The sequence below is a fragment of the Citrobacter sp. Cpo030 genome (assembly GCF_030333005.1).
GTDB lineage: Bacteria > Pseudomonadota > Gammaproteobacteria > Enterobacterales > Enterobacteriaceae > Citrobacter > Citrobacter portucalensis.
This window is the reverse complement of record NZ_JAOWGT010000073.1, coordinates 1-41261: the sequence shown is the minus strand read 5'-3', so window position 1 is coordinate 41261 and position 41261 is coordinate 1. Positions and strand designations below refer to the sequence as shown.

41 protein-coding genes, 2 tRNA genes and 2 pseudogenes are annotated in these 41261 nt (G+C 52.6%); 16 read left to right on the top strand and 29 right to left on the bottom strand.

The window, feature by feature from the left end:
• The 7 genes from OGY37_RS18980 to OGY37_RS18950 all read left to right on the top strand — a co-directional run bounded on the left by OGY37_RS18980 (position 1) and on the right by OGY37_RS18950 (position 5473).
• Positions 1–77: transfer RNA gene (locus OGY37_RS18980), tRNA-Arg, on the top strand.
• A gap of 60 nt (positions 78–137) precedes the next feature.
• Positions 138–214 (top strand) — tRNA-Arg (locus tag OGY37_RS18975).
• A gap of 252 nt (positions 215–466) precedes the next feature.
• Positions 467–1033: a fructose-1-phosphate/6-phosphogluconate phosphatase gene (yqaB, locus tag OGY37_RS18970; protein WP_003825960.1), complete on the top strand. Its 567-nt coding sequence runs from the start codon at positions 467–469 to the stop codon at positions 1031–1033.
• Complete coding sequence (locus OGY37_RS18965) at positions 1030–1458, top strand: YqaA family protein (RefSeq protein WP_003825961.1); 429 nt, start codon at positions 1030–1032, stop codon at positions 1456–1458. Before yqaB ends, OGY37_RS18965 begins: the two co-directional genes overlap by 4 nt.
• Positions 1459–1535: 77 nt before the next feature.
• Positions 1536–3092, top strand: a complete 1557-nt coding sequence (gene gshA / locus OGY37_RS18960) for a glutamate--cysteine ligase (RefSeq protein WP_008785615.1) — start codon at positions 1536–1538, stop codon at positions 3090–3092.
• A gap of 149 nt (positions 3093–3241) precedes the next feature.
• The gene (gene luxS, locus OGY37_RS18955; RefSeq protein WP_003037312.1) at positions 3242–3757 is read left to right on the top strand and encodes an S-ribosylhomocysteine lyase; all 516 of its coding nucleotides are present in this window, start codon (positions 3242–3244) and stop codon (positions 3755–3757) included.
• Between the two features lie 345 nt (positions 3758–4102).
• Positions 4103–5473, top strand: coding sequence for a carbohydrate porin (locus OGY37_RS18950; RefSeq protein WP_286621554.1), 1371 nt, complete (start codon positions 4103–4105; stop codon positions 5471–5473).
• Positions 5474–5521: 48 nt separating this feature from the next.
• Here the strand turns inward: OGY37_RS18950 and emrB are convergent, their stop codons facing one another.
• The 14 genes from emrB to OGY37_RS18880 form a co-directional block, all read right to left on the bottom strand.
• Positions 5522–7060, bottom strand: coding sequence for a multidrug efflux MFS transporter permease subunit EmrB (gene emrB / locus OGY37_RS18945; protein ID WP_003825966.1), 1539 nt, complete (start codon positions 7058–7060; stop codon positions 5522–5524).
• Between the two features lie 16 nt (positions 7061–7076).
• Entirely contained in the window at positions 7077–8249 is a 1173-nt protein-coding gene (emrA, locus tag OGY37_RS18940; protein ID WP_003825968.1) for a multidrug efflux MFS transporter periplasmic adaptor subunit EmrA, read from the bottom strand.
• A 129-nt stretch (positions 8250–8378) separates the two neighbouring features.
• Positions 8379–8909 carry a multidrug efflux transporter EmrAB transcriptional repressor EmrR gene (gene emrR / locus OGY37_RS18935; RefSeq protein WP_003037300.1) on the bottom strand — a complete coding sequence of 177 codons (531 nt, stop codon included), beginning with the start codon at positions 8907–8909 and terminating at the stop codon, positions 8379–8381.
• A 90-nt stretch (positions 8910–8999) separates the two neighbouring features.
• Positions 9000–9335 carry an L-valine transporter subunit YgaH gene (gene ygaH / locus OGY37_RS18930; protein ID WP_003825969.1) on the bottom strand — a complete coding sequence of 112 codons (336 nt, stop codon included), beginning with the start codon at positions 9333–9335 and terminating at the stop codon, positions 9000–9002.
• Positions 9325–10062, bottom strand: a complete 738-nt coding sequence (locus tag OGY37_RS18925) for an AzlC family ABC transporter permease (RefSeq protein WP_191219714.1) — start codon at positions 10060–10062, stop codon at positions 9325–9327. Before OGY37_RS18925 ends, ygaH begins: the two co-directional genes overlap by 11 nt.
• 122 nt (positions 10063–10184) lie before the next feature.
• Positions 10185–11369 (bottom strand): MFS transporter, encoded by a 1185-nt coding sequence (locus tag OGY37_RS18920; RefSeq protein WP_191219715.1) that lies wholly within the window; start codon positions 11367–11369, stop codon positions 10185–10187.
• Positions 11370–11559: 190 nt separating this feature from the next.
• The gene (gene proX / locus OGY37_RS18915; protein WP_043017315.1) at positions 11560–12555 is read right to left on the bottom strand and encodes a glycine betaine/L-proline ABC transporter substrate-binding protein ProX; all 996 of its coding nucleotides are present in this window, start codon (positions 12553–12555) and stop codon (positions 11560–11562) included.
• 67 nt (positions 12556–12622) lie between these two features.
• Positions 12623–13687 (bottom strand): glycine betaine/L-proline ABC transporter permease ProW, encoded by a 1065-nt coding sequence (proW, locus tag OGY37_RS18910; protein WP_008785611.1) that lies wholly within the window; start codon positions 13685–13687, stop codon positions 12623–12625.
• Positions 13680–14882, bottom strand: a complete 1203-nt coding sequence (gene proV / locus OGY37_RS18905; protein WP_003037282.1) for a glycine betaine/L-proline ABC transporter ATP-binding protein ProV — start codon at positions 14880–14882, stop codon at positions 13680–13682. The genes proW and proV overlap by 8 nt, the downstream gene beginning before the upstream one ends.
• Before the next feature lie 354 nt (positions 14883–15236).
• On the bottom strand, positions 15237–16196 hold the full coding sequence (nrdF, locus tag OGY37_RS18900) for a class 1b ribonucleoside-diphosphate reductase subunit beta (protein ID WP_063940983.1): 960 nt from the start codon (positions 16194–16196) through the stop codon (positions 15237–15239).
• Positions 16197–16206: 10 nt separating this feature from the next.
• Positions 16207–18351 (bottom strand): class 1b ribonucleoside-diphosphate reductase subunit alpha, encoded by a 2145-nt coding sequence (nrdE, locus tag OGY37_RS18895; RefSeq protein WP_193134568.1) that lies wholly within the window; start codon positions 18349–18351, stop codon positions 16207–16209.
• Complete coding sequence (gene nrdI / locus OGY37_RS18890; RefSeq protein WP_286621550.1) at positions 18324–18734, bottom strand: class Ib ribonucleoside-diphosphate reductase assembly flavoprotein NrdI; 411 nt, start codon at positions 18732–18734, stop codon at positions 18324–18326. Before nrdI ends, nrdE begins: the two co-directional genes overlap by 28 nt.
• A complete protein-coding gene (nrdH, locus tag OGY37_RS18885; RefSeq protein ID WP_048236625.1) occupies positions 18731–18976 on the bottom strand; it encodes a glutaredoxin-like protein NrdH in 246 nt (81 codons plus the stop codon). The genes nrdI and nrdH overlap by 4 nt, the downstream gene beginning before the upstream one ends.
• Positions 18977–19256: 280 nt before the next feature.
• The gene (locus OGY37_RS18880) at positions 19257–19688 is read right to left on the bottom strand and encodes a carboxymuconolactone decarboxylase family protein (RefSeq protein ID WP_003825991.1); all 432 of its coding nucleotides are present in this window, start codon (positions 19686–19688) and stop codon (positions 19257–19259) included.
• A 90-nt stretch (positions 19689–19778) separates the two neighbouring features.
• Between OGY37_RS18880 and pdxR the strand changes: the two genes are divergently transcribed.
• Complete coding sequence (gene pdxR / locus OGY37_RS18875; protein WP_286621548.1) at positions 19779–21113, top strand: MocR-like pyridoxine biosynthesis transcription factor PdxR; 1335 nt, start codon at positions 19779–19781, stop codon at positions 21111–21113.
• A 123-nt stretch (positions 21114–21236) separates the two neighbouring features.
• Complete coding sequence (locus tag OGY37_RS18870; RefSeq protein ID WP_003037262.1) at positions 21237–21587, top strand: DUF2002 family protein; 351 nt, start codon at positions 21237–21239, stop codon at positions 21585–21587.
• 36 nt (positions 21588–21623) lie between these two features.
• Here the strand turns inward: OGY37_RS18870 and alaE are convergent, their stop codons facing one another.
• Entirely contained in the window at positions 21624–22073 is a 450-nt protein-coding gene (gene alaE / locus OGY37_RS18865; RefSeq protein ID WP_003037259.1) for an L-alanine exporter AlaE, read from the bottom strand.
• Between the two features lie 557 nt (positions 22074–22630).
• Between alaE and stpA the strand changes: the two genes are divergently transcribed.
• Positions 22631–23032 (top strand): DNA-binding protein StpA, encoded by a 402-nt coding sequence (gene stpA / locus OGY37_RS18860; RefSeq protein ID WP_008785604.1) that lies wholly within the window; start codon positions 22631–22633, stop codon positions 23030–23032.
• 36 nt (positions 23033–23068) lie between these two features.
• On the opposite strand, the gene OGY37_RS18855 is transcribed toward stpA, so the two are convergent.
• The 3 genes from OGY37_RS18855 to OGY37_RS18845 form a co-directional block, all read right to left on the bottom strand.
• Entirely contained in the window at positions 23069–23248 is a 180-nt protein-coding gene (locus OGY37_RS18855) for a GDFGVC terminal motif YodC-like protein (protein ID WP_003825999.1), read from the bottom strand.
• Between the two features lie 90 nt (positions 23249–23338).
• On the bottom strand, positions 23339–23866 hold the full coding sequence (locus tag OGY37_RS18850; RefSeq protein ID WP_003826001.1) for a rhodanese family protein: 528 nt from the start codon (positions 23864–23866) through the stop codon (positions 23339–23341).
• A gap of 9 nt (positions 23867–23875) precedes the next feature.
• Entirely contained in the window at positions 23876–24175 is a 300-nt protein-coding gene (locus OGY37_RS18845) for an ArsR/SmtB family transcription factor (RefSeq protein ID WP_003037247.1), read from the bottom strand.
• A gap of 184 nt (positions 24176–24359) precedes the next feature.
• On the opposite strand from OGY37_RS18845, the gene OGY37_RS18840 reads away from it, so the two are divergent.
• Together OGY37_RS18840 and lysM are read left to right on the top strand one after the other, a co-directional pair.
• Entirely contained in the window at positions 24360–24518 is a 159-nt protein-coding gene (locus tag OGY37_RS18840) for a YqaE/Pmp3 family membrane protein (protein WP_003037242.1), read from the top strand.
• A 95-nt stretch (positions 24519–24613) separates the two neighbouring features.
• The gene (lysM, locus tag OGY37_RS18835; protein ID WP_003037241.1) at positions 24614–25063 is read left to right on the top strand and encodes a peptidoglycan-binding protein LysM; all 450 of its coding nucleotides are present in this window, start codon (positions 24614–24616) and stop codon (positions 25061–25063) included.
• Positions 25064–25075: 12 nt separating this feature from the next.
• Here lysM and csiR read toward each other — a convergent pair whose 3' ends face one another.
• The 7 genes from csiR to OGY37_RS18800 form a co-directional block, all read right to left on the bottom strand.
• Positions 25076–25762: a DNA-binding transcriptional regulator CsiR gene (csiR, locus tag OGY37_RS18830; RefSeq protein WP_123268097.1), complete on the bottom strand. Its 687-nt coding sequence runs from the start codon at positions 25760–25762 to the stop codon at positions 25076–25078.
• Positions 25763–25807: 45 nt separating this feature from the next.
• The gene (gene gabP / locus OGY37_RS18825; protein ID WP_032944690.1) at positions 25808–27208 is read right to left on the bottom strand and encodes a GABA permease; all 1401 of its coding nucleotides are present in this window, start codon (positions 27206–27208) and stop codon (positions 25808–25810) included.
• Positions 27209–27355: 147 nt separating this feature from the next.
• A complete protein-coding gene (gene gabT, locus OGY37_RS18820; RefSeq protein WP_286621546.1) occupies positions 27356–28639 on the bottom strand; it encodes a 4-aminobutyrate--2-oxoglutarate transaminase in 1284 nt (427 codons plus the stop codon).
• A gap of 25 nt (positions 28640–28664) precedes the next feature.
• The gene (gene gabD / locus OGY37_RS18815; protein WP_286621544.1) at positions 28665–30113 is read right to left on the bottom strand and encodes an NADP-dependent succinate-semialdehyde dehydrogenase; all 1449 of its coding nucleotides are present in this window, start codon (positions 30111–30113) and stop codon (positions 28665–28667) included.
• A gap of 23 nt (positions 30114–30136) precedes the next feature.
• The gene (gene lhgD, locus OGY37_RS18810; RefSeq protein WP_284969062.1) at positions 30137–31405 is read right to left on the bottom strand and encodes an L-2-hydroxyglutarate dehydrogenase; all 1269 of its coding nucleotides are present in this window, start codon (positions 31403–31405) and stop codon (positions 30137–30139) included.
• A 17-nt stretch (positions 31406–31422) separates the two neighbouring features.
• A complete protein-coding gene (glaH, locus tag OGY37_RS18805) occupies positions 31423–32400 on the bottom strand; it encodes a glutarate dioxygenase GlaH (protein WP_286621542.1) in 978 nt (325 codons plus the stop codon).
• A 248-nt stretch (positions 32401–32648) separates the two neighbouring features.
• On the bottom strand, positions 32649–33251 hold the full coding sequence (locus tag OGY37_RS18800) for a short chain dehydrogenase (RefSeq protein WP_353622296.1): 603 nt from the start codon (positions 33249–33251) through the stop codon (positions 32649–32651).
• A 98-nt stretch (positions 33252–33349) separates the two neighbouring features.
• On the opposite strand from OGY37_RS18800, the gene OGY37_RS18795 reads away from it, so the two are divergent.
• Positions 33350–34240 carry a LysR substrate-binding domain-containing protein gene (locus tag OGY37_RS18795; protein WP_003826023.1) on the top strand — a complete coding sequence of 297 codons (891 nt, stop codon included), beginning with the start codon at positions 33350–33352 and terminating at the stop codon, positions 34238–34240.
• 97 nt (positions 34241–34337) lie between these two features.
• Here OGY37_RS18795 and OGY37_RS18790 read toward each other — a convergent pair whose 3' ends face one another.
• The 3 genes from OGY37_RS18790 to OGY37_RS18780 are packed head-to-tail and all read right to left on the bottom strand — an operon-like array spanning position 34338 to position 37289.
• A complete protein-coding gene (locus tag OGY37_RS18790; RefSeq protein WP_003826025.1) occupies positions 34338–35852 on the bottom strand; it encodes a tripartite tricarboxylate transporter permease in 1515 nt (504 codons plus the stop codon).
• Positions 35853–35862: 10 nt separating this feature from the next.
• A complete protein-coding gene (locus OGY37_RS18785; protein ID WP_100247225.1) occupies positions 35863–36297 on the bottom strand; it encodes a tripartite tricarboxylate transporter TctB family protein in 435 nt (144 codons plus the stop codon).
• A gap of 14 nt (positions 36298–36311) precedes the next feature.
• Entirely contained in the window at positions 36312–37289 is a 978-nt protein-coding gene (locus OGY37_RS18780; RefSeq protein ID WP_003826029.1) for a Bug family tripartite tricarboxylate transporter substrate binding protein, read from the bottom strand.
• Positions 37290–37442: 153 nt separating this feature from the next.
• Between OGY37_RS18780 and tctD the strand changes: the two genes are divergently transcribed.
• From tctD to OGY37_RS18765, 3 genes and pseudogenes are all read left to right on the top strand, one after another.
• Positions 37443–38117 (top strand): transcriptional regulator TctD, encoded by a 675-nt coding sequence (gene tctD, locus OGY37_RS18775; RefSeq protein ID WP_003826032.1) that lies wholly within the window; start codon positions 37443–37445, stop codon positions 38115–38117.
• Positions 38104–39516 (top strand): sensor histidine kinase, encoded by a 1413-nt coding sequence (locus tag OGY37_RS18770; RefSeq protein WP_286621537.1) that lies wholly within the window; start codon positions 38104–38106, stop codon positions 39514–39516. Before tctD ends, OGY37_RS18770 begins: the two co-directional genes overlap by 14 nt.
• A 454-nt stretch (positions 39517–39970) precedes the next feature.
• Positions 39971–40270: pseudogene (locus OGY37_RS18765) on the top strand (undecaprenyl-phosphate glucose phosphotransferase); the annotation flags it as partial.
• Between the two features lie 14 nt (positions 40271–40284).
• On the opposite strand, the pseudogene OGY37_RS18760 reads toward OGY37_RS18765, so the two are convergent.
• Positions 40285–41261, bottom strand: a pseudogene (locus tag OGY37_RS18760) (IS3 family transposase); the annotation flags it as partial.

Genomic DNA, 41261 nt, shown 5'->3' with positions numbered 1-41261 from the left:
GCATCCGTAGCTCAGCTGGATAGAGTACTCGGCTACGAACCGAGCGGTCGGAGGTTCGAATCCTCCCGGATGCACCATCTCTTACTTGATATCGCTTATCACGGTATCAGTATCGGCAGTAAAGCAAGTTTCCCGATGCATCCGTAGCTCAGCTGGATAGAGTACTCGGCTACGAACCGAGCGGTCGGAGGTTCGAATCCTCCCGGATGCACCATCTTCTCCTAAATAACAGCGAAACTGTTGTTTCATGGTCTGCGAGATAATCGCGAGCACCAGGGAGGATAACGTTGCTTTAGCAACGGCCCGCAGGGCGAACACGAGTGAGTAATCCTCCCGGATGCACCATCTTCTCCCTCCCTCTAAATCATTTCCACATACTCTCTGAACACCCCTCAATTCGCTGTCAGCGACAAAATCAATCAATTACGATAAAATAACGTCTGGTCACTCGGCTTGTGAGAAGACGATGTACGAACGTTATGCGGGTTTGATTTTTGATATGGATGGTACCATCCTGGATACCGAGCCTACGCATCGTAAGGCGTGGCATGAGGTATTGGGGCATTATGGACTACGGTTTGATGAACATGCCATGGTCGCCCTCAATGGCTCCCCAACGTGGCGTATTGCGCAGTCGGTAATTGAATTGAACCATGCCGATCTTGATCCTCATGCACTGGCACGTGAAAAAACCGACAAGGTGAGAAGCATGCTGCTGGATAGCGTCCAGCCTTTGCCGTTGGTTGATGTCGTGAAAGCCTGGCATGGTCGTCGTCCTATGTCGGTAGGTACGGGTAGTGAAAGCGCAATTGCAGAAGCGCTGCTCGCTCACCTTGGTCTGCGTCGCTATTTTGATGCTGTAGTCGCAGCCGATCACGTACAGCACCATAAACCGGCTCCTGATACGTTTTTGCTTTGTGCCGAACGTATGGGGGTTGTTCCGGCTCGTTGCGTCGTGTTTGAAGATGCCGATTTTGGAATACAGGCGGCGCATGCCGCGGGAATGGATGCCGTGGATGTCCGGTTATTGTGAGTGATGGACTGTCGCTCCTGTCACTGTTTGCCAGCAGTTTTCTCAGTGCCACGCTATTACCCGGTAATTCGGAAGTTGTTCTGGTTGCTTTGTTGGTCTCCGGGGTCAGTCATCCCTGGGTCTTAGTCTTAACAGCAACAATGGGTAATAGCCTTGGAGGGTTAACTAACGTTATCCTTGGGCGTTTCTTTCCATTGCGTAAAACATCGCGCTGGCAAGAAAAAGCCACTGGCTGGCTGCGGCGCTATGGCGCTGTCACACTATTATTAAGCTGGATGCCGGTTGTGGGGGATTTGCTGTGCCTGTTAGCCGGGTGGATGCGCATCTCGTGGGGCCCAGTTCTCTTTTTCTTATGCCTTGGCAAGGCGCTGCGCTATGTTGTTGTCGCAGCGGTTACGACACAAGGCATTATGTGGTGGCACTAATTGTGTTGTGGGATAGCCTTCAGGGTAACCAATACCATTATGCTAATTAAAACGATTTTGACAGGCGGGAGGTCAATTTGATCCCGGACGTATCACAGGCGCTGGCCTGGCTGGAAAACCATCCTCAGGCATTAAAGGGGATTCAACGTGGTCTGGAGCGCGAAACGCTGCGTGTTAATGCAGATGGGTCATTAGCAACGACAGGCCATCCTGAGGTGTTAGGCTCAGCGCTAACGCATAAGTGGATAACCACTGACTTTGCCGAAGCATTGTTGGAGTTCATTACTCCACCCGGTGACGACATTGAGAAAATGCTCACGTTCATGCGCGACTTACATCGTTATACCGCCAGAAACCTTGGCGACGAGCGTATGTGGCCGTTGAGCATGCCTTGCTATATTGCCGAAGGTCAGGATATCGAACTGGCGCAGTATGGTTCGTCGAATACCGGTCGCCTGAAGACGCTGTACCGTGAAGGCCTCAAAAACCGCTATGGCGCGTTGATGCAGACAATCTCGGGCGTCCACTACAACTTCTCGCTGCCTATGGCTTTCTGGCAGGCGAAATGCGGTGTAACCGAAGGTGAGGATGCTAAAGAGAAGATCTCCGCGGGCTACTTCCGTCTGATCCGCAACTACTACCGTTTTGGTTGGGTGATCCCGTATTTGTTTGGTGCCTCTCCGGCCATTTGTTCCTCATTCCTGCAAGGAAAACCAACAACTCTGCCGTTTGAAAAAACCGACTGTGGGATGTATTACCTGCCGTACGCAACGTCGCTGCGCCTGAGTGACTTGGGCTATACCAATAAGTCGCAAAGCAATCTCGGAATTACGTTTAACGATTTGCATGAGTATGTGGCAGGATTAAAGCGCGCGATTAAGACGCCTTCCGAGGAGTACGCGGCGATCGGTCTGGAGAAAGACGGTAAGCGTCTGCAAATCAACAGCAACGTTCTGCAGATTGAAAATGAGCTGTATGCGCCTATTCGCCCGAAACGCGTCACTCGTCGTGGAGAAACGCCATCAGATGCGCTTCTGCGTGGCGGTATCGAGTACATCGAAGTACGCTCGCTGGATATCAACCCGTTCTCGCCTATCGGCGTGGACGAGCAGCAGGTGCGCTTCCTCGATCTGTTTATGGTCTGGTGTGCGCTGGCTGATGCCCCGGAAATGAGTAGCGATGAATTGCTGTGTACGCGTAAAAACTGGAATCGCGTGATTCTCGAAGGGCGTAAGCCTGGGCTGACGTTAGGTATTGGCTGTGAAACAGCCCAGTTCCCGCTGCCTAAGGTTGGGAAAGATTTGTTCCGCGATCTGAAACGCGTGGCACAAACGCTGGACAGCATCGATGGGGGAGAGGAGTATCAGAAGGTCTGTGATGAACTGGTTGCCTGTTTTGACAATCCTGAACTGACTTTCTCTGCCCGGATCCTACGGTCTATGATTGATGAAGGCATTGGCGGCACGGGCAAAGCGCTGGGTGAGGCTTACCGAAATCTGCTGCGTGAAGAGCCGTTAGAAATAGTGCAGGAAGCTGAATTTATTGCTGAAACCGAGGCTTCAAAGCGTCGTCAGCAGGAGATCGAAGCGGCTGATACTGAGCCGTTTAGTGTGTGGCTGGAAAAGCACGCTTGATACAAAAGAAAAAGGCCACTCGGGAGTGGCCAAAATTTCATCTCTGAAAACAGGGATGATGATAACAAATGCGCGTCTTTCATATACTCAGACTCGCCCCGGAACAAAGAGTTCAGATTATTTTTAAAAAATTTATCGGAGGTGGCTAAATGCCGTTGTTAGATAGTTTTACTGTCGATCACACCCGGATGGAAGCTCCCGCGGTCCGGGTTGCAAAAACGATGAACACCCCGCATGGCGACGCAATCACCGTGTTTGATCTGCGTTTCTGCATTCCGAACAAAGAAGTGATGCCTGAGAAAGGTATCCATACGCTGGAACACCTGTTTGCAGGTTTTATGCGTAACCACCTTAACGGTAACGGCGTTGAGATTATCGATATCTCTCCGATGGGATGCCGTACCGGCTTCTACATGAGCCTGATTGGTACGCCGGACGAACAGCGTGTAGCCGACGCGTGGAAAGCGGCAATGGCGGACGTGCTGAAAGTACAGGATCAGAACCAGATCCCGGAGCTGAACGTTTACCAGTGCGGTACGTATCAGATGCACTCTCTTAGCGAAGCACAGGATATCGCGCGTCATATTCTGGAGCGTGATGTACGCGTGAACAGCAATGAAGAGCTGGCGCTACCGAAAGAGAAACTGCAGGAACTGCATATTTAGTCTTATTGATTAGCTGTTCTAGTATTTATATTAACCCCGGTTTATGTCCGGGGTTTTTTATTGCTTAATATAATGTGTGCTTATTATATTTGCGGCGAGAATACATTTTAATTTAAGTGATGCCTGACCTGTCGAATAATAAAGTGTGATCTGGTAAACAGAAAGAGGCGGGTAATTAACGATGCCAGAGTGTATTGATCACATAAACTAAAAAACATAAATAATTAATAGAAAAACATAATGGAATGTGCCAGATATCCGGGTAATAACAAGACTCTTTTAATAGCCGGTAGATAGGGCTTTTATCAAATCTTATCTGGTATACATTAAACTTTAGGGATGAAAATGAAGGCTAAATATTTGGCGCTGATGATCGGTGCTTGCTTTTCTCATAACCTTTGGGCAGCAAATAATATCACTATTGAGCAGCGTCTGGCTGAACTGGAGCAACGTGTTGTTAATGCCGAAAAACGGGCATCCGATGCTGAGGCGCAAATTCGCTCGCTGAAGCAGCAGCAGGTCGCTGCTGCGCCGACGGTGAATGTCCAGTCTGCCGAGCCGATTGCAGCAGGTGAAACTCCGCCTAAGCTGACATTATCTGGCTTCAGCGATATTAAGTTCTATGGCGATGTCGAATTTAATATGGATGCGGCAAGCCGTTCCGGTAGCCTGACATCGACGAGAACATCAGCGAATAAAGATTGGGCACCAGGAACCAATGAACGCTGGGATATTAACGGACGCCTGTTGCTGGGCTTTGATGGTTACCAGCGGCGGGACAACGGTAATTTTGCAGGGTTCTCGGTACAGCCTCTGGCGGACCTGACCGGAAAAATGAACCTCGATGATGCCGTTTTCTTCTTTGGTCGTGAGAATGACTGGAAAATTAAGGTTGGTCGTTTTGAAGCCTACGATATGTTCCCGCTGAATCAGGATACGTTTGTTGAATATTCGGGGAATACAGCGAACGATCTCTACAGTGACGGTTACGGCTATATCTATATGATGAAAGAAGGACGGGGACGTAGCGACAGCGGGGGTAACTTCCTGCTGAGCAAAACCATCGACAACTGGTATTTCGAAGTTAACACATTGCTGGAAAATGGCAGTGCGTTATATACCGAGAAGCAGTACCACGGAATGGATTTAACCAACGATAAAAACGTGGCTTACGTCCGTCCGGTTATCGCCTGGCAAAACGGGCGTTTTTCAACGGCGATAGCGATGGAAAGTAACGTCGTTAACAACGCCTACGGCTATTACCAAAATGGGACGTGGATCGATCAGTCAGATCGTACGGGCTATGGTTTTACCATGACCTGGAATGGTAAAAAAACGGACCCGGAAGATGGCGCAGTGATTAACCTGAATACCGCCTATATGGATGCGACCGATGAGACAGATTTTACCGCTGGGGTGAATGCGTTGTGGCATCGATTTGAACTGGGTTATATCTATGCGCATAACAAAATCGAAGCCTTCAATGCTACCAATATCGATACCGTTTGTGAGGACGATTGCTGGATCACCGATCCCGGCAATTATGACATTCACACTATTCATGCCTCATATTTATTCCCCAATGTGATGGATATGAAAAACTTTAACATCTATCTCGGTGCCTATGCTTCATGGGTAGAGGCCAATCCGACTAATGGTGATAACAGCGAAGATGCGCGTTACGGCGGGCGTCTGAGATTCAAATATTACTTCTGATTGTAGGTCTAATAAAAAAGGGATCCGCAGATCCCTTTTATCAGATAATTAGTGTGCGCCACCACCACCGCCGCCCGCACCGAAGGGCGGTTTGGCGAACCACACCAGGCCAAGCAGGACCAGGAATATCCCCGCCGACATCCAGAAGATTTCGTTAGCGGAAATAATCAGCCCCTGATTGGTGATCTGCTGAGCTATCCAACCTGAAGCCTGCTGGTGCGTCATCCCTAAATCCTGCAGCTTATCGTACATAGCCTGTGCATTTGGGTTGTAGGGGTTAACAGATTCCGTTAGCTGAGCATGGTGCAGCGACTCGCGGTTCGTCCACATTGTCGTCGTAATCGATGTACCGATGGAACCTGCCAGCGTTCGCGTAAAGTTCGACAAGCTGGATGCCGCCGCCAGACGTTCAGGCGGTAAACCGGACAGCGTAATGGTGGTTAGCGGCATAAAGAAGCAGGCTACCGCGAACCCCTGAATAAACTGCGGCCAGGCCGATGCGCCAAAGTCCATACCCGGCTCGAACGTCCACGCACGCCAGTAGAAACAGACGGCGTACATAATAAAACTGAACGTCACCAGCCGACGCATATCCAGCTTGTGCGCGAAGCGGCCGATAATCGGCGACAGGATCACCGGAATCACCCCAACCGGCGCTGACGCCAGACCAGCCCAGGTTGCCGTATAGCCGTATACCTCCTGCAACAGCTGCGGCAGCAGGACGATTGCGCCGAAGTAGAGCATATAGGCCAGACTGATACACAGACAGCCGATGGTAAAGTTGCGCGACTTAAACAGCGAAAGATCGACAATGGGGTGCTCGTCGGTAAGCTCCCAGACGATCAGGAAGCTGATAGCAACCACGGCGACCACCGTCAGGATGATAATCTCCTGCGAGGCGAACCAGTCCAGCTCTTTGCCGCGGTCGAGCATAATCTGCAAACTGCCGATACCGATGACCAGCAGTGCCAGACCAATGGCGTCAATGCGCCGTTGCTCGGTTTTGGTTTCCCGACCGCGCAGGGTTTGCAGGGTCATCAAAACCACCACAGCCCCGATTGGCACGTTGATGAAAAATATCCAGCCCCAGTGATAGTTGTCGCTGATATAGCCCCCAAGAATAGGACCACATATCGGGGCAACAATCACCGTCATCGACCATAACGCGAGGGCGATGGAACGCTTGGCAGGTGGATAGTTATTCAGCAACAGGCTCTGTGACAGCGGAATTAATGGACCGGCAACAATACCCTGGATTACGCGGAAGAAAATCAGCATGTTCAGGCTGGTGGACATCCCGCATGCCCATGACGCAATGACGAAGGCGATAGTTGACCACATAAAGAGTCTTACTTCGCCAAAGCGTTTTGCCAGCCAGCCGGTGATCGGAATAGAGATAGCGTTCGCCACCCCGAATGAGGTGATCACCCAGGTTCCCTGGCTCAGTGAAGAGCCGAGGTTCCCGGCGATAGTGGGGATCGCCACGTTAGCAATGGTGGAGTCCAGCACCTGCATGAATGTCGCCAGGGACAGCGCGATCGTCATAATGACGAGCTGCGCGCCTTCCAGCGGTTTTTGCTGTTGCATCACACGCACCTTTGAATTAGCCCGCGTTGGCCCGCACGATCTCTTCGATCATCTTATTGACCGGAGCAAGGTTGATTTCACGTGCATTACTTTCTGATACCGGCGTGGTACGAACCTGGCTTGCCAGAATTTGTCCGTCACGATTTGAGGTATCTACCGTAACCAGCGTAGACAAACCAATACGTAATGGATGCTGTGCCAGTTGCTGCGCATCCAGTTCGATACGTACCGGCAGACGCTGGACGACTTTGATCCAGTTGCCGGTTGCGTTCTGCGCTGGCAGCAGGGAGAAAGCGCTGCCCGTACCCATATCGAGACCGACAACTTTACCGGTATATTTTACGTCATCGCCGTAAATATCGCTGATAACGGTCGCCGGTTGGCCGATACGCATGTGCGCGAGCTGTGTTTCTTTGAAGTTGGCATCTACCCACAGGTTAGTGGCCGGAACAACCGCCATCAGCGGCGTGGTTGGGCTAATTTGTGCACCAGGCTGTACGGCGCGACGGGATACATAACCGGTCATTGGGCTGACAATTCTGGTACGTTCCAGCGCCAGCCAGGCATTGCGCACTTCGGTAGCAGCCTGTTGCACAGCGGGTTGATCTTCCAGCTTGCTACCCAGAATCATCGCCTGGTTAGCATTATATTGTTGGATCGCGACATCAAGCTGGGCCTGAGCGCTGGCGACGGCATCACGAGCGTGTTGCAGCTCTTCGCGGCCAATCAGGTTGGCATTGCCCAGCGGAACTCGGCGATTAAAGTCGCTTTGTGCCTGCGCCAGTGCGGTTTTCTGCACTTCAATGCTTGCCTGTAACTGCTTGCTGTTGATCATCAACTGGTGCGTCTGACGCACGCTGGAAGCCAGCGCAGTTTTGGCTTTTTCAAATGCCTGCTTTGCGTCTGTCTGGTCGAGGGTGACCAGCACATCGCCTTGTTTTACAAAGTCAGTGTTATCAGCCCAGACTTTCGTCACGCTGCCTGATACCTGAGCCATGATTTGAACCTGGTTCCCTGCCACGTACGCATCGTCTGTCTCTTCGACATGACGAAGTACTAAAAACCAATAAATCCCATATGCCACGGCAATGATAATAAAGAGCAAGGTCAGAAGGAGCAGCATACTTTTACGTTTGCCATTCTTCTTGACCGGTTGCTGCGGGGTTTGAGTCTCCGCATTTGCGCTCATGTTGTTCTCCACGATCTTATTTTTTTCACATCGGCTGAGCCGACCTGTTTATCAGACAGGCCAGCAGTATGCGTGCTGGCCTGTCGGTTTTTTCATTTATAAATCTGGATTTCTGAGCGAGTCGGCGCGTTAGCGCAGCGCTTCTAACACCGCGCCATCCTGCTCCATCTGATCAAGACGGGTCAGAAGTTTACGGGTAATTTGCTCAAGCTGATCTTTTTCGGTGGTGCTAAGAGACGACCAGAGCTGATGCAGGCAGTTATGCTGAGGCGGTAACACCTCTTGCAAAAAAGCATGGCCTTTCTCGGTCAATTGCAGATGCAGACAGCGGCGATCGTTATCGCTTTCACGACGTTCGATCCAGCCACGTTTTTCTAACTCATCCGCAATGCGGGTAGCGTTAGTGCGTGACGAGCCAAGCGCGCAACTCAGTTCAGAAGGCTGAATACTGTGGTTTTCCTGAGACTCCAGCGTAATCAACGCCATAAACAACGTCTCGTTAATCCCTTGAGCTTTCAGCATCTTATTGCGGTTTTCCAGCAGCTTGCCCTGCATGTGCATGCATAGGCGAGTCAGAAGCACTTCCTGATAAGGGAACTCTTCGTAGCGGCTGGCGCGAAATTTTAGCATTTGTTCAATGGGCGTAAACGAACTATCCATTTGGGTATAACCTCATTAATTTCAGCCGATATAGTAACGACAGTGACAAATAAAGTAAATGTATTATTTCTTTAAAATGATTGTTTTTATCTATAAGCCAACAAGCATTTTCCAGGCTAATCCATAGCCCAGAGCACTCAGTAACGTTGGAATGATGATGCTGCGGGTCTTATAGAAGCTTGCGCCCAGTATGACAAACCCCACCAGCGTAGGCACGAACCGACGAGCGTCGTGCATAACTTCTGGCGCGGTAGACACCACCAGCAGGGCGCAAATAGATGCAATGCCAATAGTGTCGAGTAATATGCCCGTCGCGCCGCGCTTCGTCGGGCGAACATTGCCGACCCCAAGACGGAGTGGCAAATAGCGAAAACAGTAATTAACGCAGCCGACCAACAGGCCAAGTAGCAGAACCTCATAGCTCATCAGGACCTCCCTGCCAAAATGACTGGATGAGCGCCGTCAGGCATCCGCAGACAATACCTGCAAGGATAGCGGCAGGTATGGAAAACAGCATGACGCCAGCCAGCGCCCCGGCCAGGGAGGCAGTCACGCAGAGCGCTTGTTTACGTTGGAATGACGCGAGCAGGAAGCTCATAAACAGCGCCGGGAGCATGAATCCCAGTGCCGCTTCAACCGCCGGGTAATCCTTGAGTAAACCACTGCCGGAAAACGCGCCGATCACCGTACCAAACACCCAGGAGGCCCAGGAGCACAGTGCGATGCCGATCATCCAGTTTTCACTCCAGCGCCGATTATCCCGGACCAGTTTTGCCGTTGCGGCGGCAAAGACTTCATCGGTAAGGCCAAAAGCCCACAGTGCACTTTTGGGTTTACTCAGTCGCTGGGCTATTCGGCTGCGCAGGGAAGGGCCGTACAAAACATGGCGGACATCCATGGCCATGACGGTCAGCGCGGCGACCCACAGCGAACTGCCTGCGGCGAGCATGGTGGTAATGACAAACTGGCTGGCCCCCGCATAGATAATGCAGGAGAAAAAGACGCTTTCAACCGGCGTGAAGCCAAGGCGAGTGGCATTGAGACCAAATGCAAAAGCGACCGGAATATAGCTGATGACTATTGGCAGGCTGTCTTTGAATCCTTCCGTTAACGTTGCCGAACTGGATTCAGACTGGGGTACAGGGTGTTCCATAGGGTTATAGGTTTCATTACCGAAATTAATATAACTTGGTTCAATGAGTTATAACCTTAGCAGACTGATGGGCTCCTTAACACCCTGTGGAGCCCAATCAGCGGTAAACATGCGCTATACGCTTAATTTACGGCTTCCTGACGGTGAAAACCTCGCCACCAGACCAACAGGTTGAGTATGGCAACGGTCGTACCCGCCAGGCAAACGCCAGCCCACCCGGCATGCTGCCAGGCGGAGGCTGAAATCAGTGAACCTGCCGCTCCGCCAATAAAATAGCTGGTCATGTATCCGGCGGTCAGGCGATTACGCGCGTCAGGATGGATGCGATAGATAACCGTCTGGTTGGTGATGTGTACTCCCTGAACGGTGAGGTCCAGCACCAGAATACCGATAATCAGCATGGGGACGGAAGCGTGCCCAAGCCAAATAGCAAGCCAGGAGAGCAGCAGTAATAGCAGCCCCATAGTTGTGGTCAGGTGGGATTTACCCTTATCGGCAAAACCGCCTGCCGGACGTGCGCCTAATGCACCTGCGGCACCCGCCAGACCGAACAGACCAATCATTCCTTCTGAATAGTTAAACGGCGGCGCGGCGAGTAAAAACGCCATCGAGGTCCACAGAATACTGAAATTGGCAAACGTCAGGCAGCCCAGCATCGCGCGGGTACGCAGCAATTTATCGTGAATAAACAGGCTGAATACGGAGCCTAACAGCTGCGGATAGTTAAGATGAGTATCGGATTTCATCTTCGGCAGGCCGCGCCACAGCGCAATCGCCATCAGCGCCATTAATACCGATGCCACCCAAAACACGGTGCGCCAGCCGCCCAAATTGGCCAGTAATCCCGCTACGGTGCGTGCCAGCAGAATGCCCAACAGCAGGCCGCTCATAATCGTGCCGACAACTTTACCGCGCTTGTCTGGCGTGGCAAGTGTCGCCGCCAGCGGAACTAAAATCTGTGCGACTACCGAGAACAGTCCGGTCAGAGCGGTGCCGAGGATCAGCATACCCAGTGACTGACTGCTGGCGGTAATCAGCATGCCACCAGCCGCGAGCAACGTCATGGAGACGATCAGCATCCGACGTTCGAACATATCGCCAAGCGGGACTAAAAACAGCAGACCGGCGGCATAGCCGAGTTGGGCCGCGGTGACGATAAACCCTGCGGTACTGGCAGATAGCGAAAAGTTGCGCGCGATGGTGTCGAGCAGCGGCTGCGCATAATAGTTACTGGCGACGGCGAGGCCGGTGGCAATAGACATTAACAGGATCAGCGAAGGGCTAAGTCCCTGAGTAGTTTTCGTCATTGTTTTCAACTGAGTAATGGGTTGCAGAAAACAATCATAACGGAAGTGATTAAATGTTGCTGATTTGTTGAGTGATGGATTGTGCGATTGGGGGAGGGAGGATAGGCCGGATTAGGTGCATCGCGCCACCATCCGGCATTTATGCGGTTACAGGCCTGATGGCGCTACACTCATCAGGCCTGTGAGTGGATTATTTCTGCGCGGCCAGCGCTTCGTTCACCCAGCCGTCAAACTGCTGCTGGTGGGCTTTGATCCAGCCGTCAACGTGACCCTGCACGTCGGCTTCAGACGCTTTCCCGTCGTGCATCATTGCGTTCTGCGCGTTGATATCCGCCAGCGGCAGCTTCATGATGGCAAACAGTTTCGCCGCAGCCGGGTTTTTCTCCGCCCAGGCTTTATTGGCGACAATATGCATAGTGTTCACCGGGAAGCCGTAGTTGGCACCGTTTGGCAGTTTGGTATCAATATCTTTCTGCTCACCTGGTAGGGAAGAGAACGGTACCTGCAGCCAGACCACATCTTTACCCGGCTTCATTACGTCGCTGACCCAGTACGGTGTCCAGGTGTAGTAAAGAATGGGTTTACCTTCTTTGAAGCGGGTAATGGTGTCGGCCATCATCGCCGCATAGTTACCGTGGCTGACCTCGACGGTTTTTTCCAGATCGAAAGCTTTGTTCTGGTGGTTGATTACTGCTTCACAGCCCCAGCCCGGTGAACAGCCCATCATATCGGCTTTTCCGTCACCGTTGGTGTCAAAGATTTTGGCGATCTTCGGATCTTTTAACTGGGCGATATTGGTGATTTTATACTGCTCAGCGGTTTTCTTGTCGATCAGATAACCCTGTGCGGCACCTGTAACGAATACCCCCTCGCGATAAAACTTTTTGTCTCCGCCCGCAGCGGCGTACATATCATCATGCAGCGGCTGCCAGTTCACGGCGGTAAAAGTTGCATCGCCAGAGGCAATGGAGGTATAGCCGACGTTGTAGTCAACTTCGCTGGTTTTGTTAACGGTGTAACCCAGTTTCTCCAGCGCACGGGCGACTAATTGCGTCTGGAAGGATTCTTCAGAGATAGTGCTCTGGATTGGCTGTACGGTGATGCCTTTGCCCGGCAGGTCGGCAGCGAAAGTGCTGGTGGAGACAAGGGTGGCAAACGCTGTGGCAATAATTATTTTCTGTCGCATCGTTGTTCCTTAATTATTGGAGGGACGTATAGGCCCGGTAAGCATGCGCCACCGGGCAACGGGTGAATTACTTCGTGAATGGGCGAGTGATAAGCCCAATGGGACCGGTGGTGTACCAGCGACGGTTGCCACGACTACGCGAGTCGCGACCGACGGCCTGCGTCAGGCGATCCAGGATGATGGCGAGGATCACAATCCCAACCCCGCCGACGGTGGCAAGCCCCATATCCAGACGACCGATTCCGCGCAGAACCATCTGGCCCAGTCCGCCGACGGCAATCATCGACGCGATGACGACCATTGAGAGCGCCAGCATCAGCGTCTGGTTAACCCCAGCCATAATGGTGGGCATTGCCAGCGGGAGCTGCACTTTAAACAGCATCTGACGCGGGCTGGCGCCAAACGAGCGTGAGGCTTCAATCAGATCGGCTGGCACCTGGTTAATCCCCAGAATAGTCAGACGCACGATTGGCGGCAGGGCGAAGATAATCGTCACCACTACGCCCGGGACGTTACCAATACCGAAAAGCATGACAATCGGCACCAGATAGACAAACGCGGGTGTGGTTTGCATGGCGTCCAGCAGCGGGCGAACAATTTTTGCTGCTCGTGGACTGCGCGCCAACCAGATCCCCATCGGCAGACCGATCACCACGCAGAACAGCAACGCGGTCAACACCAGCGCCAGGGTTATCATGGCCTGCGACCACGCGCCGATGGCACCGATGGCAATTAAGGAAATCAGCGTAGCAACGCCCATCCCCACGCCGGAAATCTGCCAGGCAATCAGCGCGAACAGGATAATCGCTACCGGGGCTGGCATACCTAACAGCAGCTGTTGAAAGCCGTTGAGAATGTAATCCACCGGGACACGAATGCCCTGGAAGACCGGACGGAAATGGGTAACGACCCAGTCGATCCCCTCTGTGACCCAACTGTCCAGCGGGATCAGCGTTTTATGGAACGGATCCATAATATTGAAATGCTCTGGTGCCGGCGCGGGTGCGCTGGTCAGCCAGTCCGCGCCACCACCGTCAGTGGGTGCGCCTGATGGCGTACTCCAGGCATCAGCATTTTGTGCGGCACTGTCGGCCGCTGGTGTGGTGTCCCACGGATTAGTTTGATCAGCCATTGTTTACCCCCTCACGATCTAAAGCCTGTAACAGCATGCGTTTTGAAATGACGCCCACATACTGCTGTTCCTCATCTACAACCGGCACCGCGCACGGGGCCTGACCGACATGAGAAAGCAACTCGCTGAGAGGGGTTTGTGCATCTACGGCTAACGGCTCATCGATCAATGCCGCTTCAATACCTTGCGCCTGACTTAACGCTGTTTTTAATGAGTCGATAGAGACAACGCCAACGAATTTATTGCCACGTTCAATCACGTAACCATATTCGCGATCTTTGTCCTGCAATAATTGTAGCGCTGAACGTGGACCCACCCCGGGCGTTTTACGAATTAAACCCTCGGGGCTACGGCGTGAAATATCTTTCGCACTGAAGACCTGGCTAATATCAACGCCGCGGAAGAAGGTGCGTACATAATCATTGGCCGGATTATTCAGGATTTCATCCGGCGTGCCGACCTGGACCACTTCACCGTTTTGCATAATGGCAATTCTGTCGCCAATACGCATAGCTTCGTCGAGGTCATGCGATATAAATACCACGGTACGTTGATGCTTCGCCTGTAGTTTTACCAGCTCATCCTGCATCTCAGTACGAATTAATGGGTCGAGGGCTGAGAAGGCCTCATCCATTAATAAGATGTCAGGGTTAATGGCTAATGCGCGGGCGAGGCCTACACGCTGGCGCATCCCTCCGGAAAGTTCATCCGGGTAGCCGTGAGCATAATTCTCCAGACCAACCTGACGCAGCGCATCTAACGCTTTTTCACGACGTTCATCCGCACCAACACCGGCTAATTCCATGCCGAATGCCGTATTGTCCAGGACCGTCATGTGTGGCATCAGGGCAAAGGACTGGAACACCATCGCAATCTTTTTTCTGCGCACCTCGCGAAGCTCAGCATCGGATATCCGGGCGATGTCTACGCCGTCAATCAATACCTGCCCGCGGGTGGGTTCAATCAGGCGATTGAGAAGGCGTACCATTGTGGATTTACCCGAACCGGATAATCCCATGATGACAAATATCTCGCCTTCTTCAATGGCCAGACTGGCGTTCTTAACGCCAAGCGATAGCCCCGTTTTATCCAGAATCTGCTCTTTTGAAAGTCCTTTTTCAATATATTTGAAGGCTCTCTGGGGATGCTCTCCAAATATCTTATAGAGATTTTTAACTTCTAATTTAATTGCCATGCAATAGAATGATTCCTGTTATTTGTTTATATCGATATATTACCTGATGGAAATAGTGACCTTTTTCTACCCTAACATACTGAGAATCTGAGACAACCCTGAATTTGGTTGTGGCATGAATATTGCCAAAGGCCAGATGGCGGGACTTCCCGTGATATAAGGGCTGAGCGCGAATGTGAGCGGGTTAATATTTTTTGTAAATGCCAATGAACAATCGCCTGAATTGCTGGAATGCAGGCGAATAATGCGGCTGATATTGAGTGTAGATCACACAATTATATTTGCACGACAAAAGTGTGATCCTGTTAAAATATTTCCGCGAAAAATGTACGGTATTTCCCGCAGAATTGATTGCTAGAAATTCCAGTCGTCGTCTTCGGTTTCGACCGCTTTTCCCATCACATAGGATGAGCCAGAACCCGAGAAGAAATCGTGGTTTTCGTCAGCGTTGGGCGACAGCGCGGCAAGGATTGCCGGGTTAACCTCCGCCATTTCAGGTGGAAATAGCGCCTCATACCCCAAATTCATCAATGCCTTATTGGCGTTGTAGCAAAGGAAGGCTTTGACGTCATCCACCCAGCCTGTTTCTGCATACAATTCTTCCGTATAGCGCGCTTCGTTATCATACAATTCCATCAGCAGATCGAAGGCAAAGTTCTTTAACTCCTCGCGTGCGGACTCGGAAATATGCTCCAGACCTTTTTGATATTTATAACCAATGTAATACCCATGAACGGCCTCATCACGAATAATCAGGCGAATAAGATCGGCTGTATTGGTCAATTTTCCGCGGCTGGAAAAATACATCGGTAACCAGAAGCCGGAATAGAACAGGAAGGATTCCAGAAACACGCTGGCAATTTTCTTCTTCAACGGTTCGTCGCTGGCGTAATGTGCCAAAACGATCTGCGCCTTGCGCTGGAGTGGGGTATTTTCTTCACTCCAGGCGTAAGCTGCATCCACATCTTTGGTCTGGCAAAGGGTGGAGAAAATAGAGCTGTATGAACGGGCGTGCACCGCCTCCATAAAGCTGATATTCGACAGCACCGCCTCTTCATGCGGTGTTAACGAATCAGCCATTAACGCTGGTGCTCCGGCAACATTCTGAATGGTGTCGAGCAGCGTCAGCCCGGTAAAAACGCGGATTGTTAGCTGCTGTTCGGCGGCGTTCAACGTTTGCCAGGCCGGAATGTCATTGGAGAGCGGGACCTTTTCCGGGAGCCAGAAGTTACTGGTCAGACGGTTCCATACCTCAAGATCTTTATCATCCTCAATCTTGTTCCAGTTGATGGCGCTCACGCGGGATAATGTCATTTTCTCCTCCTTACAGCGCGCATGACACGCAGCCTTCTATTTCGGTGCCTTCCAGCGCCAACTGGCGTAGTCGGATGTAGTACAGGGATTTGATGCCCTTACGCCAGGCGTAAATCTGCGCTTTGTTGATATCGCGCGTGGTGGCGGTATCGGGGAAAAAGAGCGTCAGTGAAAGCCCCTGATCGACATGGCGTGTTGCTTCTGCGTAGGTATCAATGATTTTTTGTGGACCGATCTCATAGGCATCCTGATACAAGGCCAGATTCTCATTGGTCATAAACGGGGCAGGGTAGTAAACGCGCCCGGTTTTGCCCTCTTTGCGAATCTCCACTTTCGACACGATCGGGTGAATGCTTGACGTGGCATGATTGATGTAGGAGATAGAACCGGTGGGGGGAACCGCCTGTAAATTCTGGTTATAAATGCCGTAGCGCATCACATCTTCACGCAGCTGTGACCACATCTCGCGCGTCGGCAGCGTAATGCCGCTGGCGGCAAACAGCGTGCGAACCTTGTCGGTTTTTGGCTGCCAGTCGCCCTGCAGATACTGGTTAAAATATTCGCCGCTGGCGTAGCGCGACTGTTTGAATCCGGCAAAGGTTTGACCGCGCTCGCGGGCGATCTTCATTGACGTATTCAGCGCATGCCAGGTGATGGTGTAGAAATAGAGATTGGTGAAATCCAGCCCTTCCGGCGAACCGTAGGCGATCCCCTCCCGCGCCAGATACCCGTGCAGATTCATCTGCCCAAGACCAATTGCGTGCGACGCGCTGTTTCCGGTCTCAATCGAGGGCACGCTGCGGATATGGCTCATGTCCGAAACGGCGGTTAAGCCACGAACCGCCGTTTCCACGGTACGACCAAAGTCGGGTGAATCCATGGTATGGGCAATGTTTAACGAGCCGAGATTGCAGGAAATATCGTGCCCGGTCTGTGCGTAATTGAGATTTTCATCGTAGGTAGAGGCACTGTTAACCTGCAAAATCTCCGAGCACAGGTTGCTCATATTGATCCGACCGGCAATCGGATTGGCGCGATTCACCGTATCTTCAAACATGATGTAAGGATAGCCAGACTCAAACTGGATCTCGGCCAGCCGCTGGAAGAAATCGCGGGCGTTAATGAATTTTTTGCGCACACGTTCGTCGGCAACCAGTTCGTCATACCGCTCACTCACGGCGATATCACCGAACGGTTTGCCGTAAATCCGTTCCACGTCATACGGTGAGAACAGCGCCATTCGGGCATTTTCTTTCGCCAGTTGAAAGGTAACATCCGGGATCACCACGCCAAGCGAGAGCGTTTTGATGCGGATTTTCTCGTCGGCGTTTTCGCGCTTGGTATCGAGAAAACGTAAAATATCCGGATGGTGTGCGTGCAGATACACCGCCCCCGCACCCTGACGTGCCCCGAGTTGATTCGCATAAGAAAACGCATCTTCCAGCATTTTCATTACCGGTATCACCCCAGATGACTGGTTCTCAATGCGCTTTATGGGCGCTCCTGCCTCGCGCAGGTTGGAGAGTAAAAATGCCACGCCGCCGCCGCGTTTGGAGAGCTGAAGTGCGGAGTTGACCGCCCGACCAATAGACTCCATGTTGTCTTCAATACGCAACAGGAAGCAGGAGACCAGCTCACCGCGTTGCTGTTTTCCGCAGTTTAAAAAGGTTGGTGTGGCGGGCTGAAAGCGCCCGGAAAGCATTTCATCGGTCAGCTGCATCGCGAGCGTTTCATCGCCCTGCGCCAGCGTGAGCGCCACCATTGTGACCCGATCCTCAAAGTCTTCGAGATAGCGCTTACCGTCGAACGTTTTCAGCGTATAGCTGGTGTAGAACTTCCATGCGCCGAGGAACGTCTGGAAACGGAATCCGCTGGCGTGGGCGTGGTTGAATAGCTTCAGCACGAACGCGCGATCGTAGCGGGCTAACACGCTGGCATCGTAATAGCCTTCATCCACCAACGTTTCCAGGCGCTCCTGCTGGCTGGCAAACGCCATCGAGTTTGGGCGGACGTGGGAGGCAAAGAAAGCCTCCACCGCCTGATGGTCTTTGTCGAACTGAATGCGCCCGGCTTTATCGTACAGATTCAGCATGGCGTTCAGGGCGTGATAATCCAGCGTTGGCTGCATTACACGTTCTGCGGTTGTCGTTGCCAAAATTCGCTCACTCCTTTTCGAACGTTGTCGATATCGCTTTGGGTGCCCATCAGCTCAAAGCGATAGAGCCACGGCACGCCGCATTTTTGTGAGATGACATCACCCGCGCGACCGTAGGCGTCACCGAAATTACGATTGCCGGAGGCGATCACTCCACGGATTAACGCCCGGTTGTGCGTATCGTTTAAAAAGCGGATCACCTGTCTTGGGACCGCGCCAGCAGTGCCGCCGCCACCGTAGGACGGCACGATTAATATGTAAGGTTCGTCTACCCGGATCCGCTCGCGTTCGTTAAGCGGAATGCGGATGGCAGGCAGCCCCAGACGCTGAATAAAGCGGTGCGTATTTTCGGAGCTGCTGGAGAAGTAGACGAGCTGACTCATGCGCTGGCCACACGGTGTTCCGGATGCAGACGGTTGATCATGTCCGGGCGAAACCCTGACCAACTGGTTTCACCCGCGACCACGACCGGTAGCTGGCGAAACCCTTGATCGCGCAGGCTATCAGCCAAATCGGGTTGTAAATCGACGTTTACCATCTCAAAGTCAAAACCACGGCTTTCCATTGCCCGTTTGGTGGCGTGGCACTGAACACAGTTATTGCGAGTGTAAATAATAATGCGCATGATTCGTATTTCCATTTAAAAATAAAGGATCGGCGCGATAGAGGGCGTCGGGTTGTGTGTGTCCTGATAGGGAAGATACTAGATGTAGTTTTAAAAAGATTCAACCATACAAGATATGGGAATTCTAGATTGATGATGAGCTGGGTGATGAGCGTGGCGGGGGAAGGCTAACGGGTGATTATAAATTGCCCGATGGCGCTAAGCTTATCGGGCCTACGGGCAACAGGAGAGCACAACGTAGGCCGGATAAGGCATTATGCCGCCATCCGGCAGCGCAGAATCACATGCGCATCCCCACCGCCAGGCGGTTGAAGCAGTTCATCAGGCTAATGGCAAATGTCAGGTCACTAATCTCTTTCGCGCTGAAATGGTCTAGCAGCGGCAGATAAACGTCATCTTCGGCGTGAGTAGTGGCAATCTGGGTGACCGATTCGGCCCACGCCAGCGCCGCACGTTCCTGCTCGCTGAAGTGGTGACTCACCCGCCAGCCTGCCAGTGCGTCCAGTTTGGCCTGCGCAACACCGGATTTGCGCAGTGCTTTACTGTGCATTTCCAGACAAAAGGCGCAGCCGTTGATTTGCGAGACCCGCAGGTAAATCAGTTCCGTCAACGTAGGTTCCAGCGCGCAGTTTTCCAGCGCTTGGCTTGCCTGAACCAGAGCGTTATAGATTTCAGGACTGAGTTCGTAATAGGGCTGGCGTAACATTGTCATGGTATTTCTCCTCGTTTGGATGACCCGCACTGTAGCACTATAATGGACTGCAACAGAGAGCCATATTGTTGCCAAAAAAGCAGACCATAAATGCCACGTTATCAGCAAATCGCCCGTCAGTTAAAAAACGCAATTGAGAAAGGTGAACTCAAGCCCGGTACCAGATTGCCCTCCAGCAGGACCTGGGCCCAGGAGCTGGGAGTATCACGCTCGACGGTGGAAAATGCCTATGCAGAGCTGGTGGCGCAGGGCTGGCTCGCGCGGCGTGGGCAGGCAGGAACGTTTGTCAGTGAGCAACTGCGACCAGAAAGGGCGCCTGCATCGCCTGCCATCTTCGCCGGAGAAAATCCCAGACCGCAACCTTTTCAGATGGGATTACCCGCACTCGATCTTTTTCCACGCGAGGTCTGGGCGCGGGTGATGGGACGGCGTTTACGTACCCAAACGCGTTTTGATCTGGCGGTGGGCGATGTGTGTGGCGAACGGGTGTTACGCCAGGCAATTGTTGATTACCTGCGCGTTTCACGCAGCATTGAATGTCAGCCAGAGCAGATTTTTATCACTTCAGGCTATGCGGCATCAATGACGTTAATCCTGCGTGCTCTGGCGCATCCCGGTGAGGGAATGTGGGTCGAAGATCCCGGTTTTCCGCTGATCCGGCCCGTAGTGGCTCAGGAACGCATTGAGTTGATGCCGGTAGCGGTGGATGCCGATGGTCTGGATGTCAGCGCCGGGATCCGCGACTACCCGCAGGCGTGTTTTGTGCTGCTCACTCCCGCACATCAAAGCCCACTGGGGGTAGCACTGTCTTTGGACCGTCGCCACCAGTTGCTGGAGTGGGCGACTCGCGCGCAGGCGTGGGTAATCGAAGATGACTATGACAGTGAATTTCGTTACCACGGTAAGCCGTTGCCGCCGCTAAAAAGTCTGGATGCGCCTCAGCGGGTGATTTATGCCGGAACGTTCAGTAAATCGATGTTTCCGGCTTTGCGCACGGCGTGGCTGGTGGTGCCTCCGACTCAGGTCGAATATTTTCGTCAGCAGGCGGCGCTAACGGCCTGTAGCGTTCCGGTTTTATGGCAGCAAACGCTGGCAGATTTTATGCAAGATGGCCACTTCTGGCGGCACTTAAAACGTATGCGACAGCATTATGCCGAACGACGACAATGGATGGAAAACGCCCTGACTGAACAAGGGTTTAGCGTCATTCCTCAGGAAGGTGGGATTCAACTGGTGATGAGTGTAGACGGAGATGATATTGCGCTGGTGCGCAAAGCGAATCAGGCCGGGTTAGCGGTTCAGGCGCTAAGCCGCTGGCGAATAACGTCAGAAGGAAAGGGTGGAATATTGCTGTCATTTACCAATATCAGCTCGGCGGAAATGGCGCAACAGGCGGCCTACCAACTGAGGTTGGCGCTGACATAAATCTGTACGGTTCTTAAGATATTCATCTCATCGTGTTCACTCGTTTATGGACTTTTCTGAAAGCGTTGTTAATGCTGAATCAGGTAAGGTAAGCCCGCAGTAAAAGATAACGAGGAAAATAATATGTATTTACGACCTGATGAGGTGGCGCGCGTACTTGAAAAAGTGGGCTTTACCGTTGATGTAGTGACGCAGAAAACGTACGGCTATCGGCGTGGCGAAAATTATGTGTATGTTAATCGTGAAGCTCGCATGGGGCGTACCGCATTAATTATCCATCCCACGTTGAAAGAACGTAGCTCTTCGCTGGCGGAACCGGCAACGGATATTAAAACTTGCGATCATTACCAGCAATTCCCGCTGTATTTAGCCGGAGAGACTCATGAGCATTATGGTATTCCGCACGGCTTTAGCTCGCGTATTGCGCTTGAACGTTATCTGAGCGGGCTGTTTGGCGACGTTAATTCTAACTAATAACGCGACTGGCAGTGCCAGTCGCGAAGAAGCGTGTCAGGCTTTAGCCTGATGATAGCTGCTGACCTTAAACAAGCGGCGGCAATAATCAAGAAAGTAGCCATAGACAGCGCCCATCAGCATTGACACCACGATGTTCGAACTTACTGCAGCTGTAATCTGATGCCAGTCTGCGCCAACCGTCAGCAGAATAATCACATACACCGGCGACTGGAAGGTGACATAAGCCAGCACATCCGCCAGATTTTTTGCCCATCCTGCCTGCGTGGCTTTACGGGCCGCGCGCATGAACAAATCACGATACATGCCGTATGGCCACGCGATCAGTATGTTGACAGGGATAGCGACTAATCTGGAATACAGCGACTGTTCGAAGCTCATTCCAGAAAGGAATATTTCGATCAACATGTTCACGACAGAACAATAAACAACCATCGCGAACGTGTCTGCTACTGCATGACGCAAGCGTGACTGCGGAGAGAACATGTTAATGCTCCTTGTAAAAAGGGGAAAAAAGGTTTTGAATACCTTAACTGCTAGTGATTTGTCTTGCTGCTTTCGCGTTTTAATAGGATATCTGCCTGGATAATAACTAGCAACTAGCTGAAAATTTTTATTTATTGTCTTTTTGTCGATAAAATGCTCTGCAATGGTTTGTTTTTTGTTCGTTTTGGTATTTTCGTTGCTGTATTAATTAAAGTCTTTTTAGATCAAAGAGTTATTGTTGCTTGTTTTTCTGAATTTTTTGCGCTCCTTTTCTGAATGTTGACTGATGTGCAATATGTATACTCGTTGGTTCCACGAGATGCTGTGGCTTGTTTCTTAAGTGGCGCGCTGAGATACCTTGCAGGTATATTCAAAGCTGCAATCAGGGTAATAGAATATATTGTCTGGGCGATAGCAGAATGGATGCTATAAATATCAGAGTTGGCTATTTGTTTAATGATAAACGAATAAATTAGACTGGAAATATAATAATCAGTTGCATACAATATTTAGCGTAATACCGTTTTTATGTTTTACGTTAAAGAGGTTTTGTTAATATGAGTTCAATGTTAAAAAACTTAAATAATATCCGCTCGCTGCGCGCAATGGCTCGTGAATTTTCCGTTGATGTACTGGAAGATATGCTTGAAAAATTCAGGGTAGTGACCAAAGAACGGCGCGATGAAGAAGAACAGCTACAGCGCCAACGTGCAGAACAGCAGGCAAAAATTAATGCCTTGCTGGCGCAGATGCAGGCAGACGGGATCAGCCCGGAGGAGCTGCTGAGCATAACACCTGCGACGGCACGTTCAGTTAAAAAACGCCAACCGCGCCCGGCGAAATATCGTTTTATCGATCTCAATGGTGAAACGAAAACATGGACCGGGCAAGGTCGCACACCGAAGCCAATTGCCCAGGCGCTGGCTGCCGGTAAATCTCTTGATGACTTTTTGATCTAATTGCGAAGGCGGTGAGGAGATCCTCACCGCTTATTTTCAGCAAACGCCGAAATCACCCTCTTCGGTATATCGCGTGACATCAGCTGCTTTCAGCGTGAATTTATCACCGCTTTCATTACTGGCTTGTACCGCCACAATTTGATCGTCATTGACTTCAACAACCTTCAGTTTTGGACCGCCCATACGCGGTTGAACCAGATCGCCAGGTTTAAACATATTGTTGCGCTCCTTTATTTATCATTTATCGCAGAACTCACCATAGATCACGTCAACCGGCGGGTACAGTGCTGTTTCAATGATTACCGCTTAATGAGTACGTCGGTTCCAGGGCATGATGTCCAGTAATCGCGCCATACCGCAAAAGCCGGTCATGCCAGCGAGAATCAGCCCGGCGCCGACAAAACCGCTCAGCAGGAAGAAGGCGCTGCTAACGCTATAGCCCAGAATAACGCCGAGTAGGGCAAGGCTGCCTGCGGCTATCTGCACCTGACGCATCAGCGGTAACGGTTGTGAACTGTCTTTCGCCACCGGCAACCCTGCGGCTTTCCAGCCGTCAATTCCACCTTCCAGCAACCAGACCTGCGCGGGTGCGGCGATGGCGCTCAGTTTTGTTGCCGCATTTTGTGTACGTTTGCCTGACTGGCAGTGAAAAATCACCTGCTCGGCGCGTAAATTCGCTGGCAGCGATCCCTGCTCAAGCGCGGGTAATGGCGCCAGATGTGCCTCAGGAATATGCTCGTGCAGATACTCGTCAGCATCGCGGATATCAATCAGTTTTGCACCCTGCGCGACCAGTGTCTGCGCCTCGCGTGGGGAAATCATCCCAATAGTCATGATGGCTCCTTATGGGCAATACAGTGTTTTTAATGTGGCGATCAACGAATTCACAGCCGCATTTTTAATGGAGTAGAGGATGCGCTGAGCATCGCGCTGGCTTTCTATCAGACCTTCTTCACGCATACGCGCCAGATGCTGGGATGTGGCGGAAGGGCTAAGGCCGGTAACACGGGCTAACTCACCCGCGCTGGTACCGGGTGAACCACAGAGCATGCACAAAATCAGCAACCGTTTCGGGTTACTCATCGCTTTTAGCAGGGCGGCAGCCTGTTCAGCGCTGGCCTGGAGTTGTTCAAGTTCAGTCATATGTATTTAAGCATAATCTAAATTAAGTATATTCTAAAATAAACAACCAACGTACGCCAGCGTAAAGAGCGTAAAGGAGGGTAAAACAGCCGCGGAATGCTGGCAGAGTTGGGTAGAATGGCTACGCTTAGAGATAAAATCTCTTTTTAAACAATGATTAATTTTTTGCTTGTAGGGAGTATGTATGGGTTTCTGGAGAATCGTTTTTACTATTATTCTGCCCCCGCTTGGCGTGCTGCTGGGGAAGGGGTTCGGCTGGGCATTTATCCTCAATATCGTTCTGACGCTGCTGGGCTACATCCCTGGTTTGATCCACGCCTTCTGGATACAGACGCGTAACTAATTCCTTTCTACTACGGCGCTTTGGCGCCGTTTTCTTTGTGCCCCTTTCTCCTCTGCTACACTTTTGGGTGTTGATTGTTAATTACCGAGGTGGATATGGGACTCTTCAATTTTGTAAAAGATGCGGGTGAAAAACTGTGGGATGCGGTCACTGGAAACCATGACACAGCCGATCTGGCAAAAAAAGTGCAGGAACACCTGAACAAAACCGGCATCCCTGATGCAGATAAAGTGGACGTGCAAATTAACGAAGGCAAAGCCACTGTTTCTGGTGATGGATTAAGTCAGGAAGCGAAAGAAAAAATTCTGATCGCGATTGGTAATATCTCCGGTATTGCCAGCGTAGATGATCAGGTTAAAACCTCTGCACCCGCGAGCGAAAGCCAGTTTTATACCGTGAAATCTGGGGATACCCTGAGCGCTATTGCCAAACAGGTTTACGGTAATGCCAACCTGTATAACCAGATATTTGAAGCGAATAAACCAATGCTGAAAAGCCCGGATAAAATCTATCCTGGGCAGGTATTACGTATTCCGGAACAGTAATGTGATTCAGGCTTATTGCGCCAACAATTTGCCGGACATAGCCTGTTGAATAATCGGAATCGGCGTCAGCAAGTGCTGGCGCATTAATTCGCTGGCGCGCGCGGCATCACGTGCCAGAATCGCTTCGGTTAGCGTCTTGTGCTGATCGTGTTTGTCTTCCAGCATTTCAACCGACAGCACCGTTTTACGCAGCCAGATAAACCGGTAGCGCGCCGCCAGAGAGAACAGCCGTTCACGCATTTGCAGCAGATATTGTGAACCACAGCCGGCGACAATCGCCGAGTGAAACGCCTGATGGCGTTGATCCCACTCGTCGAGCATCTGTTCGCTGGCGTCAATGGCTTCAAGCTTACTGAGCATATGTGCGCGCGCCAGAATTTCAGCTTCCCAGGCGTCGTCGCCGCGTTCAATGGCCAGTGCGACCAACATGGCTTCCATATTGGCGCGGGCATCGAAAATATCGAGCAACTCCTGCTCTGACATCGGGGCGACACGATACCCTTTCTGATTAACCACCGTCACTAACCGCTCGGCAACTAACTGCGAAAGCGCTTCGCGCAGCGGTCCCACACCTAGCTCATAGCGTGAGGTTAGCAGGCTCATACGCAGTTTTTCATCAGGCTGATACACACCGCGGATGATGTCGTTCTTCAGCCAGCGGTATCCATCAATGGCCGTCGGTTGGGGAATGGCGGTCATGGTCATACTCCTGAAAGGATTTCCCGGCCTGCGCCGGGAACAGGTTTAATGCGTATTTTGCAATGGTGCTTTTTGCCACGATAGCAGTTTTTTCCAGCGCGACATAATGGGCACGGTGCAAATAATTCCTATGGCTAACAACCCGGTAGAGATAACTTCCAGCTGTTGTGCCGGGCGAAACAGCATGACCACCAGCACAAAGATAATAAACGCGATGACCAGCCAGGTAAGCCACGGATAGAGCCACATTTTCAGTTTAATTTCACCGCCTCGCGCCAGCAGGATTTTGCGCATCCGCAGTTGAGAAACGGCAATGACCAGATAGACCAGCAGCGCGATGGCGCCGGAACTGTCGATCAGGAATTTAAATACCTTGGCCGGGGCGTAATAATTGACGATGACGGTGAGGAACGCGGCACCTGTCGACAGTAGCACCGCCACATAAGGCGTTTTGCTGCGGTTCGTTTTACCCATAAAGGCGGGGGCATCGCCACGGCGGCTCAGGGAGTAGAGCATGCGCGAGGATGTATACAGCGCGGAGTTAAGACAGCTGGTCACCGAAAGCAAAATGACGCAGTCCATGATCAATTTCGCGTGCGGGATATGCAGTAGCTCCAGTACCGAGCGGTAAGAACCCACTTCTTTCAGTCCCGGCATGTTCCACGGGATCAGCGCCACCACCACAAAAATAGAGCACAGATAGAAGATAGAGATACGCCAGATAACCGAGTTGGTGGCGCGAACGATATGTTTATCCGGGGTATCGGATTCGGCGGCGGCGATGGTAACTATCTCCGCGCCCATAAAGGAGAACATGGTGATTAACATCGCGCTGATCACGGCGCCAAAACCGTTGGGCATAAAGCCGCCCTGATCCCACAGGCGTGAAACTCCGCTAACTTCGGCATAAGGGTAGAAACCGCTAATCGCCGCCGCACCGAGGGTAATAAACGCCAGAATGGCAACCACTTTGCACAGCGCCAGCCAGAACTCGAATTCACCGTAATTTTTAACGCTCAGCAAGTTACTGCCGGTTAACGCCAGCGTGATAACCAGAGAAAACAGCCAGATAGGAATGCCCGGTACCCAGGAGTGCAGAATGATGGCGGCAATATTCGCCTCCAGCGGGATAACCAACACCCAGAACCACCAGTACAACCAGCCGATGGTGTAACCCGCCCACGGGCCGATGGCCTTATCGGCGTAAGTGGAAAAAGAACCGGTATCCGGGGTGGCAACGGCCATTTCGGCCAGCATGCGCATAATCATCACCACCAGCAATCCGGCGAACAGATAGGCTAATAATACTGCGGGACCGGCTTCTGCAATCGCCACGCTTGAACCGACGAACAAACTTGCGCCGATTACCCCGGCAATAGACAGCATGGTGACGTGGCGTGATTTCAGCCCGCCCCCTAAATCATGTGATTGTGACACTTGCCCCATCTTTAAACCTCGTTATTGTTATTGACGTCGCTTCCTGCACCTTACCCGTAGGCCCGGTAAGCGTAGCGCCACCGGGCATCACAACATTGCCGGATGGCAGCGCTTACGCTTTATCCGGCCTACAATTTCCCGTTTTTATTCGGGGGTTTAACCCTGTTTTGCCTCGGCAAAACACTGGGCGATAATGTCCAGCCCCTGGCGGATTTGCGCATCTTCAATGGTCAGCGGGACAAGAATGCGCAGCACGTTGTAGTAAGGTCCGCAGGAGAGCAGGATCAGCCCTTTCTCGCGTGCACGCGTCACCACTTCCGCAGTCAGTTTGGCGTCTGGTTTCGTGTGATCGCCATCTTCGAACAGTTCGATAGCAATCATCGCGCCCAGCCCGCGTACGTCGCCAATCTCGCGATGGGTTTCCGCGATAGCCAGCAGGCCTTCGCGCAGGGTTTGTCCCAGCTCGTTGGCTTTTTGCAGCAGATTTTCCTGCTCGAAAATGTTCAGTACCGCCAGCGCGGCGGCACAGGCAATTGGGTTACCTGCATAGGTACCGCCCAGACCGCCCGGTGGGATTGCGTCCATGACTTCGGCGCGTCCGGTCACGCCCGCCAGCGGGAAGCCTCCGGCGATGGATTTGGCGAAGGTGGTGAGATCGGGTGCAACGCCCATCTGCTCCATGGCAAACAGCGTACCGGTACGGCCCGCACCGCTCTGTACTTCATCGGCAATCAGCATGATCCCGTGTTCGTCACAAATGGCGCGCAGTCGTTGCATAAAGGAAGGAGAGGCCGCGTAAAAACCGCCTTCGCCTTGAACGGGTTCAATCACGATGGCGGCGACGTCTTCTGGCGCGGCATCGTTTTTGAAAATGCGGTGAATGCTGGCGATAGCATCGTCGTCACTGATGCCGTGCAGCGGACAAGGATAAAGCGCGCGATACACATGGCCTGGCATCAGCCCCATTCCGGCGGAGTACGGATTGACTTTCCCGGTCAGCGACAGGGTGTAGTGGGTACGACCGTGGTAAGCGCCGCTGAAAGCGATCGTGCCGGTGCGTTTGGTGGCGGCGCGGGCGATTTTCACCGCGTTTTCTACCGCTTCAGAACCGGTGGTCACCAGCAGGGTTTTCTTGGCGAAATCACCCGGCACTTTCTTGTTCATGATTTCACACAGCTCCAGGTACGGCTCATAGGCCAGCACCTGGAAACAGGTATGAGACAGCTTTTTCAACTGCGCTTCTACCGCAGAGACGATCTGCGGGTGCAGGTGGCCGGTGTTCAGCACCGCGATACCGCCAGCAAAGTCGAGGAATTCACGGCCTTCAACGTCCCAAACCCGACAGTTTTCTGCACGCTCGGCAAAAATAGGGTGGATCTGGCCTACGCCACGGGGAACGGCGTTGCTGCGACGTTGCATAAGTTCTTTGTTGGTGCTCATCAGGTGTTCTCCAGTATTTGTTTTATTAAAGGCCGATGCACATATATTTGATTTCTAAGTAGTCTTCGATGCCGTATTTCGATCCTTCACGGCCAAGACCGGAGGCTTTTATCCCCCCAAACGGGGCGACTTCGTTGGAGATAATGCCGGTGTTAATCCCGACGATGCCGTACTCCAGCGCTTCGCCAACGCGGAAGACGCGGCTTAAATCACGGGCGTAGAAATAGGCGGCCAGACCAAACTCGGTGTCGTTGGCCTGAGCGATGACGTCAGCTTCGTCTTTAAAACGAAACAGCGGAGCCAGCGGGCCGAACGTTTCTTCTTTGGCGACCTTCGCGTTATCTGGCACATCCACCAGGATGGTGGGCTGGAAGAAGTTACCGCCGAGCGCGTGAGGTTTACCGCCCGCGATAATGCGCGCGCCTTTATCCAGAGCGTCGGCGATGTGTTCCTGCACTTTGGCAACCGCTTTATCGTCGATCAGCGGTCCGGTGGTGACGTCAGGTTGCAGACCATCGCCGAGATGCAGCTTGCTCACCGCCTGCTGGAGTTTTTCAGCAAAGCGCTCATACACGCCGTCCTGCACGTACAGGCGGTTGGCGCAGACGCAGGTTTGACCAGCGTTACGGAACTTCGATGCCAGCGCGCCTTCCACGGCTTTATCAAGATCGGCATCGTCAAAGACGATAAACGGCGCATTGCCGCCCAGCTCCAGCGATACTTTTTTGATGTCTTTGGCGCACTGCTGCATTAACTGACGGCCGATTTCGGTCGAGCCGGTAAATGACAGCTTGCGCACCAGCGGGTTGCCGGTCAGCTCGTTACCAACCTCGCTTGCAGAACCGGTCACTACGCTGAAAACGCCTGCCGGGATCCCGGCGCGATTAGCCAGTTCTGCCAGCGCCAGTGCGGAGTAAGGGGTCTGGCTGGCGGGTTTAAGCACCATCGTACAGCCAGCTGCCAGCGCCGGACCGGCTTTACGGGTGATCATCGCTGAGGGGAAGTTCCACGGCGTAATCGCGGCGGTAACGCCGATCGGCTGCTTGATGACGATCAGACGCTTATCGGCCTGATGACCAGGGATCGTATCGCCATAGATGCGTTTGCCCTCTTCGGCAAACCACTCAATAAATGAGGCGGCATAGGTGATTTCGCCTTTGGCCTCCGCCAGCGGTTTACCCTGTTCCAGGGTCATCAGGCGGGCGAGATCGTCCTGATGCTCAATCATCAGGTTGAACCAGCGGCGCAGGATATTGGCTCGCTCTTTGGCGGTCAGCGCACGCCAGGCCGGCAGAGCGCGGTTAGCGGCGTTAATCGCTTCGCGGGTTTCATCTGCCCCCATTTTAGGTACGCTACCCAATTGCTGACCGTTGGCGGGATTGGTTACCGCGATGGTCTCACCGCTGTTGGCGTCACGCCAGTTGCCGTCGATCAGTGCCTGCTGGCGAAATAAGGTTGGATCGTTAAGTTGCATGATTGCTTCCTGTCTTAATCGGTTTAACGGGTAAATGCGGCGTGTAATGTCTCCACGCTACGTGCCGCACGCAGCGTGCGTCCGGGATTACTCTGGTTCTCCAGCAGCGCATGAACTTTGCTGACAATATGTGCGCCGATAGGGATCGCCGACGTTGCCGCCGGAGAAGGGGCGTTACAGGTGTGAATTGAGCGTGGCGTGGTGACAAACAGAAAATCGTCGATAAGCTTGCCATCAGGTGATACCGCCTGTGCCCGCACGCCCGCAGGCCACGGTTGCAGATCCTTAAGCGTCAGGCTCGGGCAGTACTTTTGTACCAGCCGCAGATAACCGCTTTTGCACAGCGAATTCTTCATTTCACCAAGCCCTGAGCGCAGGTTGTTTTGCAGCACGCGGCGAATACCGGAAGAACCGAGGATCTCCAGCGTATCGCTGAGCGAAAAGTCACGCTTACGGTAGCCTTCGCGTTTAAATGCCAGTACCGCGTTGGGGCCTACGGTGACGCTGCCGTCAATCATCCGGGTTAAATGAACACCGAGAAACGGCATCGCCGGGTCGGGGATGGGGTAGATCAGATGGTTAACTATCTGGTTATGTTCTGGCGCCAGGCGGAAATATTCGCCCCGGAACGGACAGATGATAAAGCCTGGTTCAACGCCGAGCATTTTCACCAGTCGGTCCGCCATCAGGCCAGAACAGCTGATCAGCGTCGCGCCTTCATATTCCTGGCCCTGACGGGTGTGGACAATCACGCCCGCAGCGTGCTCTCTCAGCGCGCTGACCTCGGCGTTGTAAATAATCTCCCCGCCTTTGGCCTGGAAAATCTTCGCCATCGCGGCGGTGACTTCGCGGTAGCTGACAATCCCGCTCGACGGGACAAAAATGCCGCCCAGTCCGGTGATATTGGGTTCACGCTCGCGAAGTTCCTGCGCATTCAGCCATTCGCGCTCCAGACCGTTAGCGGCGGTGCGATCCCAAAGCGCGCGCATGCGCTCCATTTCCAGAGCGGAGGTGGCAACCAGCATTTTTCCGCAGACGTCGTAGCGGATACCGTTTTGGTCGCAAAAGGCTTTTGTGGCGCGATTTCCGGCCAGGCAAAACTGAGCCTTCAGGCTGCCGGGGGTGTAATAGACCCCGGCGTGAATGACGCCGCTGTTATGGCCCGTCTGGTGGCAGGCCGGGCCGGGCTCTTTTTCCAGTAGCGCGATTTTGGCGTCCGGATAGACATCAATCAATTGCATGGCGGTCGACATGCCGATAATGCCGCCGCCAATAATCACAAAATCATACATCCGCTTTTCCTTCGCGCTTACTGATGGGTCTGGTAGTGGTTTGTCGCGTACGCAAAATAACCACGCTGGCGCATCAGTTCGCGGCGCAAGTCCGGATGCGAAGTGAAACGATCGCGCCCGTGCAGCCAGAACAGGTTGTTGATCAGCAGGAATTTACCTACTGAAACCGGAACGGAAATAATGCTCTTGCTGGTTTCCAGCGCATCGGACAGGTCACTCAGCCAGACGCCTTCTTCATAGTCTTTTGGCTGGACGAACTGGTCGATGTAGCGCATTACCGGGCGGCCCTGCTGGTCAACGTCAAATACCGGATGGAACACTTCCTGACTGACGTTTTTGCTTGGCGGTGCGGCAAAGCGCATGGCGCGACGCGCCAGAGGATGGGTAAAGTACTGCTCCAGATGCTCCCAGTCGTCGAGGTGCAGTAGCAGCGAGTTACCGCCGGTCATGTTCTGCTCGTCGATCTTCATCATCAGCACGTAATCGGTGATTTCTTCGAGGTAGGTTCCGTCGTTGTGCAATTCCATCACTCGGTGAGGCTGGCGCAGATAGCTGTCTGAGTTATCGACGTTTTTCACCACAAAACGAGCGTAATATTGACCGCTCATCGCATCAAAATTAGAGCGTCCGATGAGGTGCGCTACCGCCGTTGCCAGCTTGACCATCTCTTCCGCCTGCGCCACGTCGTCTACGCCAACGGCATTGATTAGCAGTGCGCCTTCGGCACGATCGAGCAGGGTTTTCAGCAGCAGGGGCTGTAACTGATTGCCGCACAGGTCGTCGAGGATCTTGCCCACTTTGAAGCGCAAGAAGGATTTGTATTCCAGCGCCTGAACCGGCCACTGCGCGACGACCTGCAGAAATTGCTCAGTGGTCTCAGCAGAAAAAGTCAGCTCCAGCAGGCGTGGGGATTGGGCTGATGGTTTCAGCGTGAAACCGCTGTAGTGCTGGGCAGGATCTTCAGCATTCGGTTTTACGGCAGTCAGTGCGTTCATCAAATCGTTCCTCTCAGTAGATTGTCAGGGAGATATGGCGCAGCTCGTTTCGTAGCCATAAATTAAAAATATCTACATTTTTGAAAAACGCGCACAGAACGAGCTTGTTTGTTTATTATTTGTGATCAAAAGCAACAATTATTTAACATTATGAAGGGTGTGGGTTAATGCGAGGGAAAAGATAAAGTATTTTAAAACAGTGGGTTAATCACGCTGCCGTTGGTGATGAGTCAACGGCAGCGGCAAAGTCAGTAACCGACTTTATAAATACGCCCGGTCTGGATGCCTTCCACACTGCGGCGATAGGCGTTGGCGACGGTGGCGGCGGGGACGCTTTCAAAGCCCGGGAAGAAACTGTCGTACGCTTCGGCGGATTCACTCAGCACGGTTGGACTTATCAGGTTAATGCGTTGACCATGGCCTAGCTCACAGGCAGCGGCGCGAACAAATCCTTCCAGCCCGGCATTGATCGTTGCGGCGTTTGTCCCCTGTGCGATGGGTTCGTGGGCGATAATGCCGCTAATTAACGTTATCGAGCCGCCATCATTCAGGAAATGCTGCCCGGTTAATGCCAGACGAATCTGGCCTAATAGTTTATCCTGAAGCCCCTGGTTAAAGTCCTGGTCGGTCATTGTCGACAGCGGCCCAAAGAACAGATTGCCGGTGGCGGAAACGATCGCATTTACCCGACCGACTTTTTCAAACAAGGCCTCGACACTCTCCTGCGAGGTGATATCGACCTGGTAATCCCCCTGAGTGCGACCCACGCGGACCACCTCATGTTTACGGCTCAATGCTTCTGTAACTGCGCGACCCACTGTACCACTGGCACCAATAATGACGATTTTCATAACCACCTCCGCAATAGTGTGAGCCGCTATTCTTTAATGAAAATGAAATCAGATAAACTGGCTAAAAGTTAGATGATTACTAACCAGGGGTTTGTAATATGGATAAACTGCGCGGCATGGAAACGTTTGTCGCCGTGGTGGAGAGTGGGAGCTTTACTTCTGCGGCGACGAGGCTCGAGATGTCTGCGGTGATGGTGGGAAAATATATCACCCAACTGGAAGCGCAGCTCGGCACGCGTTTGCTGGAGCGCAATACGCGCCGCCAGAGTCTGACCGATGCCGGACGCGTCTATTTTGAAGAAGCCCGTCGTGTGCTGGAGCAGGTATCGATAGCCGAACGTTCGGTAGAGCGTCTGCGGCTGGCACCGGCGGGGACGCTGCGAATTAGCGCGCCCACTTCTTTTGGCGCTTGCGTGATCTCGCCGCTGGCCGCTGCGTTTTTACAGACCTGGCCAGAGGTGCGCATTGAACTGGATCTCACCAACCGGATGGTTGATCTGGTGAATGAAGGTGTCGATCTGGCGATCCGCATTGGCGATATCCATCAGACAGACGTGGTGGCGAAATACCTGTGTCCCTACCGTATGGCAATTTGTGCTTCGCCAGATTATCTTGCCCGCCATGGCACCCCCCGGACGCCCGCGGATCTGGTGGATCATCTGTGCCTGTCCCATACCGTGTGGACGGCTCGCAACGAGTGGATACTGCCTGGCGTGACGGGGGAGGTCAGATGGAAGCGCGATGCGATCCTGCGTTGTAACGATGGTCATGGCCTGCGTATGGCGGCGGTAGCGGGGGCTGGGCTGTTATTGCAACCTGAGGTGCTGCTGGCGCAAGAACTGGCTACGGGGAAATTGATTCGGATCCTGGAAGGGTTTACGCCGCAGCCGCGGCCAATTCATTTGCTGTGGCGACAGGATTTGCGTCCGTTGCCTAAGCTGACACGGTTTGTTGAGCACCTGCTGGAAGGAACGCGAAGTTTGCGCTGAAGATGAAAATGCCGGATGGCGTTGCGCTTATCCGGCCTACAACCGAGCCAAATTGTAGGCCGGATAGGGCGCAATAGCGCCGCCATCCGGCAATTTGTTAGCCGATATCCACCTGCGGTTTGCTGTTGCGTTTACGGATCATGCGCAGCACTGGCGGGACCACGATAACCAGTACCGCCATCACCAGCAGCACTTTCGCCACGCCGCTGGCCCACAGAATATCCATACTGCCGTTACTGATAGACAACGCCCGGCGCAGGTTCTGCTCCAGCATTTCCCCGAGAACGAAGCCCAGAATCAATGGCGACATTGGGAAGTGCATTTTACGCAGGATGTAGCCCAGCACGCCGAGGGCGACCATCAATACCAAATCGAAGGTGGTGCTGTGAACGGCGTACACGCCAACTGCGGAAACTGCCGCGATAGCCGGTACCAAAAACCACAGCGGGATGGTCAGCATGCGGGTAAACAGACCGATCAGTGGAATGTTCATCACCAGCAGCATTACGTTAGCAATCAGCAGCGCTGCAATCAGCCCCCAAACGATATCCGGCTGCTCGGTAAACATGGCTGGACCCGGGGTGATGTTGTACAGCGTTAGCGCGCCCATCATCACCGCCGTGGTACCGGAGCCCGGCACGCCGAGCGTCAGCATCGGAATAAAAGAGCCGCAGGCCGAGGCGTTGTTGGCGGCTTCTGGCGCCGCAACGCCGCGAATATCCCCCTTGCCAAAGCTGTCGCTGTTGCCGCTGAGCTTTTTCTCGGTCATGTAGGTGATGGCACTGGCAATGGTGGCGCCAGCGCCAGGCAGAACGCCGACGAAAAAGCCAATCACTGATGAACGCAGGGTGGCCCCTACGCACTGTGCGCCTTCTTTGGCGTTGAACAACATGCGGCCCGTTTTACGCACCAGCGTCTGGCCACTGCTGGTATGTTCCAGCATTAACAATATTTCAGAGACAGAGAACAGCCCAATCACCACCACGATAAACTGCACACCGTCAGAGAGATGGACACTGTCAAAAGTAAAGCGATAAACCCCGGTGTTGGCGTCTACGCCGACGGTCGCAAGTCCGAGACCGATAAGCGCTGCCAGAAATGATTTCAGCGGATTTTGCGCCATCATGCTGCCGAGACAGGCAATGGCGAAAACCATTAAGGCAAAGTATTCCGCCGGACCGAAGGCCAGCGACCATTGGGCTAACGCCGGGGCAAACAGAATGATGCCGCCGATGGCGATAAGCGAACCAAAGAAAGAGCTGACCGCCGAGATAGAGAGCGCCACGCCACCGCGTCCTTGCTGCGCCATAGGGTAACCATCCAGCGCGGTCATAATCGCCGCCGCATCGCCGGGAACATTCAACAGGATGGAGGAGATGCGCCCGCCATATTCACAGCCTATGTAGACTGTAGCCAGCAGGATTAGCGCGGATTCTGCGGGCAGATGCAAAGCAAAGGCCAGCGGCAGCAGGATCGCCACGCCGTTGATCGGTCCAAGGCCGGGCAGCAAACCCACAATGGTGCCGACAAAACAGCCTATCAAGGCGATGACCAGGTTTTCCGGTGTCATTGCCACCGCGAAACCCTGAGAAAGATAAATCCAGGTATCCATCGTTTCTCCGTTAACCCAGCCAGGCGCCGAGTGGTAAGGTGACGTCAAGCAGTCGGTCAAAGGCATACCACAGCAGAATGCCGAGCACCGCGCCGGAAATACCCGCAGCAGGGATAGTTGCGCCGAACAACATGCCGATCACCACGGTGAGAATGGCGGTGGCGATGGGAAAACCGAGCCACTCAAAACCCCAGGCGTACATCAACAGAACAATTACCATCGTCAGCAGCTTTTGCAGCACGTGGCGACGGGGCCAACTGATGGTGTCCGGATGGCGCAACAGCAGCGCCACGGCACAGACCAACATCAGACCGATAATGCCAAGCGGGAAGGGACGCGGCCCTACGGGTTCATAGCTGTATTCGCTGCTGATTTGCCAGGCCACGAACAGCCCGGCTATGCAGAGCAACAGCCAGATACCTGCGAAAATACGATCGCTCATCATCTTTGCCTCTGCGTTTACTTCGCCAGACCGAAGGCTTTCGCCTGCTCACGATAATCCGTGACCTGCTTTTTCACGTAGTCGTCGAGCTGTTTGCCACTCATGTTGAATTCAAACAGGCCGCGCAGATCGCGCTGCTTTTTAAACTCATCGGTCTGCTGGAGTTTGTTAAAGGCATCAACCCACCACTGATACTCGGCGTCGCTGACTTTTGGCCCAACGTAGAAGCCACGAATGATAGGCCACACGAGGTCATAACCCTGCTCTTTGGCGGTTGGCACGTTGGCTAACTGGCCCGGCAGGCGTTCATCAGAGAACACCGCGAGCACGCGGATTTTGTCTCCGCTGAGGTAAGGCACCATCTCACTGAGATCGCCGGAAACCACCTGCACGTGATTGCCCATCAGTGCGGTAACCGGCTCGCCACCGCCTTCAAAGGCCACATAGCGCATCTTGTGTGGATCGACATTGGCTTTTTGCGCCAGCAGTGCCGACTTCATCCAGTCCTGGCTACCGATAGAGGCACCTGCACCAATGACCACGCTGTTAGGGTCTTTTTCCATGGCCGTCAGCAGATCTTTCAGCGTTTTCCACGGTGAGTCCTGGCGTACGGCAATCATGCCGTAGTCGGTACCCACACTTGCCAGCCAGCGGACATCATCCACGCCGTAGCGACCAAACTTGCCCTGTGACAGGTTCAGCAGTGAGCCGCCGGAGAAGGCCACTACGGTTCCCGCTTCAGCCGGGCGTTGAGCGACGATCGCGTTATAGGCCACGGCACCAACGCCACCGGGCATGTAGGTGACGCGCATCGGTTTTTCGATAGCGCCGGTTTCCATCATGCTCACCTGAATCAACTTACAGGTGAGATCGAAACCGCCGCCGGGTTTAGCAGGGGCGATACATTCAGTGCGCGATGGCGCTTGTTCCGCCAGTACAGAGGTACTCATCAATAAAATGCTTGCAGTAAGGGTACGAAGTAACTGTTTTTTCATTGTTTATCCTCACGCCGGAAAACCGGATTTTCGGGTACGGAAGAAGATTTTTGTGATTATGTGAGCCGATGTGTAGCAGTTCGGTTGCGTGATTGTTAAAACATTAACCTTTCAATTCCCTTTCAATGCGGCAGAAACTTTACAGGATGTGATATGCGTCTCTTATTAGCGGAGGATAACCGTGAGTTAGCTCACTGGCTGGAGAAAGCGCTGGTGCAAAACGGTTTTGCCGTTGACTGCGTGTTTGATGGCCTGGCAGCCGACCATCTTTTACATAGCGAAACGTATGCGCTGGCGGTGCTGGACATCAATATGCCGGGGCTGGATGGTCTGGAAGTCGTTCAGCGGCTGCGCAAACGCGGGCAGACGCTTCCTGTCCTGCTGCTGACGGCGCGTAGCGCGGTGGCCGATAGGGTGAAAGGGTTGAACGTCGGAGCCGATGATTATCTGGCAAAACCGTTTGAAATTGAGGAACTGGATGCCCGGCTGCGGGCCTTGCTGCGTCGCAGTGCGGGACAGGTGCAAGGCATACAGCAACTGGGGGAGCTGGCGTTTCACGATGAAGGCTATTTTCTGTTGCAGGGGCAGCCGTTGGCGCTCACACCACGTGAACAGGCGCTGTTGACGGTGCTGATGTACCGTCGGTTGCGGCCGGTTTCACGTCAGCAGTTGTTTGAGCAGGTCTTCAGCCTGAGTGATGAGGTTAGTCCCGAAAGCATTGAGCTGTATATCCATCGTTTGCGCAAAAAGCTACAGGGAAGCGATGTGCGTATTGCTACGCTGCGTGGTCTGGGCTATGTGCTGGAGCGTAGCGATGAAGTGGGTTAAACCCCAATCGTTGTACCTGCAACTGCTGATGTTTCTGGGCTTGCCGCTCATGTTGCTGTGGGGTCTGTCGGCATTTAACAGCTATGTCAGTGCGCTACAGGCGGCGACCCAGGCGTATGACCGCACGCTCCTTTCATCCGCCAGGACCGTTTCCGAGCGGCTGGTGGTGCGCAATAAACAGCTGGAAGTGAACGTGCCATGGGTGGTGCTGGACAGCTTTGAATTGAATATGAATGACCGACTGTACTACAAAGTGGTTGATCCGACGGGGAAGGTTATCTCTGGTTATGACGATTTACCGGCGATGCCGCCAGCTACCTCGCGCACGCGGCTTTATCCGGCGCTGGCATGGTTTTATCACACTGAATATCGCGGTGAGGCAATCCGCGTGGCGCGTCTGCTGCAGCCCGTCAACGAAGGCGGCATTGTCGGCATGGCGGAGATTTATGTTGCCGAAACGCTGCAATCGCGGCGCTATCTGGCGCGACAGCTGCTGTTTTCCTCGTGGGTTTCGCAAGGGCTACTGGTGCTGCTGACGCTGGTGCTGGTTGGCTGGCTGCTGCGCCGGGTGCTGCGCCCGATGCGCCAGCTTTCATCGCTGATGGTGCGTCGTGAGCCAGGCCTGCTGACGCCGCTGCCGGAACTGCTGCCATGGTCGGAAACCCGTCTGCTGATTGTGGCTTTCAACCGTTATCTGGACCGACTTCGCGGTCTGATCTCTCGTCAGGAGCGCTTCAGCGCGGATGCTTCCCATCAGCTCAAAACGCCGTTAGCGGTACTGAAAACTCAGGCATCGGTGGCTCTCGCCAGCACCGAACCGCGGCAATGGTATGAGAGTTTACAAGCCATGAGTAGCACGCTCGATAATACCATTCAACTGACGGAGAGGCTGTTGCAGTTGTCTGCGGTGAAGCGCAAGGAGCAGGGGGAAAGGCATTTCTCGCCGGTTAATCTGTATGAGGTGGTGCAAACCAGCTGTTTTACCCGACTGGCGCAGTCGCGTAGTAAAGGGATCGATCTGGGCTATGAAGGGGAACAGGACGCGGTGTGGGTCGAGGGAGATGAAGTGCTGCTCGGTGAACTGTGTGGGAATCTGCTGGATAACGCACTGAAATACACGCCGTCACAGGGGATGGTGACCGCCCGACTGCAACGAGAAGGAGAGGCCGTGGTGCTGGTGGTCGAAGATAGCGGACCGGGCATAGATGAGCAGATGGTTCATCAGGCTCTGCTACCGTTTCATCGTCTTGATAACGTAGGCAATGTCCCAGGCGCCGGGATCGGCCTGGCGCTGGTCAATGATATTGCTCGCCTGCATCGCACGCATCCTCAGCTAACGCGTAGTGAGACATTAGGTGGGCTGAGGGTTCAGGTACGCTTTTTAAGCGTTACCGTATGAGGTATTCATGGTGATGATATTTGTTGTTTAATTATAATAAAAAGTAATTAATTGTATTATTAATATCATTTGAAATGTTGTCTTAAGGCAGCTGTTTTTATTTTAATTACTGTATTAAACAGTAATGCTAAAGTGATTCAACGTCACTGAAACAATACTTTTGTGCAATTTATCATACATAAAACACTTTTTCATAGACCATGAGATGTTATCTGTCAATAGCGATAATGTTGTTAAAGGTTATCTTTTTTGCTGAGGTAGATAAAACTTCCATTGATATCAACTGCATTAAAATCATATAGATACGATTTCACTGGAGAGGGTTGTCACAGTAATGAGTATTATTTTTTACATTTACTGACAATGTGCCATTGCGTTTTTTAGACTTGTGATATAATTAGCAACATGAAATGAGAAAAAAACAATTAAAGATCAATAAATAATGGGCTGAGATATGCTTAAAAAATCGCTAAAGATTAGCAGCCAGGGATATCCAGTCTTTTTAAAACTGGTCGATTTCATTGTTATCAATGTGACGTTAATTTTTAGCGCCCATTTGCTGGGTTTGATGCCCTTTAACACCATTGCCATTTTGAGTCTTCTCTTCTCCATCTTTTTCTTGCTGTTTGCTGAATACATTAAAATGTACCAGCAAAAGATTAAGACGATCGGTTTACGTAATCAAAAGCGCTTGGTTTTTTGTACGCTGCTGGCGATTTTTTTTAACGAACTGGTCAGTATGACGGTGGCTGAATCGCCACGGATAATCTAGACACTTCCGAGCCGTTGATAATACTGGTTTTCATATTCTGTCGGTGACATCTGTTCGCTAGAACCATGCCGACGCTTACTGTTATAAAACATTTCGATGTAATCAAAAATATCACTGCGGGCTTCTTCCCGCGTTCCGTAGATCTTTTTCTTTATCCGTTCACGTTTCAACAACTGGAAAAAACTTTCTGCAACCGCATTATCATGGCAGTTACCGCGACGGCTCATGCTACCCTCCAGGCCGTGTGATTTCAGGAACGACTGCCACTCATGGCTTGTGTACTGACTGCCCTGATCCGAATGAACCAGCACCTGTTTTTCGGGATTACGCCGCCATACAGCCATCAGCAGTGCGTTCAGGACAATGTCCTTTGTCATCCGGGATTGCATGGACCAGCCGATAATTTTGCGTGAGAACAGATCAACAACAACGGCAAGATACAGCCAGCCTTCGTGGGTCCTGATGTAGGTTATGTCCGTTACCCAACGCTCATCAGGAGCATCCGGATTGAACTGTCGCTGGAGCCTGTTGGGTGACACGATACTGGCCTCGCCTTTACGTGCCCGCGGGCTTCGGTATCCGACCTGAGCCTTTATTCCGACACGTTTCATCAGTCTCCAGACTCTGTTTACTCCGCACTGTTGCCCGCTGTCACGCAGATCCAGATGGATTTTGCGATAACCATAGACGCATCCCGACTCCAGCCAGAACTGTTTAATCTGTCCTGTCAGTCTCAGGTCTGCCTGATGGCGTTGTGAATGCGGCTGCTGAAGCCAGGCGTAAAAACCACTGGGATGAACATCCAGCACCCGACAGAGCAGGCGAACAGGCCAGCAACAGGAGTTGTCACGGATAAAGGCGTACCTCAGTCGGACAGCTTTGCGAAGTACGCCGCGGCTTTTTTTAATATGTCCCGTTCGTCGGTAACCCGTTTCAGCTCTTTCTGGAGACGGCGGATCTCGGCCTGAGCATC

Excerpts from the sequence above, each read along its gene's own strand:
- alaE (WP_003037259.1), bottom strand. The coding sequence starts at position 22,073 with ATGTTCTCTCCGCAGTCACGCTTGCGTCATGCAGTAGCAGACACGTTC.
- luxS (WP_003037312.1), top strand. The coding sequence starts at position 3,242 with ATGCCGTTGTTAGATAGTTTTACTGTCGATCACACCCGGATGGAAGCT.
- emrA (WP_003825968.1), bottom strand. The coding sequence starts at position 8,249 with ATGAGCGCAAATGCGGAGACTCAAACCCCGCAGCAACCGGTCAAGAAG.
- OGY37_RS18880 (WP_003825991.1), bottom strand. The coding sequence starts at position 19,688 with ATGACAATGTTACGCCAGCCCTATTACGAACTCAGTCCTGAAATCTAT.
- nrdF (WP_063940983.1), bottom strand. The coding sequence starts at position 16,196 with ATGACATTATCCCGCGTGAGCGCCATCAACTGGAACAAGATTGAGGAT.
- emrB (WP_003825966.1), bottom strand. The coding sequence starts at position 7,060 with ATGCAACAGCAAAAACCGCTGGAAGGCGCGCAGCTCGTCATTATGACG.
- pdxR (WP_286621548.1), top strand. The coding sequence starts at position 19,779 with ATGCCACGTTATCAGCAAATCGCCCGTCAGTTAAAAAACGCAATTGAG.
- gabD (WP_286621544.1), bottom strand. The coding sequence starts at position 30,113 with ATGCAACTTAACGATCCAACCTTATTTCGCCAGCAGGCACTGATCGAC.
- OGY37_RS18800 (WP_353622296.1), bottom strand. The coding sequence starts at position 33,251 with ATGAAAATCGTCATTATTGGTGCCAGTGGTACAGTGGGTCGCGCAGTT.
- OGY37_RS18785 (WP_100247225.1), bottom strand. The coding sequence starts at position 36,297 with ATGATGAGCGATCGTATTTTCGCAGGTATCTGGCTGTTGCTCTGCATA.
- OGY37_RS18920 (WP_191219715.1), bottom strand. The coding sequence starts at position 11,369 with ATGACGAAAACTACTCAGGGACTTAGCCCTTCGCTGATCCTGTTAATG.
- gabP (WP_032944690.1), bottom strand. The coding sequence starts at position 27,208 with ATGGGGCAAGTGTCACAATCACATGATTTAGGGGGCGGGCTGAAATCA.
- OGY37_RS18870 (WP_003037262.1), top strand. The coding sequence starts at position 21,237 with ATGTATTTACGACCTGATGAGGTGGCGCGCGTACTTGAAAAAGTGGGC.
- csiR (WP_123268097.1), bottom strand. The coding sequence starts at position 25,762 with ATGACCGCCATTCCCCAACCGACGGCCATTGATGGATACCGCTGGCTG.
- OGY37_RS18780 (WP_003826029.1), bottom strand. The coding sequence starts at position 37,289 with ATGAAAAAACAGTTACTTCGTACCCTTACTGCAAGCATTTTATTGATG.
- nrdH (WP_048236625.1), bottom strand. The coding sequence starts at position 18,976 with ATGCGCATTATTATTTACACTCGCAATAACTGTGTTCAGTGCCACGCC.
- OGY37_RS18840 (WP_003037242.1), top strand. The coding sequence starts at position 24,360 with ATGGGTTTCTGGAGAATCGTTTTTACTATTATTCTGCCCCCGCTTGGC.
- proV (WP_003037282.1), bottom strand. The coding sequence starts at position 14,882 with ATGGCAATTAAATTAGAAGTTAAAAATCTCTATAAGATATTTGGAGAG.
- nrdI (WP_286621550.1), bottom strand. The coding sequence starts at position 18,734 with ATGAGTCAGCTCGTCTACTTCTCCAGCAGCTCCGAAAATACGCACCGC.
- lhgD (WP_284969062.1), bottom strand. The coding sequence starts at position 31,405 with ATGTATGATTTTGTGATTATTGGCGGCGGCATTATCGGCATGTCGACC.
- proW (WP_008785611.1), bottom strand. The coding sequence starts at position 13,687 with ATGGCTGATCAAACTAATCCGTGGGACACCACACCAGCGGCCGACAGT.
- lysM (WP_003037241.1), top strand. The coding sequence starts at position 24,614 with ATGGGACTCTTCAATTTTGTAAAAGATGCGGGTGAAAAACTGTGGGAT.
- OGY37_RS18790 (WP_003826025.1), bottom strand. The coding sequence starts at position 35,852 with ATGGATACCTGGATTTATCTTTCTCAGGGTTTCGCGGTGGCAATGACA.
- OGY37_RS18850 (WP_003826001.1), bottom strand. The coding sequence starts at position 23,866 with ATGACTATTGGGATGATTTCCCCACGCGAGGCGCAGACACTGGTCGCG.
- tctD (WP_003826032.1), top strand. The coding sequence starts at position 37,443 with ATGCGTCTCTTATTAGCGGAGGATAACCGTGAGTTAGCTCACTGGCTG.
- emrR (WP_003037300.1), bottom strand. The coding sequence starts at position 8,909 with ATGGATAGTTCGTTTACGCCCATTGAACAAATGCTAAAATTTCGCGCC.
- glaH (WP_286621542.1), bottom strand. The coding sequence starts at position 32,400 with ATGAACGCACTGACTGCCGTAAAACCGAATGCTGAAGATCCTGCCCAG.
- OGY37_RS18770 (WP_286621537.1), top strand. The coding sequence starts at position 38,104 with ATGAAGTGGGTTAAACCCCAATCGTTGTACCTGCAACTGCTGATGTTT.
- proX (WP_043017315.1), bottom strand. The coding sequence starts at position 12,555 with ATGCGACAGAAAATAATTATTGCCACAGCGTTTGCCACCCTTGTCTCC.
- OGY37_RS18795 (WP_003826023.1), top strand. The coding sequence starts at position 33,350 with ATGGATAAACTGCGCGGCATGGAAACGTTTGTCGCCGTGGTGGAGAGT.
- yqaB (WP_003825960.1), top strand. The coding sequence starts at position 467 with ATGTACGAACGTTATGCGGGTTTGATTTTTGATATGGATGGTACCATC.
- gabT (WP_286621546.1), bottom strand. The coding sequence starts at position 28,639 with ATGAGCACCAACAAAGAACTTATGCAACGTCGCAGCAACGCCGTTCCC.
- OGY37_RS18950 (WP_286621554.1), top strand. The coding sequence starts at position 4,103 with ATGAAGGCTAAATATTTGGCGCTGATGATCGGTGCTTGCTTTTCTCAT.
- OGY37_RS18845 (WP_003037247.1), bottom strand. The coding sequence starts at position 24,175 with ATGACTGAACTTGAACAACTCCAGGCCAGCGCTGAACAGGCTGCCGCC.
- OGY37_RS18925 (WP_191219714.1), bottom strand. The coding sequence starts at position 10,062 with ATGGAACACCCTGTACCCCAGTCTGAATCCAGTTCGGCAACGTTAACG.
- stpA (WP_008785604.1), top strand. The coding sequence starts at position 22,631 with ATGAGTTCAATGTTAAAAAACTTAAATAATATCCGCTCGCTGCGCGCA.
- ygaH (WP_003825969.1), bottom strand. The coding sequence starts at position 9,335 with ATGAGCTATGAGGTTCTGCTACTTGGCCTGTTGGTCGGCTGCGTTAAT.
- OGY37_RS18855 (WP_003825999.1), bottom strand. The coding sequence starts at position 23,248 with ATGTTTAAACCTGGCGATCTGGTTCAACCGCGTATGGGCGGTCCAAAA.